The sequence below is a fragment of the Actinoallomurus acanthiterrae genome (assembly GCF_054775715.1).
In genome coordinates, this window is record NZ_BAAHCO010000001.1 from 5,663,532 (window position 1) to 5,720,605 (window position 57,074).

50 protein-coding genes and 3 pseudogenes (1 of these 53 only partly in view) are annotated in these 57,074 nt (G+C 71.6%); 33 read left to right on the forward strand and 20 right to left on the reverse strand.

Features of this window, described 5'->3' with window-relative positions; translation table 11 throughout:
• Both ACYVF7_RS26830 and ACYVF7_RS26835 read left to right on the forward strand, forming a co-directional pair.
• Positions 1-335, forward strand: partial view of an MDR family MFS transporter gene (locus ACYVF7_RS26830; RefSeq protein ID WP_460346186.1) — the 3' end only. It extends 1,081 nt beyond the left edge of the window; 335 of the gene's 1,416 nt are visible here — the last part of the coding sequence; its start codon lies beyond the left edge, outside the window; the stop codon is at positions 333-335.
• Between the two features lie 80 nt (positions 336-415).
• Positions 416-778: a nuclear transport factor 2 family protein gene (locus ACYVF7_RS26835; RefSeq protein WP_460346187.1), complete on the forward strand. Its 363-nt coding sequence runs from the start codon at positions 416-418 to the stop codon at positions 776-778.
• A 48-nt stretch (positions 779-826) separates the two neighbouring features.
• Here ACYVF7_RS26835 and ACYVF7_RS26840 read toward each other — a convergent pair whose 3' ends face one another.
• On the reverse strand, positions 827-1,675 hold the full coding sequence (locus tag ACYVF7_RS26840) for a class II fructose-bisphosphate aldolase (RefSeq protein ID WP_460346189.1): 849 nt from the start codon (positions 1,673-1,675) through the stop codon (positions 827-829).
• Between the two features lie 126 nt (positions 1,676-1,801).
• On the opposite strand from ACYVF7_RS26840, the gene ACYVF7_RS26845 reads away from it, so the two are divergent.
• From ACYVF7_RS26845 to ACYVF7_RS26885, 9 genes and pseudogenes are all read left to right on the forward strand, one after another.
• Entirely contained in the window at positions 1,802-3,121 is a 1,320-nt protein-coding gene (locus tag ACYVF7_RS26845; protein WP_460346191.1) for an FGGY-family carbohydrate kinase, read from the forward strand.
• On the forward strand, positions 3,118-3,882 hold the full coding sequence (locus ACYVF7_RS26850) for an ATP-binding cassette domain-containing protein (protein WP_460346193.1): 765 nt from the start codon (positions 3,118-3,120) through the stop codon (positions 3,880-3,882). The genes ACYVF7_RS26845 and ACYVF7_RS26850 overlap by 4 nt, the downstream gene beginning before the upstream one ends.
• The gene (locus tag ACYVF7_RS26855; protein ID WP_460346195.1) at positions 3,879-4,910 is read left to right on the forward strand and encodes an ABC transporter permease; all 1,032 of its coding nucleotides are present in this window, start codon (positions 3,879-3,881) and stop codon (positions 4,908-4,910) included. Before ACYVF7_RS26850 ends, ACYVF7_RS26855 begins: the two co-directional genes overlap by 4 nt.
• Before the next feature lie 17 nt (positions 4,911-4,927).
• Positions 4,928-5,908 (forward strand): ABC transporter substrate-binding protein, encoded by a 981-nt coding sequence (locus tag ACYVF7_RS26860; protein WP_460346197.1) that lies wholly within the window; start codon positions 4,928-4,930, stop codon positions 5,906-5,908.
• A gap of 27 nt (positions 5,909-5,935) precedes the next feature.
• Entirely contained in the window at positions 5,936-6,736 is an 801-nt protein-coding gene (locus ACYVF7_RS26865) for a DeoR/GlpR family DNA-binding transcription regulator (RefSeq protein ID WP_460346199.1), read from the forward strand.
• A pseudogene (locus ACYVF7_RS26870) lies at positions 6,733-7,293 on the forward strand (1-phosphofructokinase family hexose kinase); the annotation flags it as partial. The gene ACYVF7_RS26865 and the pseudogene ACYVF7_RS26870, both read left to right, overlap by 4 nt.
• Before the next feature lie 62 nt (positions 7,294-7,355).
• Positions 7,356-7,673, forward strand: coding sequence for a PfkB family carbohydrate kinase (locus ACYVF7_RS26875; protein WP_460358134.1), 318 nt, complete (start codon positions 7,356-7,358; stop codon positions 7,671-7,673).
• A 192-nt stretch (positions 7,674-7,865) separates the two neighbouring features.
• The gene (locus ACYVF7_RS26880) at positions 7,866-9,455 is read left to right on the forward strand and encodes an acyl-CoA carboxylase subunit beta (RefSeq protein WP_460346201.1); all 1,590 of its coding nucleotides are present in this window, start codon (positions 7,866-7,868) and stop codon (positions 9,453-9,455) included.
• A gap of 83 nt (positions 9,456-9,538) precedes the next feature.
• On the forward strand, positions 9,539-10,327 hold the full coding sequence (locus ACYVF7_RS26885) for a M48 family metalloprotease (RefSeq protein ID WP_460346203.1): 789 nt from the start codon (positions 9,539-9,541) through the stop codon (positions 10,325-10,327).
• A gap of 3 nt (positions 10,328-10,330) precedes the next feature.
• On the opposite strand, the gene ACYVF7_RS26890 is transcribed toward ACYVF7_RS26885, so the two are convergent.
• Positions 10,331-12,163: a RelA/SpoT family protein gene (locus tag ACYVF7_RS26890; RefSeq protein WP_460346205.1), complete on the reverse strand. Its 1,833-nt coding sequence runs from the start codon at positions 12,161-12,163 to the stop codon at positions 10,331-10,333.
• Between the two features lie 148 nt (positions 12,164-12,311).
• Between ACYVF7_RS26890 and ACYVF7_RS26895 the strand changes: the two genes are divergently transcribed.
• Positions 12,312-13,307: an RNA polymerase subunit sigma-70 gene (locus ACYVF7_RS26895; protein WP_460346207.1), complete on the forward strand. Its 996-nt coding sequence runs from the start codon at positions 12,312-12,314 to the stop codon at positions 13,305-13,307.
• Between the two features lie 112 nt (positions 13,308-13,419).
• On the opposite strand, the gene ACYVF7_RS26900 is transcribed toward ACYVF7_RS26895, so the two are convergent.
• Positions 13,420-14,787: a nitrate/nitrite transporter gene (locus ACYVF7_RS26900; RefSeq protein WP_460346209.1), complete on the reverse strand. Its 1,368-nt coding sequence runs from the start codon at positions 14,785-14,787 to the stop codon at positions 13,420-13,422.
• A gap of 223 nt (positions 14,788-15,010) precedes the next feature.
• Between ACYVF7_RS26900 and ACYVF7_RS26905 the strand changes: the two genes are divergently transcribed.
• The 7 genes from ACYVF7_RS26905 (at position 15,011) to ACYVF7_RS26935 (ending at position 24,755) form a co-directional block, all read left to right on the forward strand.
• Positions 15,011-17,077 (forward strand): molybdopterin oxidoreductase family protein, encoded by a 2,067-nt coding sequence (locus ACYVF7_RS26905; RefSeq protein WP_460346211.1) that lies wholly within the window; start codon positions 15,011-15,013, stop codon positions 17,075-17,077.
• Positions 17,074-18,516 carry an FAD-dependent oxidoreductase gene (locus ACYVF7_RS26910; protein ID WP_460346213.1) on the forward strand — a complete coding sequence of 481 codons (1,443 nt, stop codon included), beginning with the start codon at positions 17,074-17,076 and terminating at the stop codon, positions 18,514-18,516. Before ACYVF7_RS26905 ends, ACYVF7_RS26910 begins: the two co-directional genes overlap by 4 nt.
• 94 nt (positions 18,517-18,610) lie before the next feature.
• Positions 18,611-21,091 carry a nitrite reductase large subunit NirB gene (gene nirB, locus ACYVF7_RS26915; protein WP_460346215.1) on the forward strand — a complete coding sequence of 827 codons (2,481 nt, stop codon included), beginning with the start codon at positions 18,611-18,613 and terminating at the stop codon, positions 21,089-21,091.
• Positions 21,092-21,138: 47 nt separating this feature from the next.
• Positions 21,139-21,510: a nitrite reductase small subunit NirD gene (nirD, locus tag ACYVF7_RS26920; RefSeq protein WP_460346217.1), complete on the forward strand. Its 372-nt coding sequence runs from the start codon at positions 21,139-21,141 to the stop codon at positions 21,508-21,510.
• Positions 21,507-22,691, forward strand: a complete 1,185-nt coding sequence (locus tag ACYVF7_RS26925; RefSeq protein ID WP_460346219.1) for a uroporphyrinogen-III synthase — start codon at positions 21,507-21,509, stop codon at positions 22,689-22,691. Before nirD ends, ACYVF7_RS26925 begins: the two co-directional genes overlap by 4 nt.
• Complete coding sequence (locus ACYVF7_RS26930; RefSeq protein ID WP_460346221.1) at positions 22,688-23,404, forward strand: sirohydrochlorin chelatase; 717 nt, start codon at positions 22,688-22,690, stop codon at positions 23,402-23,404. The genes ACYVF7_RS26925 and ACYVF7_RS26930 overlap by 4 nt, the downstream gene beginning before the upstream one ends.
• 97 nt (positions 23,405-23,501) lie before the next feature.
• Positions 23,502-24,755 (forward strand): cytochrome P450, encoded by a 1,254-nt coding sequence (locus tag ACYVF7_RS26935; protein ID WP_460346223.1) that lies wholly within the window; start codon positions 23,502-23,504, stop codon positions 24,753-24,755.
• Here the strand turns inward: ACYVF7_RS26935 and ACYVF7_RS26940 are convergent, their stop codons facing one another.
• From ACYVF7_RS26940 to ACYVF7_RS26950, 3 genes are all read right to left on the reverse strand, one after another.
• Entirely contained in the window at positions 24,756-26,018 is a 1,263-nt protein-coding gene (locus ACYVF7_RS26940) for a cytochrome P450 (RefSeq protein WP_460346225.1), read from the reverse strand.
• Positions 26,019-26,274: 256 nt separating this feature from the next.
• A complete protein-coding gene (locus tag ACYVF7_RS26945) occupies positions 26,275-26,871 on the reverse strand; it encodes a GNAT family N-acetyltransferase (protein ID WP_460346227.1) in 597 nt (198 codons plus the stop codon).
• Positions 26,868-27,281 (reverse strand): winged helix-turn-helix transcriptional regulator, encoded by a 414-nt coding sequence (locus tag ACYVF7_RS26950; RefSeq protein ID WP_460346229.1) that lies wholly within the window; start codon positions 27,279-27,281, stop codon positions 26,868-26,870. The genes ACYVF7_RS26945 and ACYVF7_RS26950 overlap by 4 nt, the downstream gene beginning before the upstream one ends.
• Before the next feature lie 112 nt (positions 27,282-27,393).
• On the opposite strand from ACYVF7_RS26950, the gene ACYVF7_RS26955 reads away from it, so the two are divergent.
• Positions 27,394-28,329 (forward strand): NADP-dependent oxidoreductase, encoded by a 936-nt coding sequence (locus ACYVF7_RS26955; protein ID WP_460346231.1) that lies wholly within the window; start codon positions 27,394-27,396, stop codon positions 28,327-28,329.
• A 151-nt stretch (positions 28,330-28,480) separates the two neighbouring features.
• On the opposite strand, the gene ACYVF7_RS26960 is transcribed toward ACYVF7_RS26955, so the two are convergent.
• On the reverse strand, positions 28,481-29,839 hold the full coding sequence (locus tag ACYVF7_RS26960; protein ID WP_460346233.1) for an RNA polymerase sigma factor: 1,359 nt from the start codon (positions 29,837-29,839) through the stop codon (positions 28,481-28,483).
• A gap of 266 nt (positions 29,840-30,105) precedes the next feature.
• Positions 30,106-30,495, reverse strand: coding sequence for a hypothetical protein (locus ACYVF7_RS26965; RefSeq protein WP_460346235.1), 390 nt, complete (start codon positions 30,493-30,495; stop codon positions 30,106-30,108).
• A 249-nt stretch (positions 30,496-30,744) separates the two neighbouring features.
• Here ACYVF7_RS26965 and ACYVF7_RS26970 point away from each other — a divergent pair, with 249 nt between their 5' ends.
• Positions 30,745-31,179, forward strand: coding sequence for a ribonuclease domain-containing protein (locus ACYVF7_RS26970; RefSeq protein ID WP_460346237.1), 435 nt, complete (start codon positions 30,745-30,747; stop codon positions 31,177-31,179).
• 241 nt (positions 31,180-31,420) lie between these two features.
• Positions 31,421-31,834 carry a ribonuclease domain-containing protein gene (locus ACYVF7_RS26975; protein WP_460346239.1) on the forward strand — a complete coding sequence of 138 codons (414 nt, stop codon included), beginning with the start codon at positions 31,421-31,423 and terminating at the stop codon, positions 31,832-31,834.
• A 22-nt stretch (positions 31,835-31,856) separates the two neighbouring features.
• Here ACYVF7_RS26975 and ACYVF7_RS26980 read toward each other — a convergent pair whose 3' ends face one another.
• Positions 31,857-33,023, reverse strand: coding sequence for an AMP-binding protein (locus tag ACYVF7_RS26980; protein WP_460346241.1), 1,167 nt, complete (start codon positions 33,021-33,023; stop codon positions 31,857-31,859).
• Positions 33,024-33,214: 191 nt separating this feature from the next.
• On the opposite strand from ACYVF7_RS26980, the pseudogene ACYVF7_RS26985 reads away from it, so the two are divergent.
• Positions 33,215-33,454: pseudogene (locus ACYVF7_RS26985) on the forward strand (enoyl-CoA hydratase-related protein); the annotation flags it as partial.
• Positions 33,455-33,602: 148 nt separating this feature from the next.
• Complete coding sequence (locus ACYVF7_RS26990; protein ID WP_460346243.1) at positions 33,603-34,112, forward strand: enoyl-CoA hydratase-related protein; 510 nt, start codon at positions 33,603-33,605, stop codon at positions 34,110-34,112.
• On the opposite strand, the gene ACYVF7_RS26995 is transcribed toward ACYVF7_RS26990, so the two are convergent.
• The gene (locus ACYVF7_RS26995) at positions 34,106-35,092 is read right to left on the reverse strand and encodes a GlxA family transcriptional regulator (protein ID WP_460346245.1); all 987 of its coding nucleotides are present in this window, start codon (positions 35,090-35,092) and stop codon (positions 34,106-34,108) included. The two genes, ACYVF7_RS26990 and ACYVF7_RS26995, sit on opposite strands and share 7 nt — an antisense overlap.
• 75 nt (positions 35,093-35,167) lie before the next feature.
• Here ACYVF7_RS26995 and ACYVF7_RS27000 point away from each other — a divergent pair, with 75 nt between their 5' ends.
• From ACYVF7_RS27000 to menD, 3 genes are all read left to right on the forward strand, one after another.
• Positions 35,168-35,575 (forward strand): avidin/streptavidin family protein, encoded by a 408-nt coding sequence (locus tag ACYVF7_RS27000; protein WP_460346247.1) that lies wholly within the window; start codon positions 35,168-35,170, stop codon positions 35,573-35,575.
• Between the two features lie 203 nt (positions 35,576-35,778).
• The gene (locus tag ACYVF7_RS27005; RefSeq protein ID WP_460346249.1) at positions 35,779-36,732 is read left to right on the forward strand and encodes an o-succinylbenzoate synthase; all 954 of its coding nucleotides are present in this window, start codon (positions 35,779-35,781) and stop codon (positions 36,730-36,732) included.
• Entirely contained in the window at positions 36,729-38,390 is a 1,662-nt protein-coding gene (gene menD, locus ACYVF7_RS27010) for a 2-succinyl-5-enolpyruvyl-6-hydroxy-3-cyclohexene-1-carboxylic-acid synthase (RefSeq protein WP_460346251.1), read from the forward strand. The genes ACYVF7_RS27005 and menD overlap by 4 nt, the downstream gene beginning before the upstream one ends.
• A gap of 318 nt (positions 38,391-38,708) precedes the next feature.
• On the opposite strand, the gene ACYVF7_RS27015 is transcribed toward menD, so the two are convergent.
• From ACYVF7_RS27015 to ACYVF7_RS27050, 8 genes and pseudogenes are all read right to left on the reverse strand, one after another.
• Positions 38,709-40,493 carry an ABC transporter ATP-binding protein gene (locus ACYVF7_RS27015; protein ID WP_460346253.1) on the reverse strand — a complete coding sequence of 595 codons (1,785 nt, stop codon included), beginning with the start codon at positions 40,491-40,493 and terminating at the stop codon, positions 38,709-38,711.
• A complete protein-coding gene (locus ACYVF7_RS27020; protein ID WP_460346255.1) occupies positions 40,490-42,322 on the reverse strand; it encodes an ABC transporter ATP-binding protein in 1,833 nt (610 codons plus the stop codon). The genes ACYVF7_RS27015 and ACYVF7_RS27020 overlap by 4 nt, the downstream gene beginning before the upstream one ends.
• Entirely contained in the window at positions 42,319-42,753 is a 435-nt protein-coding gene (locus ACYVF7_RS27025; protein ID WP_460346257.1) for a MarR family winged helix-turn-helix transcriptional regulator, read from the reverse strand. The genes ACYVF7_RS27020 and ACYVF7_RS27025 overlap by 4 nt, the downstream gene beginning before the upstream one ends.
• A 97-nt stretch (positions 42,754-42,850) precedes the next feature.
• Positions 42,851-43,984: a winged helix DNA-binding domain-containing protein gene (locus ACYVF7_RS27030; RefSeq protein ID WP_460346259.1), complete on the reverse strand. Its 1,134-nt coding sequence runs from the start codon at positions 43,982-43,984 to the stop codon at positions 42,851-42,853.
• 84 nt (positions 43,985-44,068) lie between these two features.
• A complete protein-coding gene (locus ACYVF7_RS27035; protein ID WP_460346261.1) occupies positions 44,069-44,656 on the reverse strand; it encodes a Uma2 family endonuclease in 588 nt (195 codons plus the stop codon).
• A gap of 98 nt (positions 44,657-44,754) precedes the next feature.
• Positions 44,755-45,537 (reverse strand): tyrosine-protein phosphatase, encoded by a 783-nt coding sequence (locus tag ACYVF7_RS27040; protein WP_460346263.1) that lies wholly within the window; start codon positions 45,535-45,537, stop codon positions 44,755-44,757.
• A gap of 160 nt (positions 45,538-45,697) precedes the next feature.
• A complete protein-coding gene (locus ACYVF7_RS27045; protein ID WP_460346265.1) occupies positions 45,698-46,525 on the reverse strand; it encodes an ABC transporter permease in 828 nt (275 codons plus the stop codon).
• Positions 46,522-47,492 (reverse strand): annotated as a pseudogene (locus tag ACYVF7_RS27050) (ATP-binding cassette domain-containing protein). Before ACYVF7_RS27050 ends, ACYVF7_RS27045 begins: the two are co-directional and overlap by 4 nt.
• 103 nt (positions 47,493-47,595) lie before the next feature.
• Between ACYVF7_RS27050 and ACYVF7_RS27055 the strand changes: the two are divergent.
• Positions 47,596-48,360: a TetR/AcrR family transcriptional regulator gene (locus ACYVF7_RS27055; RefSeq protein WP_460346267.1), complete on the forward strand. Its 765-nt coding sequence runs from the start codon at positions 47,596-47,598 to the stop codon at positions 48,358-48,360.
• 27 nt (positions 48,361-48,387) lie between these two features.
• Here the strand turns inward: ACYVF7_RS27055 and ACYVF7_RS27060 are convergent, their stop codons facing one another.
• Positions 48,388-49,614 carry an isochorismate synthase gene (locus ACYVF7_RS27060; protein WP_460346269.1) on the reverse strand — a complete coding sequence of 409 codons (1,227 nt, stop codon included), beginning with the start codon at positions 49,612-49,614 and terminating at the stop codon, positions 48,388-48,390.
• 218 nt (positions 49,615-49,832) lie between these two features.
• Here ACYVF7_RS27060 and ACYVF7_RS27065 point away from each other — a divergent pair, with 218 nt between their 5' ends.
• Genes ACYVF7_RS27065 through ACYVF7_RS27075 form a run of 3 tightly spaced genes read left to right on the forward strand, consistent with a single transcriptional unit; the run spans position 49,833 to position 52,410 of the window.
• Positions 49,833-50,504, forward strand: a complete 672-nt coding sequence (locus ACYVF7_RS27065) for a PadR family transcriptional regulator (RefSeq protein ID WP_460346272.1) — start codon at positions 49,833-49,835, stop codon at positions 50,502-50,504.
• A 52-nt stretch (positions 50,505-50,556) separates the two neighbouring features.
• A complete protein-coding gene (locus ACYVF7_RS27070) occupies positions 50,557-51,537 on the forward strand; it encodes an ATP-binding cassette domain-containing protein (RefSeq protein ID WP_460346274.1) in 981 nt (326 codons plus the stop codon).
• Between the two features lie 3 nt (positions 51,538-51,540).
• Positions 51,541-52,410 carry an ABC transporter permease gene (locus ACYVF7_RS27075; RefSeq protein WP_460346276.1) on the forward strand — a complete coding sequence of 290 codons (870 nt, stop codon included), beginning with the start codon at positions 51,541-51,543 and terminating at the stop codon, positions 52,408-52,410.
• A gap of 915 nt (positions 52,411-53,325) precedes the next feature.
• On the opposite strand, the gene ACYVF7_RS27080 is transcribed toward ACYVF7_RS27075, so the two are convergent.
• Positions 53,326-54,372, reverse strand: a complete 1,047-nt coding sequence (locus ACYVF7_RS27080; protein ID WP_460346278.1) for an aldo/keto reductase — start codon at positions 54,370-54,372, stop codon at positions 53,326-53,328.
• 73 nt (positions 54,373-54,445) lie between these two features.
• Here ACYVF7_RS27080 and ACYVF7_RS27085 point away from each other — a divergent pair, with 73 nt between their 5' ends.
• Entirely contained in the window at positions 54,446-55,369 is a 924-nt protein-coding gene (locus tag ACYVF7_RS27085; RefSeq protein WP_460346282.1) for a LysR family transcriptional regulator, read from the forward strand.
• Between the two features lie 849 nt (positions 55,370-56,218).
• Positions 56,219-56,953, forward strand: coding sequence for an aldo/keto reductase (locus ACYVF7_RS27090; protein ID WP_460346284.1), 735 nt, complete (start codon positions 56,219-56,221; stop codon positions 56,951-56,953).
• The last annotated feature ends 121 nt before the right edge of the window (positions 56,954-57,074 follow it).

The window sequence follows — 57,074 nt, forward strand, 5'->3', positions numbered from 1 at the left end:
GGACCCGCGAATGGTGGCTGGTCGCGGCACTCATCGTCCGCGGGGTGGGCCTGAGCGCCGTGACGGGCCCCGTCATGGCCGGCGCCTACCTGGGACTCGACCGCGCCGCGGTGCCCCACGCGAGCATCATCACCCGTACGGCGCAGCAGGTCGGGGGATCCTTCGGCACGGCCGTCCTGGCGGTGGTCCTGCAACGCTCCATCGCGGCCCACGCCGACGGCGGCCCGGCGGGCCGGGCGAGAGCGTTCGACGTCGCGTTCTGGTGGTCGATCGGATTCACCGCCGTGGCGATCGTGCTCGCGCTCTGGCTCCCCACCCGCTCTGAGGACGCGTGAGTCATGCCGGATTTCGCCGCGCCGAGCGGACGATCTTGGGACACTGGGCCACGTACCGCCGAGGCAACGGAGGAGCGCCCATGCCCGCCCGTAAGAACCTGTTCGACGACATCGACTCCATGGACCCCGACCGGTACTCCGTGCATCTGGCCGAGGACATCGTCATGCGCTTCGGCAACTCAGAGCCCGTCCACGGCCGCCAGGCCGTATCTGACGCGTGGGCCTCGTTCTTCAGCAGCATCGCGGGCGTGTCGCATGAGAGCGTCGAGCAGTGGGAGCAGGGCCCCGCGACGATCGCCGAGTCGAACGTGACCTATACCCGCAAGGACGGCAGCACGGTCACCGTCCCGGCCGTGACGATCTACCGCTCGAACCGGGACGACGGCCTCATCGAGGACTACCGCATCTTCATCGACCTGGCACCGCTCTTCGCCGAAGGATGATCCGGACGGGCGGACGAACACCGCCCGTCACGACGCCGGTCGTCCCGATCAGTGTGGTGCCCGACGGCCGGAGATGACGCTCAGGACGTCCGCGACGGTCTCGGCCACCGCGTCGCGGGCGGGCTGAAGGTACTTGCGAGGGTCGGTGCGCGCGGGGTCCGCGAGCTTCCGGCGCACCGCGCCGGTGAACGCCACGTTCAGCTGGGTGCCGACGTTGATCTTCGTGAGCCCGGCGGCGACGGCCCGGCGCAGGTCGTCTTCCAGGACGCCGCTGGAGCCGTGCAGGACGAGGGGGACCGGCACGGCGGCGCGCAACCTGCCGACCAGCTCGATGTCCAGGCTCGCGCTCTTGGCGGTCATGGCGTGCGAGCTGCCGACGGCGACGGCGAGTGCGTCGACGCCGGTGCCGGACACGTACGCGACGGCCTCGCCCGGGTCCGTGCGCGCCGTCGGGGAGTGCACGCCGTCCTTGCCGCCGACCTCCCCGAGCTCCGCCTCGATCCACAGGCCGTTGTCGTGCGCCCAGGCCGCCGCCGACCGGGTGGCCGCCAGGTTGTCGGCGTAGTCCAGGTGTGAGGCGTCGAACATCACCGATCCGAATCCCGCGTCGGCGGCGCGGTGCAGCAGATCCGGGTCGTCGACATGGTCGAGGTGCAGGGCGATCGGCACGCCGGCCGCCTCGGCGATCAGCGCGCAGGCGGCCGCCAGGGGCTCCACGCGGTTCTGGCGGTAGCGGACCGCGTTCTGGCTGATCTGCAGGATCGCGGGGACGCCGGCGGACTCCGCGCCGGCCACGACGCCTTCGGCGTGCTCGATGGTGATCACGTTGAAGGCCCCGACACCTTCTCCGGCCTGGCGTGCCGTGGCGACCAGGTCGCCGGTGGGGGTCAGTGACACGGGGGCGGCCTCTCCTCATGAACCATCCGCTGACGTGCGGACTCTTGACGTTTCCAATGAATCCCAACTATAACCATGTAATCTCCAATTAACCAGGACGAAATCCAACCCTGGATGGTGGCTCACGTGCCTGACCTGCTGGTAGGCGTCGACGTGGGGACCAGCTCCGTGAAAGTCGCCGTGTGCACGGCCGACGGACGGGAGGTCACCCACGGAAGCGCCACGCTGACCTGGAGCAGTACTCCCCAGGGCACCGAGACGGACCCCGCGCGGGTCCTCGCCGCGGTGCGCACCGCCCTCGACGGCGCGCTGGCGTCGGCGCCGGACGGCCGCATCGCCGCGCTGGGCGTGGCGAGCATGGCCGAGGCCGGGGTGTACCTCGGCCGGGACGACCGGCCCGTCGCGCCGCTCATCGCCTGGCACGACAGCCGGGACGGAGAACAGGCCCGGCGGCTGGGCGAAGAGCACGGCGCGGAGACGTTCGCCGCGGCGACCGGTCTTCCGCTCGGCACCCAGTGGTCGCTGACCAAGCACCGATGGCTGCGCGACAACGACACCGGGATCGAGCGCGCCGTCCGGAGGCTCAACGTCGCCGAGTGGGTCGTGTACGCGCTCGGCGGCGAGCCCGCGTCGGAGTACTCCCTCGCGTCCCGTACGGGCTGGTTCCACCTGCGCGACGGGAACTGGTGGACGCCGGCGGTGGAGTGGTCGGGCCTGGACCCGGCACTGCTCCCGCCGTTGGTGCGAGCGGGGACGCCGCTCGGGAAGGCCACGGGGGACCGCGCCGGCGACCGGCTGGCCGGCGCGGTGCTCACTCTCGCCGGCCACGACCACCTCGCGGCGGCGGTGGGTGCCGAGGCCACCGGCGACGGCGACGTCCTCGACTCCTGCGGGACGGCCGAGGCGTTGGTCCGCACCGTGCCCGCCCCGCTGCCCGACCTCGCGGTGGTCGAGCTGACACGCCACGGCGTCACGGTCGGCCGGCACGTCCTGCCCGACCGGCTGTCCGTGCTCGGCGCCACGCGTGGCGGCCTGCTGCTCCAGCACGTCCTGCGGCTGCTCGGCCTCGGCCGCGACGAACTCCCCGGACTCGACCGCGCCGCGCTGCGGACGGACCCCGGGGCGCTGCGCGTACGGCTCGCCGAGGACGGCACCGCGACGATCACCGGCGCGGGCCGGGAGGTCTCACCCGCGGCCGTGTGGCGGGCCGCGCTCGACGAGGCCACCACGCAGGTGGCGGCACTGCAGAAGGTCGTGACCGACGCCGCCGGCGATCACGGCGGCATCGTGATGACCGGCGGCTGGTCCAACAGCGAGGCGATGGTCGAACTGCGCCGCCGCGCCTTCGGCAACGCCCGCCGCAGCACGGCCGTGCAGGCCGGCGCGCGCGGTGCCGCACTGCTGGCCGGCCGCGCGGCGGGCCTGCTCACCGGGAGGAATCAATGACCCATCCACTGCTCGAGGCCCGGGGCATCGAGAGGAGCTTCGGCCAGGTGCATGCCCTGCGCGGCGCCGACTTCACGGTGCACGAGGGAGAGATCGTGGCGTTCATCGGCGACAACGGCGCCGGCAAGAGCACGCTGGTGAAGATCCTCTCTGGCGCCGATCAGCCGAACGCCGGGCAGATCCTCGTCGAGGGTTCGCCGGTACGGCTCGACAGCCCGCACGCGGCCCGCGACCTCGGCATCGAGACCGTCTACCAGGACCTCGCGCTCGCCTCCGATCTCGACCCGGCGGCCAACCTCTTCCTCGGCCGCGAGGTCCTCCGGCCCGGCCTTCTCGGCCGCCTCGGCTTCCTCGACAAGCGCGCGATGGCGCGTGACACCGCGAGCGAGATGGAGCGTCTCGGCGTACGGCTGAAGGACACCGCCGCGCCGGTCGCCGCCCTGTCCGGTGGCCAGCGACAGAGCGTCGCGGTGGCGCGGGCGGCGATGTGGGCACGCCGCGTGATCTTCATGGACGAGCCGACCGCCGCCCTCGGCGTCGTGCAGACCCGGCAGGTGCTCGAACTGGTCCGCCGGGTCCGCGACGCGGGGATCGCCGTCGTGCTGATCAGCCACAACATGCCCCAGGTGCTCGAGGTCGCGGACCGGGTCGAGGTCCTGCGTCTCGGCGCCCGGGTGGCCACGTTCAACGCGGCCGAGGCCACCGTCGAAGACCTCGTCGCCGCGATGACCAGCGGAACAGCAGAGGAGCGTGCCGCATGACGACCGTCGACTCCCGGCCCGTCGACCAGGAGCGGCCGACGCCGGACCGCTCCTGGCGGTCCGTGGCGGACCGCCTGCGCCGGAGCGAGACCGGCCGGATCTTCGGCGCACTGGTGATCCTCTGCGCGGTCTTCTCGATCCTGCGGCCACACGCCTTTCCGACCACGGCCAACCTCGTCAACATCGCGTCGGACGCGTCCGTCCTGCTCGTCCTGGCGGTCGGCGCCACGTACGTCATCCTCACCGCCGGTATCGACCTGTCGGTGAGCGGCGTGCTGGTCTTCGCGGGCGTCATCTCCGCGAAGGTCATGCAGGCGCTCGGCGGGCAGTCGGTCGGCGTCCTGCTGCTCGGCCTGCTCGCCGGCATGGTGGCCGGCCTGGCGTGGGGGCTGGTCAACGGCTTCCTGGTGGCGAAGGCACGGATCCCCGCCCTCATCGTCACGCTCGGCACGATGGGCGCCTCCCAGGGCGCCGCGCTGCTCATCACGAACGGCGTGGACGTACGAGACGTGCCGTTCAACCTCGTCCTCAGCGTGGGCTCCGGCACGGTCGCCGGGGTGCCCTGGCTCGTGGTGATCGCCCTTGCCATGGCGGTGATCGGTGGGATCGTCCTGTCGCAGACGCGGTTCGGCCGCTACACCTACGCGGCCGGTTCGAACCGGGAGGCACTGCGCCGTACGGGCGTGGCCGCCTCCCGCCACCTCATCAAGGTGTACGCCGTCGCGGGCCTGCTGGCAGGCCTCGCCGGATACCTGTCACTGGCGCGCTTCGCCACGACGACGCTCGGCGGCCACGCCACCGACAACCTCTCCACCATCGCGGCGGTGGTGATCGGCGGCACGAGCCTGTTCGGCGGCCGCGGAACCATGATCGGCACCGTCATCGGCGTCTTCATCCCCACCGTGCTGCAGAACGGCTTCGTCGTGCTCGGCGTCCAGGCGTTCTGGCAGCAGGTCGCGGTCGGCGTGGTGCTGATCGCCGCCGTCTACCTCGACCAGATGCGACGGGCCGCCCGAGAACGGCCCTAGATAATTCAGGAGGAACCATGCGGACCATCACGTGGCTCGGAGCCGGGGCGGCACTGGCGCTCGGCCTGTCCGCCTGCAGCAGCGGCGGAGCCGGGGCCGGCACGACCGGCGGGAGCATCAAGGGCAAGACGATCTCCTTCGTCCCCGGCGTCTCCGGCGACAGCTTCTACATCACGATGCAGTGCGGCATCCAGGCCGAGGCCGCCAAGAGCGGCCTCAAGGTGGACATGCAGGCGCCGCAGCAGTTCGACGCGTCGCTGCAGACCCCGATCGTCAACGGTGTCATCGCCAAGAAGCCGGCCGGGATGCTCATCGCACCGACCGACGCGAAGGCGATGGTGCCGCCGCTGCTGCGGGCCAAGCAGGCCGGCATCAAGATCGGCCTGGTCGACACCAAGCTCGCGCAGGACGGCCTCGCGGAGTCCAGCGTGTCGACCGACAACCGCGCGGGCGGCGCCGCGGCCGCGGACGCCCTGGCCAAGCTCATCGGCCAGAAGGGGAAGGTGCTGGTGATCGCTTTCAAGGCGGGCGCCTCCACCTCGGACGACCGGCAGCACGGCTTCGAAGAGCAGATCAAGAAGTACCCGAACATCAAGTACCTGGGCGCGCAGGTCAACGACAACAGCCCGGCCAAGGCCACGTCGATCGTCACCGCCACCCTGGCGGCCAACCCCGACCTGACCGGCGTGTTCGCGACCAACCAGTTCGCCGCCGAGGGCGCCGCCACCGGGCTGCGCAACGCCGGAAAGCAGGACAAGGTCAAGGTCGTCGGCTTCGACGCGGGCCCCGTCCAGGTACAGCAGCTGCAGCGCGGTGACGTGCAGGCTCTCATCGCCCAGCAGCCGTACCAGATCGGCGTCCAGGCGGTCGACCAGCTCGTCGCGTCCCTGACCGGTCGTAAGCCCAACGCCGAAATCGGGACAACGACCACGACGATCACTAAGGATGTCTTGTCGAGCGAGACCGGCCGTCAGGCCGTCTACAAGACCTCTTGCTAGATCACCTGAGAAGGGAAGGGACCGACGGTGGAACCGACTGGTGATCCCGGCCGGCGAGCCGGACGTCCTCCGTACGCCGCGCAGCGCCGCCAGATCCTGCTCCAGACGCTGCGCAGCGCCGGACGTATCGACGTCACGGACATGGCCGACAGCCTCGATGTGTCGACCGAGACGATCCGCAAGGACCTCACCGAGCTCGAGCGCCAGGGGCTGCTGCACCGCGTGCACGGCGGGGCGGTGGCGGTGGAGGACCTGTCGTTCGAGCCGGCGGTCGCGGCCCGGACCGAGTACACCGACGAGAAGCACCGGATCGCGCGCGCGGCCCTGGCCGAGGTGCCCCTTGAGGGCGCCGTGTTGATCGACGCCGGGTCGACGACGGGCTGTCTCGCCGACGTGATGCCCGCCGACCGCGACCTGGCGGTGTTCACCAACACTCTGACGATCGCGCTGACGCTGGCCACCCGGCCGCGCCTGACCGTCCACACCCTCGGCGGGCGGGTGCGCAGCCGTACGTTCGCCGAGGTCGACAACTGGGCCGTCCGCGCCCTGTCGGAACTCCGCGTGGACGTGGCGTTCCTCGGCACCAACGGATTCACCGTCGACGACGGCCTGCGGACGCCGGACGAGTCCGAGGCGACGGTGAAGCGGCTGATGCTCAAGGTCGCCCGCCGCCGCGTCCTGCTCGCCGACCACAGCAAGCTCGGCCGGATCAGCCTCTTCAAGTACGGCGACCTGAGCGACATCGACCTTCTGATCACCGATGCCGGCATGCCCGACGCGGAGGTCCGCCGGCTTGAGGACGCGGGAGTGAAAGTGGTGCGCGCATGATCGTGACCGTCACGCCGAACCCGAGCGTGGACCGGACCCTCACCGTGGAGCGGCTGGAGCACGGCGCCGTCATGCGGGCCGGCAGCAGCTGGAGCGAGCCCAGCGGCAAAGGGGTCAATGTCGCCCTGGCCCTGTGCGGCCATGGATACGCGAGCCGCGCCGTCCTTCCCATCGGCGGCGTCGAGGGAGCGCGCCTGGAGACGATGCTGCGGGCTGCGGGGCTGGACTATGTCGCCGTCCCGATCGACGGGGAGATCCGCAGCAACGTCAGCGTCCTCGAACCGGACGGCACGGTCACCAAGGTGAACGAGCCCGGCCCGGAGCTGTCGGACGCCGAGTTGAAGGCCCTGATCGACGCGGTCGTCACGATCGGGGAGCGGGCAGAATGGATCGTCGGCTGCGGGAGCCTCCCGGTCGGCGCACCCGCCGGCTTCTACGCCGAGCTGGTGGGCGCCGCCCGCCGTACCCCGGCCCGTATCGCCGTGGACGGCTCGGGACCGCCGCTCGCCGCCGTGCTGGCGGCCGGACCGGACCTGATCAAACCGAACGTCCACGAGCTCGCCGAGGCGGCGGCCGGCCGGTCGAGACCCTGGGCGACGCCCTCGCCGCAGCCCATGACCTGCGGAAACGGGGCGCGCGGTCGGTCCTGGCCAGTCTCGGGGCGGACGGTGCGGTGCTCGTCGACGAGGACGGCGCCGTGCATGGAGAAGCGTACGTCGCGGAGACCCGGAGCACCGTCGGCGCGGGCGACGCCCTGCTGGCGGGATTCCTGGCGGCCGGGGGGAAGGGACCGGAGGCGCTGCGGTCCGCGCTCGGCTGGTCGGCCGCCGCCGTACGGCAGCCGGGCACCGTGCTGCGAACCGACGACGAGGACCGCACCGGCGACGTCATCCTGCACGACCGCGTCGAGACCCGGCGCCGATTGCACCACTCGTGACGGATTCCTGCTCCCGATGACGCTCTTCGCCTGAGCACGACCCGGGCGGACGGGCAGACGGCGTCGGCTCCGGGTCGACGACGCCCACGCCGGCGGGCTGCCGGTGACCCTTGCCATCCGGATCGCCGTTTACATACCGTCTGGTCGGTATGCGCGTCGCTCGAACGTCCGGCCGGACCGAGGGAGGCTCAGGTGAGCGAAGCGGACGATCAAGGGACCTCTAGCGGGCCGGAGGACTGGACGCCCGAGGTCGAAGAGATCCGCCATCGCCGGTCGCTGGCGCGGCGCATGGGCGGGCCGTCGAAGGTGCGGCGCCAGCACGAGTCGGGCCGGCTCACCGTACGGGAACGCGTCGACCGGCTCGTCGATCCGGGCAGCTTCGCTGAGATCGGGGCGCTGACCGGCTTCGCCGGCCACGCCGACGACGGCCGGCTCACCTCATTCCTGCCGGCGAACTTCGTCGCCGGTACCGCGCGCGTCGACGGGCGTCCCGTGCTGCTCGGCGCGGACGACTTCACCGTGCGCGGCGGCTCGGGTGACGCGGCGATCCACGCCAAGCAGATCTACGCGGAGGAGTACGCCGGGCGGATGCGCCTGCCGATCATCCGGCTGCTGGACGGCGCGAGCGGCGGCGGCAGCGTCAAGATGGCCCAGGAGGCGGGCTACAGCTATCTTCCGGTCAATCCGGCGTGGGACGCCGTGGTCGGCAACCTCTCGCTCGTTCCGGTCGTGGCGGCGTGCCTGGGCCCGACGGTCGGGTTGGGCGCGGCACGCCTGGTCATGTCCCATCTGGCCGTCATGGTCGAGGGCATCGGCCAGCTGTTCACCGCCGGGCCGCCCGTCGTTCGCGGCGGGACCGGCGAGGACCTCACGAAGGAGGAGCTCGGCGGGGCGGCCGTCCACCGCCGCAACGGCACGATCGAGCGGTTCGTGGCGACCGAGGAGGACGCCTTCGCCGTCATCCGCGGCTTCCTGGGGTACCTGCCGGGCAGCGTGTACGAGCTGCCGCCGGTGGTCCCCTCCGGCGATCCGGCCGATCGCCGCGAGGAGTCGCTGCTGAGTGCGGTTCCGCGTGACGCCCGGCGCCCGTACCGGGTCGGGCCGATCATGGAAGCGATCTTCGATCGTGGATCGGTGTTCCGCTACGCGGAGTACGGCGGCGCGACCGTCACCGCGCTCGCCCGGCTCGACGGCCATCCCGTCGGCGTCCTCGCCACCGACCCGTACCGGGGCACCACCATGTCGGTCGAGGGCGCCCAGGCGATCACGCGCCTCGTCGACCTGTGCGAGACGTTCCACCTCCCGATCGTCAGCCTCACCGACCAGGGCGGCATGACGATCGGACGGGTCGCCGAGGAGCGCGGCACGATCCGGGCAGGCGCCCGCGCCATCACGGCCGTCTACCAGGCGCGAGTGCCACAGGCGGAGCTGATCCTGCGCCGGGTGTACGGCGTCGGCGGCGCCGGGATCGTCAACCGGCACCAGGCCGGCCGGAGCTGGGCCTGGCCGTCGGGCGACTGGGGCTCGCTGCCGCTCCAGGGCGGGATCGCGGCGGCGTTCCGCGCGCAGCTCGAACAGGCCGAGGACCCGGAGGCCGAGATCGAACGGATCCGGCGGACGCTCGCCGCGATCGCCTCGCCGTTCCGTACCGCCGAGCGGTTCGGCGTCCAGGACCTGATCGACCCGCGCGACAGCAGGCCACTGCTGTGCGCCTGGGTGCGCGACGCGTACCGGATCCTGCCCGAGCTCACCGGCCCGCCCTCCTTCGGGACCCGTCCTTAGGCCCCCGGGCGCCGGCAAGCCCGGTCGATTACTCTGCGGGCATCCCGGTAGTCCCCATGGCCGCGCCGCTCAGGGAGTAGAGCATGTCCGTCGACGGAGATCTGAGCGGCCTGGTCGGTGACCGGCCGGCGAAGTCGATGCCGGGACGCGGGCGCTGGTCGGCCTGGTGCTGCGGGGCGTTCGGGCTGTCGGTCGCCGCTGTCGCCGGCTCGACCGGGCCGGGCGGCCTTGTCACGCTGGCCGTCCTGCCGGTCGCGCAGCTCGTCGTCTTCGCTCTCGGGCCGGCCATCCGGGCGGTCCGGCTACGGCAGCTGCTGGGGGACGGCCGCTACCGTACGGTCCCCGCGGACGCCGTCGGTGCGGCCGTTCTGAGTGCCGTCACGCCGAGCGGAGTGCGCCGGGTGACCGTGCGGGTGGGCTCCGTTGGAGGGTTCACGCGCAGTTTCCGCGCCGGCGGGCATGCGATCCTGCTCGTCCACGAGAGCCTTCCGCTCCGGCCGGAGGCCGCCCGATTCATGGTCGCCCACGAGTGCGCTCATCTGGCGCGGTACGACCAGGTCCGGCGGCCGGCCACGACGATGTCGCTCCTCATCTGCTGGATCGCCCTCGCGGCGATCTGGCCGCCGGCCGCCGTGATCGGAGCGGCGGCGGTCGTCGTGGCCGTCGCCGTGCTCAACCGGGCCATGGAGCTGGACTGTGACCGGCTGGGCGCCCGCTGGGCCGGGACGGCAGCGGCCGAGCAGGCGTTCTCGCTCATCGAGGCCGCACACCGGCGTACTCCCCGGAACCCGATCCGGACCTTCCGGTCGCTGCTCACGTATCCCTCGCCGAGCCGCCGACGTGCGGTCTGCCGAGCCGACCGGGGCCGGTGACCGTCATTCGCCTGGGCCGTCCTCCTGCAGGCGGGCGGCCTCTTCGGCCTCGCGCTGCCGCAGAACCGTCAGGCGGCGGGTGAGCTCGTCGACGGGGACGGTGTCGGCGGCCACTGCCGCGTACAGCGTCTCCAGGTTCGGATAGCCCAGTTCGGCGCCCAGTTGCAGCATCGTGCCGTCACCCTCCAGGTCCAGGACGTTCTCCCCGCGGGCGGCGAGCGCGTCGGCGACCAGCCGCCGTCCGGCGAGCCCGGTGGTCTCGGTGTGCTGGTCGGCGAGCCACTGGGCGATGTGGACGCGGGCGTGTCCGGTGCGGGCGGATTCCAGCCACACCTCGGGCGGGCCGGACCCGGCCTCGCCCGCGGTGAGGATCTCCACCACCTGACCGTCTTCGAGCGGCGCCGTCATCGGGGACAGGCGCCCGTTGGCGAGAGCGCCGACGGCGCGGTGGCCGGTGTCGGTGTCGAGCGCGTAGGCGAAGTCGATGGCGGTCGCGCCGGCCGGGAGCGGGACGACGTCCCCGGCCTGGGTGAAGGTCACGATCCCGGCGCTGCGCAGGTCCACCCGCAGGCTGTCGAGGAACTCCGCCGAGGGGGCGTGCGCCTGCCAGGCGAGCAGGTTCCGCAGCCACTGCAGGTCGGCCCGGTGCGCGGCCTGGCGGGCGTGGGTGCCGGACGCCTGGGCGGCGTCCTGGATCTGGCTGATGATGCCGTACTCGGCGATCCGGTGCATCTGCGGAGTGCGGACCGCCAGCTCCAGGACCTCGCCACCGCCGGTGACCACCGACGTGTGCAGCGACTGGTACATGTTGTACTTCGGCAGCGCGATGAAGTCCTTCATCCGGCCCGGCATCGGCCGCCACAGCCCATGGATCGCCCCGAGCGCGACGTAGCAGTCGGCGGCGTCGCCGTCGACGAGCACGGTGAGCCGCGCCGCCTCGCCCATCCGAGGCGGATCGGCCGGGCCGATCGGCGGCGTGCGGCCGTCCTGGTGCAGGGAGTACAGGTGCCGGTCCCGGGAGACCACCCGTGCTTTCAAGCGCGCGGCGGTGAGGGCCTCGCGCAGCTGTTCGAGCAGCGGGTCGAGCCGGGCGGCGCGGTCGGTGGCGCTGCCGGCGACCGCGTCACGGGTGCGCTCGTACCCCTCCGGGTGCAGGCACGCGAAGGCGACGTCCTCCATCTCGCGCTTGAACACGTAGATGCCCAGCCGTTCGGCGAACGGCACGAACAACTCCAGGGACGCCCGAGCGATCCGCCGGCGCTTGTCCGGCTTCGAATGGAACCGCAGGGTCCGCAGGTTGTGCACCCGATCGGCGAGTTTGATCACCAGGACACGGAGGTCGTCGGCGGCCGCCAGGATGATCTTCCGGAACGTCTCGGCCTCCGCCCGGTCGCCCCACTTGGAGCCGTCCAGCTTGGTCACGCCGTCGACCAGGACGGCGACCTCCTCGCCGAACTCGGCGTGCACCTGGCCCAGCGTCAGGTCGGTGTCCTCGACCGTGTCGTGCAGCAGCGCGGCGGCCAGGGTGGTGGTGTCCATGCCCAGATCGGCCAGGATGAGCGCGACCGCGAGCGGATGCGTCACGTACGGCGCACCGGACTTACGGGTCTGCCCGCGGTGGTACCGCTCGGCCACCGTGTAGGCGTACCGCAACCGCCGTACGTCGGCCTTGGGGAAGTGCGCCCTGTGCGCGGCGACCAGCGGATCGGCCGCGAGATCCTCACGGTCCCGGCGGAAGAACCCCGCCGGGTCGGTCAATTGGCTTAACCGGCAGAGGCGGTGGGCACGGCGCGGACCGCCGGCCGTCGCCGCCTTGCCGATCGACTCCTCACCCATCCGCCCGCCCTCGCCGATGCTCGGTCCTCCGCATCATCCAACACGCCTTCGCCGCGGCGCGCCTCCCCTTCACCCGATACCCGCCGGCGCGGCCGTGATTCCCTGGGCGTGGCAGCGCGGCATGACCGCCCCCGGCATGATGATGAGCGTGAGCGACAAGGTCTCCGAAGTGATGAGCGCGAGTGATGAGATCGCGGCGGCCGTCGCGGGCGACGAGCCGGCGTTCGCCGCCCTGACCGAGCGGCACCGGCGGGAGCTACACGTCCACTGTTACCGGATGCTGGCCTCCTTCGACGAGGCGGAGGACGCCGTGCAGGAGACGTTCCTGCGGGCGTGGCGGGGCAGAGAGGGTTTCGACGGCAGCACGCTGTTCCGCGCCTGGCTCTACCGGATCGCGACCAACGTCTGCCTCGACCAGCTCCGGCGCGGATCACGCCGTACGGCCGTGTCCTCCTTCGCCGAGGTGCCGTGGCTGCAGCCGTACCCGGACGGCCTGCTCGACGAGGCCGCGCCCGCCGATGAGGGGCCCGACGCGGTCGCCGTCGAGCGGGAGACGATCGAGCTGGCGTTCGTCGCGGCCCTGCAGGCGCTGCCACCGCGACAGCGCGCGACGTTCATCGCCCGCGACGTGCTCGGCAGGTCGGCGGCGGAGACGGCGGAGCTGATGGACACGAGTGTCGCGTCGGCCAACAGCGCGCTGCAGCGGGCTCGTGCCACGATGCAGCGGCAGCTGCCGGCGCGACGTAGCGAGTGGTCCGCGGGGGAGCTCAGCGGGACGGAACGCGCCTTGCTCGAGCGGTTCATCGACGCGCACGAGCGGTGCGACGCCGCCGCGGCGATCGCGATCGCGTCCGAGGACCTGCGTATCACGATGCCGCCGCACCCCGTCTGCTACGAGGGCCTGGCGGCGATCGCGCCGCTGCTCGAGCGGGCGTTCGGGGAGGACCGCGAGGGCGACTGGCGTCTCGTCGCGACGTCGGCCAATCGGATGCCGACCGCCGCGAGCTACCTGCGCCGGCCGGGCGACTCGGAGTACCGGGCGTTCAAGTTCGACGTCCTGCGGGTCGAGGACGGCCGGATCAGGGAGATCACGACGTTCGGCCCGGCGCTGTTCCAGGCCTTCGGTCTCCCGCCCACGTTGTGATGGCACCGAGCGGTTCCGGTGGACCCTGGTCTCCGTACGGCTGAAGGAGAGGACCGGGACGACCACGGCGCCGTCCCGCCAGTGGCGGGACGGCGCCGTGGAGCGGCCCAGGTCAGATGCCCGGCAGTTTGTGCGGAGAGCGGCGCAGGTAGACGGCCCAGGTCACGACGAGGCAGAGGACGTAGAAGGCGATGAAGCCGATGTACGCCGCGTTCCCCGTCTTGTAGGTCAGGAAGGACTGGCGAAACGCGATGTTCACTAGCACGCCGCCGAACGCGCCGACGGAGGCCGCGATGCCGATCAGGCCGCCGGACAGGCGGCGTGCCTCAGCTTCGTGTGTTGCCGCGTCTCCGCCCTCGGTGATCCGCAGCTTCGCCTTCGCCCGGAAGATCGCGGGGATCATCTTGTAGGTCGAGCCGTTGCCGATGCCGCTGAAGACGAATAGGAGGACGAAGCCGGCCACGAACAGGGGGAGCGACTTCTGGATCGACGCGGTGAGCACGAGCGCGGCGCTGAGCGCCATGGCCGCGAAGTTCCAGAAGGTCACCTTCGCGCCGCCGATCCGATCCGCCAGCCGGCCACCGATCGGCCTGATCATCGACCCCAGCAATGGGCCGAGGAAGGTCAGGTAGGCCGCCTTGACCGGGGTGTCGAAGTCGGCCTTGAACTGGACCACCAGCACCTGCCCGAAGGCGAAGCCGAATCCGATGAACGAACCGAAGGTGCCGATGTACAGGAGTGACATGACCCAGGTGTGACCATCCTTGCAGGCGTCCCTCATCGCCCGCTTGTCATTGGTCATGTTGGCAAGGTTGTCCATGTACAGCGCGGCGCCGAGGGCGGCGAGCACGATCAGCGGGATGTAGACGCCGACGACGAGCCGCGGGTGGTCCTTACCGGCGGTGGCGAGAACGAGCAGGCCGACGAGTTGGACGATCGCGACGCCGACGTTGCCGCCACCCGCGTTCAGTCCCAGCGCCCATCCCTTGAGCCGCTGCGGGTAGAAGGCGTTGATGTTGGCCATTGAAGAGGCGAAGTTCCCGCCGCCGACTCCCGCGATCGTGGCGGTGATCAGGAGCGTCGAATAGGAGACGCCGGGCTTGACGACGATGGCGGCCAGCACGGCGGGCACCAGCAGCAGGCTCGCGCTGAAGACCGTCCAGTTGCGGCCGCCGAACTTCGCGACGGCGAAGGTGTACGGCAGGCGCAGCGCCGCTCCGACGGCCGTTGGAAGCGTCGTGAGCAGGAATTTCCCGGCCGGATCGATGTGGTACGCGGGGCCGAGGAACAGGACCATCACCGACCAGAGCGACCACACCGAGAACCCGATGTGCTCGGAGAAGATCGAGAAGATGAGGTTGCGCCGTGCGACCTTGGCCCCGGCCACCTTCCAGAAGTCGTGGTCCTCCGGTTGCCAGTCCGCGATCCACCGGCGCCCGGCGGTGCCGGTGCCGGGATGGCTTTGTTCGATGGTCGTCATTCGGGTTCCTCCTGGCTGGGGTGCTGTGCCGAAGCTAGGAGCAGCCCGTTTCCTCGGTGTGTGTCGCGTAATGCGGCAGTGATAACTTCCCTGCACCCGATGCGGGGCTCGTTGTGAGAACATGTCCGCCGCACCGCAGGTCAGAGGCCTCGGTGAAGTGCTTGTTGCGGGCCGGTAACACGAGGGACGTCGTCGCGAAACGCCCCAACCGCACGATCGAGGCATGTCGCCCACCCCTACGCACTGTCCGTACTGCGCACTGCAGTGCGGGATGCTCGTCGGCCCCGGCACGATCGCGCCGCGCGACGACATCCCCGCGAACGGTGGTGCCGGTGGAGCACTGTGCCAGAAGGGGTGGACGGCGGGGGAGCTGCTCACCGCCCCGGACCGGCTGACCGTCCCGCTCATGCGGGCGCACCGTGACGCCCCTCTGGAGCCGGTGTCCTGGGACGCCGCGCTGGACCGGATCGCGGCCGAGATCCGCCGGATCCAGTGCGCGTACGGGGACGAGGCCGTGGCGGTCTTCGGCGGCGGCGGGCTGACCAACGAGAAGGCCTACCAGCTCGGCAAGTTCGCCCGGGTGGCGTTGCGCACGCCGAACATCGACTACAACGGCCGCTTCTGCATGTCCTCGGCGGCCGCCGCGCAGAACCGCGCGTTCGGCATGGACCGGGGGCTGCCCGTGCCGATCACCGACATCGCCGCCGCGGACACGATCCTGCTGGCCGGCGGCAACGTCGCCGAGACGATGCCGCCGTTCGTCCGGCACCTGATCGCCCAGCGCGAACGCGGCGGGAAGCTGATCGTCGTCGACCCGCGGGAGACCGCGACGGCCCGCCGCGCCGACCTGCACCTGCAGGTCACGCCGGGCACCGACCTGGCCCTGGCCAACGGGCTGCTGCACCTGGCGATCACCGAGGGGCTGATCGACAAGGCGTACCTCGACGAGCGCACCACGGGGTTCGAGACGGTCCGCACCGTGATCAACGGGTACTGGCCAGACCGCGTCGAACGGATCACCGGCGTGCCGGTGCCGAAGATGCGCGAGGCCGTGCGCCTGCTCGGCGACGCCGCGAACGCGCTCATCCTCACCGCGCGCGGCGCCGAACAGCACGCCACCGGCACCGACACGGTCACCGCCTTCATCAACCTGGCGCTGGCGCTCGGCCTGCCGGGGCGCCCCGGGTCCGCATTCGGCTGCCTGACCGGGCAGGGCAACGGCCAGGGCGGCCGGGAACACGGGCAGAAGGCCGACCAGCTGCCGGGCTACCGGAAGATCGACGACCCGGCGGCACGCGAGCACGTCGCCCGGGTCTGGGGGATCGACCCGGACGACCTGCCGGGACCCGGGCTGTCGGCCACCGAGCTCCTGGGCGCCCTGGGCACGCCCGGTGGACCGCGCGCCCTGCTGCTGTTCGGCTCCAACCCCGTGGTGTCGGCCCCGGACGCGAGCCGGATCGAGGAACGCCTCGCGGCCCTCGACCTCCTCGTCGTGGCCGACTTCGTGCCGTCCGAGACCGCCGCGCGCGCCGATGTCGTGCTGCCGACGGCGCAGTGGGCGGAGGAGACCGGCACGATCACCAACCTGGAAGGCCGCGTGCTCCTGCGCCGCGCGGCAGTGCCGAGGCCGCCGCAGGTCCGCGGCGACCTGGACATCCTGGCCGCGCTCGCCGAGCGCCTCAAAGCGCCCGGCCGGTTCAGTGCCGAACCGGCCGAGGTGTTCGACGAGCTGCGCGCGGCCAGCGCGGGCGGGCTCGCCGACTACTCCGGCATCACGTACGAGCGCATCGTCGCCGAGACCGGGGTCTTCTGGCCCTGCCCCGGCGAGGGCCACCCGGGGACGCCGCGCGTCTTCCTGGACCGGTTCGCCACCCCGGACGGGCGAGCCCGGCTCGTCCCTGTCGAACACCGGGGCCCCGCCGAGGACATCAGCCCCGACTATCCCGTCTACCTCACGACCGGGCGGGTGCTCGCGCACTACCAGAGCGGCGCGCAGACCCGGCGGATACGCGCGCTGGTGGACGCGGCCCCCGAGGCGTACGTGGAGATCCATCCCGACCTGGCCGAACGCCTCGGCATCGAGGAGGGGGCCGAGATCCGCGTCACCAGCCGGCGCGGAGCCGCCGTCGCCAAGGCGCGGTTCAGCAGGGCGATCCGGCGCGACACCGTGTTCATGCCGTTCCACTGGGCCGGACCCGCACGCGCCAACCTGCTCACCAACCCGGCACTCGATCCGACCTCCCGGATGCCGGAGTTCAAAGTCTGCGCCGTCCGACTGGAGAAGCCGTGAAGAAGAGAATCGTGGTCGTCGGCAACGGGATGGCGGGCTCCCGGCTCGTCTCCGAGCTGCGGGCCCGCGACCGGGAACCGCGGATCACCGTGTTCGGGGCCGAGGCCGCGCAGCCGTACAACCGGGTGCTGCTGTCGAACGTCCTGGCCGGCATCGCCGCGCCCGGCGACATCGGCCTGACCGATCCGGGGTGGTACGCCGCGAACGACGTCGACGCCCGGCTCGGGGAGGAGGTCGTCGCGATCGACCGGCGGCGCAAGACGGTGACCTCGGCCGACGGGACCGTCACCCCGTACGACACGCTCGTGCTCGCCACCGGCAGCGCCCCGGTCGTGCCGCCGCTGCCCGGGCTGGACGCGGGCGGCGTCGTCGCCTTCCGCACGCTCGACGACTGCCGGGACATCATGGGCCTCGCGGACGACGCCGAGTCGGCGGTCGTCGTCGGCGGTGGGCTGCTCGGCCTCGAGGCGGCCCGCGGGCTGGCCGGGCGCGGGCTGCGGGTCACCGTCGTCCACCTCGCCGGGCACCTGATGGAGCGGCAGCTGGACGCCGAGGCCGGTGGCGTGCTGCAGCGCACGATCGGGGATCTCGGGGTCCGTACGCTCGTCGGGGCGCGGCTGACCGGGGCGCGGGCCGAGGACGGGCGCGTCACCGGGGTCGAGCTCGATGACGGCACGGTGCTGCCCGCCGACCTGGTGGTGCTGGCCTGCGGCATCCGCCCCGAGACCGGGCTCGCGCGGGCGGCGGGCCTCACCGTGGACCGTGGCGTGGTCGTCGACGACCGGCTCCGGTCGGTCGACGACCCCGACGTCCACGCGATCGGGGAGTGCGCGCAGCACCAGGGCACGGTGTACGGGCTGGTCGCGCCGGCGTGGGAGCAGGCCAGAATCCTCGCCGACCTGCTCACCGGCGGCGACGCCCGGTACGAGGGCTCGCGGCAGGTCACCCGGCTGAAGGCGGCCGGGATCGAGCTGGCCGCCATGGGCGAGACCGCGCTCGGCGACGACGAGGCCGAGGTCGTCCGCTTCGCCGACCCGACGCGCGGCACGTACAAGAAGGTCGTCATCAGGGACGACCGCCTCATCGGCGCGATCCTCATCGGCGAGACGACCACGGCGGGGCTGCTGACCCAGCTGTACGACCGCGCGGCGCCCGTGCCGTCCGACCGCCTGGGCCTGCTCTTCCACGGGCTGAACCCGGTCACGCCCGCCGAGACACCTGTGCGCATGCCGGACGCGGCGACGATCTGCGCGTGCAACAACGTCAGCAAGGGGCGGATCCGCGCCTGCTGGGAGGCGGGCGGGCGCGACGTCGCCGACGTCGCCGCCGAGACCCGCGCCACCACCGGCTGCGGCGGCTGCCGCGACACCGTCGCGGGCATCCTCGAGTGGCTCGGTACCCAGGAGGTGACGTCTCCCACCAGGTCAGGCCGTACGTGAGCGGCTTGTAGCACAGCGGTAACAAGCGGGACGCAGACGCGAAACGCCTGATCGTCAAGATCGAGGTCAAGCGCGTCGGGGAGGATTGAATCGGATGACTGGCCGTCTTGTCGTCGTAGGGCACGGTCCGGCGGCACATCGCCTCGTCGAGGCGCTGCGGGAGCGCGACTCCGCCGACCGGTGGCAGATCACCGTCGTGGGCGAGGAGCCCCGTACGGCGTACGACCGGGTGGCGCTGACGTCCTACCTCACCGAGGACGCCGATCTCGGCTACCCGGCCCACGACGAGAGCGTGACCGTACGGACCGGGGAGCGGGTCGCCGCGATCGACCGGACCGCGCGCACCGTCACCACGGACGCGGGGGAGACCCTGCCGTACGACGCGCTGGTGCTGGCGACGGGGTCGGTGCCGTTCGTGCCGCCGGTGCCCGGCGCCGAGCACGCCTTCGTCTACCGGACGATCGAGGACCTGGACGCGCTGCGCGCCGCGGCCGGAAGCACCTCGGCCGAAAGCGGCGACCTTACTATGTCAAGGCCGCGGGCCGGTGTGGTCATCGGCGGTGGGCTGCTCGGCCTGGAGGCCGCTCGCGCGCTGCAGGGGCTCGGCATGGACACCCACGTCGTCGAAGTGGCGCCCTGGCTGATGCCGCGCCAGCTCGACGAAGGCGGCGGCGCGATGCTGCGCCGCCACATCGAGGCCCTCGGCATGACCGTGCACGCCGGCGCCGGAATCGAGCGCATCGAGCCCGGGGTCGTGCGCCTCGCCGGGGACGTCGTCCTGGACGCCGGCGTCGTCGTCTTCTCGGCGGGCATCCGCCCGCGCGACGACCTCGCCCGCGCGGCCGGCCTGCCGGTGGGGGAGCGCGGCGGCATCGTCGTCGACGACACCTGCCGCACCGAGGACCCTCACATCTTCGCGATCGGCGAGTGCGCGCTCATCGGCGGCATGGTCTACGGCCTGGTCGGGCCGTGCTTCACCATGGCCGAGGTCGTCGCGGACCGGCTCCTGGACGGGGAGGCGCGGTTCACCGGCGCCGACCTGTCGACCCAGCTCAAGCTCATGGGCGTCGACGTCGCCAGCTTCGGCGACCCGTCCGCCGACGCCCTCGACGTGATCTACACCGACCCGGTCGCCGGGATCTACAAGCGCCTCGTCGTCAGCGACGACGCGCAGACCCTCCTCGGCGGCGTGCTCGTCGGCGACGCCTCGTCCTACCCGACCCTGCGCGCGTTCGTCGGCGCGAAACTGCCCGGGACACCCGAGCAGGCGCTGTTCGGCGGCACCGAGGCGGCGGGCGGCGCGCTGCCGGAGTCGACGGTCATCTGCAGCTGCAACAACGTGACGGCCGGGGCCATCCGCTGCGCGATCGCCGACGAGAAGCTCACCGACGTCGGGGCGGTGAAGTCGTGCACGAAGGCCGGCACCGGCTGCGGCAGCTGCGTGCCGCTGGTGAAGAAGATCCTCGACGCGGAGCTGACCGCCGCGGGCATCGAGGTCAGCAAGGCGCTGTGCGAGCACTTCGACCACAGCCGCGCGGAACTGTTCGACATCATCCGGGTGCGCGGCATCACGACCTTCTCCCAGCTGATCACCGAGCACGGGCGCGGGCGCGGCTGCGACATCTGCAAGCCGGCGGTCGCCTCGATCCTGGCCAGCCTCGGCAACGGCCACATCCTCGACGGCGAGCAGGCCGGCCTGCAGGACACCAACGACCGGTTCCTCGCCAACATGCAGAAGAACGGCACCTACTCGGTCGTGCCCCGCATCCCCGGCGGGGAGATCACGCCGGAGCGGCTGATCGTCATCGGCGAGGTCGCCCGGGAGTTCGGCCTCTACACCAAGATCACCGGTGGGCAGCGGATCGACCTGTTCGGGGCCCGTGTCGAGCAGCTTCCGCACATCTGGAAGAAGCTGATCGACGCCGGCTTCGAATCCGGCCACGCGTACGGCAAGGCGCTGCGCACGGTGAAGTCCTGCGTCGGCTCGACGTGGTGCCGGTACGGCGTCCAGGACTCGGTCGGCCTGGCGATCCGCCTCGAGCTGCGCTATCGCGGCCTGCGTGCCCCGCACAAGATCAAGTCGGCGGTGTCCGGGTGCGCCCGCGAGTGCGCCGAGGCCCAGAGCAAGGACTTCGGGATCATCGCCACCGAGAAGGGCTGGAACCTCTACGTCGCCGGCAACGGCGGGATGCGGCCGCGCCACGCGGACCTGTTCGCCAGTGACCTGGACGAGGAGACGCTCCTCCGCTACATCGACCGGTTCCTGATGTTCTACATCCGCACCGGCGACCGGCTGCAGCGCACCGCGTCCTGGCTGGAGAGCCTCGACGGCGGCCTCGACTACCTGCGCGAAGTGATCATCGAGGACAGCCTCGGCATCTGCGCGGAGCTGGACGCCGCGATGGAGCGGCACGTGGAGGGCTACTCCGACGAGTGGCGGGCGATCCTCGATGACCCCGACAAGCTGCGCCGCTTCGTCTCGTTCGTCAATGCGCCGGGCACGCCCGATCCGAGCATCGTCTTCGAGCCCGAGCGCGACCAGATCAAGCCGGCCATGGCGGAGGTGACCCCGTGACCGACGCGGGGCCACGTCCGGAGATCGCGGAATGAAGGGAGCACTCGATGACCGAGATCTGTGAGGCGCCGGCGGCCACCGCCACGCTGACCGCGACACGCTGGACCCCGGTGTGCGACTACGACGACCTGCAGCCCGAGCGCGGCGTCTGCGCGCTCGTCGGCGGCACCCAGGTCGCGATCTTCCGCACCCACGACGGTGAGCTGTACGCGCTGTCCAATCACGACCCGTTCAGCGCGGCGAACGTCCTGGCGTGGGGGATCGTCGGGTGCCGCGGCGGGCGGCCCACCGTGGCGTCCCCGATGTACAAGCAGGTGTTCGACCTGGCCACGGGCCGCTGCCTGGACGAGCCCGAGGTCTCGGTGCGGACCTACCGAATACGGCGTAGCGGCGGCCGCGTGGAGGTGGCCGAGTCGTGAAGGACGAGCCACTGGCCGGATTCACGGTGGGCGTGACGGCGGCGCGGCGTCACGAGGAGCTGTCCGCGCTGCTGGAGCGCAAGGGCGCCCGCGTCGTGTACGCCCCCGCGATCCGGTTGGTGCCGCTCGCCGACGACGCCGAGCTGCTCGACGCGACCCGCGACATCCTCGCGGACCCGGTCGACGACGTGGTCGTCACGACCGGCATCGGCTTCCGCGCCTGGCTGGAGACGGCCGACGGCTGGGGGCTGCGCGACGACCTGATCAAGCGGCTCGCCGACGTGCGCATCCTGGCCCGGGGGCCGAAGGCCCGCGGGGCCGTGCGCGCCGCCGGGATGGCCGAGGCGTGGTCGCCGGAGTCGGAGAACTGCGATGAGGTCCTCCGCCACCTCCTGGAGGAGGACCTCCGGGGGCGCCGCATCGCGGTCCAGCTGTACGGCGAGCCGACACCCCACCTGACGGGCGCGCTCCGCCGCGCGGGCGCCGAGGTCGTGGAGATCCCGGTGTACCGCTGGTCCCGTACGGACGACCCGACGCCGCTGCGCCGGCTGGTCGGGCAGGCGGTCGCCGGCACCGTCGACGCGATCACGTTCACGAGCGCTCCGGCGGTGGCATCGACCCTGGCCGTCGCGGCCGAGGACACCCTCGAAGACCTCCTGCTGGAGGCCCTGCGCACCCAGGTGGTCGCCGCCTGCGTCGGGCCGGTCACCGCCGCGCCGCTGGAGGAGCGGGGCGTGGCGACGGTACGCCCCGAGCGCGCCCGCCTCGGCGCCCTGGTCCGGGCGCTCGCCGCCGAGCTCCCCGTCCGGCGGTCGAGGCGGATCGCCGTGAACGGCCACGCCCTCGAGCTGCGCGGCCACGCCGTGGTGATCGACGGGCAGCTCAGACCGATCGCGCCCGCCCCGATGGCGATCCTCCGCGCCCTCGCCCGCCGGCCAGGGCACGTCGTCTCACGCGCCGAGCTGTGCACGGTGCTGCCCAGCCGGTCCCTGCCGGGTGGAACGGGCCAGGGCCGCCCGCATCCGGACGAGCACGCCGTCGAGATGGCGGTGGCCCGGCTGCGCCGGGGACTGGGCCGCAACGGGCTCGTCGAGACCGTCGTCAAACGCGGCTACCGGCTGGCCTGCGACCCGCTCCGCACCGAGCCGGCCACGCTCGCCGGCGCCCCGGGGCCGGTATGACGCTGCTCGCCGTCGGGCACGGCACCCGGGACCCCGCCGGAGTCGCCGTCATCCGGGCCCTGCTCGACCGGGTGCGCGCCCTGCGCCCCGGCCTGACCGTCATCGAGTCCTACGCCGAGATCACCGCGCCGTCCCTGGAGGACGCGCTGACGGTGTTCCCGGCCGTCCCGGGTCCCGTGGTCGCGGTGCCGCTCATGCTCGGCCGCGGCTACCACGCTCTGGTCGACATCCCGGGCCGTGTCGGCCCCGACGTCACCGTCGCGGGGCCGTTGGGGCCGCATCCGCTGCTCGCCGGAGCCCTCGCAGACCGGCTGGGCATGGGCCGATACGCCGACGCGGTCGTGCTCGGCGCGGCCGGCACCTCCAGCCCGGAGGGACTGGCCGACGCCGCCTCCGCCGCGCACCTACTGGGCCGCCGCCTGCGCCGCCCCGTGGCGTACGGCCTCGCGGCCGGAGCCGGTCCCGAGCTGACCGCGGTCGTCCGCGGGCTGCGCGCTCAGGGCGCCCGCCGGATCGCGGTCGCGTCCTACCTGCTGGCCCCCGGCCACTTCCACGACCGTCTGGCGGCCGCCGGCGCCGACGTGGTCGCACCGCCCCTGGGCGTGCACGACGCGCTGGCGCGTGTCGTCCTCCGCCGCTACGACGAGGCGATGGCGGCCGTCGCCGCCGAGGCGAGGAGCCGGGACCGCCGAGCGGTCAGCCGCGCTGGATGAGGTCCGGCAATCGCGGTCCGTGCCCTCAACTCGGTATGGACCTGACAGAAACCGCTACGTAGCCTTGACCGTATTGGCCGCCGATCAAGGAGCGTTCATGGCCACGCCATCCGTGGTTCCCGACATCCTGTCCCCCGAATTCGTTGCAGACCCGTATTCGGCCTACCGCATGATGCTGGAAGAATCTCCTTTGATCAGGCAGGAGTCGAGCGGCGGTTACGTCATCTCACGCTATGAGGACGTGCAACGCGCCTTCCGGGATCCGGTCTTCACCACCGACAACTACGAGTGGCAGCTCGAGCCCGTGCACGGCCGGACCATTCTGCAGATGAGCGGCCGGGAGCACGCCGTGCACCGCGCGCTGGTGGCGCCGGCGTTCCGCGGAAATGAACTGCAGGAGAAATTCCTCCCGGTCATCGAGCGCAACTCCCGCGACCTGATCGAGCGCTTCGCCGACCGTGGAACCGTCGATCTGGTCGCGGAATTCACGACACGGTTCCCGATCAACGTCATCGCCGACATGCTCGGCCTCGACACGGCGGATCACGACCGGTTCCACCGGTGGTACACCGCCATCATCGCGGTCTTCGGCAACCTGGCGGGCGACCCGGAGGTGACGGCGGCCGGCGAGCGGACCCGCCGGGAGCTGGGCGAGTACCTCATTCCGATCATCCAGGAGCGCCGGGCGAACCCAGGGGACGACCTGCTGTCGACGCTCTGCGCCGCCGAGATCGACGGCACCAAGATGACCGACGACGACATCCGGGCCTTCTGCAGCCTGCTGCTCGCCGCGGGCGGCGAGACCACCGACCGCGCCATCTCCAGCCTCTTCCGGAATCTCCTCAAGCATCCCGACCAGCTCGCCGCCGTACGCCGCGACCGTACGCTCGTTCCGAAGGCGTTCGCCGAGACGCTGCGGTACACCCCGCCGGTGCACATGGTCATCCGCCAGGTGGCCGAGGACGTCACGCTCAGCGGCGGCACCGTGCCCGCCGGCGGCACCGTCGTGTGCGCGGTCGGCGCCGCCAACCGCGACCCCCGGCGCTACTCCCGCCCGGACGTGTTCGACGTCTTCCGCGACGATCTGGCGGCCTCAACGGCGTTCTCCGCCGCGGCCGACCACGTCGCCTTCGCCCTCGGTCGTCACTTCTGCGTCGGCGCCATGCTGGCCAAGACCGAGGTGGAGGTGGCGACGAACCACCTGCTGGACGCCATGGACGACATCGCGTTCCGAGACGGGGCCGCGCCGGCCGAGCAGGGGGTGTTCACCCGCGGCCTCGTGACACTTCCCCTGGTGTTCCGGCCGGTGACGGCCGGCGCCGCGGTGGAGGCGCCGGCCGTCACCGGCTGATCAGGCGGAGACGTACGTCGGGGTGAATCCCACTGGCAGCGAGACCAGGCCGCGCATCCAGACGGACGGCGACCATTCCAGGTCCTCGGCGTCCACCGCCAGCCGGAGGTCCGGAAGCCGGTCGAGGAGCACCTCGACCGCGGCCTGGCAGATCACCTCGGCGAGTTCCGGTGCCGGAATCGGGCACCGGTGCTCGCCGTAGCTGAACGACATCATGGCCTGGTTGCCGACCGTCACCTCGGACGCGGGGCGGACGTGCGGGTCGCTGTTGGCCGCCGCCAGGCCCAGGACGAGCAGGTCACCGGTGTTGATCTGCCGTCCGCCGAGCCGCACCGGCCGGGCGGCCCAGCGGCCCAGGTAGTTCTGCGTGGGGGTGTCCTCCCACAGCACCTCGTTGAGGGCCTGGCCGACGCTGCGCCGGCCACCCGAGATGTTCATGGAGAACCGGTCGTCGGTCAGCATCAGCCGGACGGTGTTGCCGATCCAGTACGCCATCGGCTGCTGCGCGGCGGTCATCACCAGGACCAGGTCGGCGATGAACTCGTCCTCCGTCAGGGCGGCGGGATGGTTCAGCACCCGCGTGACGAAGTCGGAGCCCGGCTGCTCGCGCTTGTGCGCCACCAGCCGCTGCATCGTCGCGACGATGCCCTGGTAGGCGTCCAGCGCGCCTTCGTCGCCGTTGACCGTGGTCATCATGTCCCGCAGCAGGCCCGGTGTCTCCGCCTCCGGCAGGCCGAAGATCTTGGCGACGGCGAGCAGCGGCAGCGGATGCGCGAACGCGGCCATCAGGTCGGCACCACCCGAGGCGGCGAACGTGTCGATCAGGTCGTCCGCGATCTTCTCGGACTGGTTCCGCAGGTCGAACTGGTCGACGGCGAACAGGCCGTCGCTGATCGCACCCGCCCGGCGCCGGTGCTCGTCGCCTTCCGCGAACAACGTGGAGGGCTGGAAGCCGACGAACGGCATCAGCGGCCAGTCGGGCGGGATGTTGTCCCATTCGTTCCAGCGGCGGGAGTCGCGGGCGAAGATGTCCGGGTTGCTCAGGACGTGACGGACCTCCCGGTAGTCGATCACGAACCAGGCGGGGACGTCTCCCTCGATCACCACGGGAACGACCGAGCCGTGCTCCTGCCGCATCTCGCGGTACAACTCCGACGGATTCCGCAAGAACTTCGGCCCGTACAAAGGCACGGCGCCGGAGTGGGCGGGACAGCCGCCCGAGGAAGCGTCGGCGGGGGCAGTGGCAGGTCGAGGGTCGGTCATGGCCATCTCCGATGATGCATTCAAGATCCGCCGGCGGCGCACGCCGACGCGATGTCACGGTTCGCGTACGGCAGACTACGATCAAGAGCCGCCGAGGGCCAGAGCTGCGGAGAATTCCACCGAAACCGCGTCTACCGGATGAATACCGGCCGGGCGCCTATGGCGGGCCGGGCGTCAGCGGCCGGTGGGCCGGGGCTCACCGCCGGCCCAGCGGTCACGGCAGGGCGGTCAGTGATGGCCGCCGGCGGCCCAGCGGTCATGGCTGCCTTCGCCGGGGAGACGAGCCAGGACCGTCGGACGGCGAGCCGCGCAGGATGACGTGCGGTGGCCGTCCCAGCTCGAGGAACATCTTCACGTCGTCGTAGCGCTCGTCGCCCACCTCGATGGTGTTCGGCAGCCGGCCCCACTCGCGGAAGCCGAGCCGCTCGTACAGCTCGATCGCGCCGTGGTTGTTGCCCCGCGCGCCGAGGATCAGCACCTCGATGCCGTTCGTGCGAGCGTCGTCGATGAGCGCCTCCAGGACGCGCCGGCCGAGCCCGAGTCCACGCGCCATCGGGTGGGCCATGACCTTCTGCACCTCCGCCTGATGGCGGAAGACGTCGGTGGTGCCGCGGCGCCACAGGCCGCCGGCGGCCACCTCGCCGTCGAGGATGGCGAGGGCCAGGGCGGCGTCGCCGGCGCGGGTGCGGTCGAGGACCTCGTCCAGCCACCGGTCGGTCTCCGACCGGTCGGGCGGGGTCAGCCAGCCGACGGCCCCGCCGAGCTCGACGACGGAGTGGATCATGCGGTGCAGGCCGGCGCGCAGGCGCTCGTCGGCGGCGGTCGGCCAGTGGATCTCGATGCGGGGGCTCACGGTCGCCCATTCTCCGCGGTGGCGTCGTAGGCCGCGCGGGCGGTGTGCACCTCCTCGATGTGGGTCTCGGCCCACGCCTTGGCCGCCTGGACGAGCGGCAGCAGGCTCACGCCGAGCGGGGTCAGCTCATAGTCGACGCGGACCGGCACCGACGGGGTGACGGTGCGGGTCACCATCCCGTCCCGCTCGAGCGCCCGCAGCGTCTGGGTGAGCATCTTCTGGCTCACGCCCGCGATGGTCCGGCCCAGGTCGCTGTAGCGCTGTGGGCCGTCGGCGAGCGCGTTGAGGATCAGGGTGACCCACTTGTCGCTGATCCGGTCCAGCAGGTCACGAGCGGGGCAGGCGGCCATGTACGCGTCATAGGCGACGCGGGCCTCGGCCCGTCGCTGGGCGGCGGTCTGGGTGGGCACGGCGCTCCCCTGGGTCTGTTACGCACTCCTAGGTACGTACTTACCGATGGAGAGTAGCGGCCCGTAGGTTCGCCGTGTCATGCCGATCCACGCACGCAGAGAGGACCACACCATGCGCGCGGTCATCGTTCGCTCCTACGGAGGTCCGGAGGTCCTGGAACTCGCCGAGGTCCCGGTCCTCGAGCCGGGCCCAGGGCAGGTCCGCATCCGGGTCCGTGCCGCCGCCGTCAACCCCGTGGACCTGGCCACCCGGGCCGGGTATCTCGTCCAAGGCGGGCTCATGGCGCCCCGGGACGTGACCGGTCTGGGCTGGGACGTCGCCGGCGTCGTCGACGCGGTCGGCCCGGCCGTGACCGGGTTCTCGTCGGAGGACGAGGTCATCGGGCTGTCCGACCGGCTCGACCTCGCCCTGGGCACGCACGCCGAGCAGGTCGTCCTGGACACGGCCGCGGTGGCACGAACGCCGGCCGGGTTGTCGCCGGAGGCGGCGGCCGCCCTCCCGCTGAACGTCCTCACCGCCGATCAGGCCCTGGACTTCCTGGATCTGCGGGCCGGGCAGACCCTGCTGGTCACCGGCGCGGCAGGGGCCGTGGGCGGGTTCGCCACCGAGCTGGCGGCGCTGCGCGGGATCCGCGTCGTCGCGGTCGCCGGAGCGCAGGACGAGGAACTCGTCCGCGGCCTGGGCGCCGAGATCTTCGTGCCCCGCACGCGCGAGCTGTCGGCGGCCGTCCGCTCCGCCGTGCCCGGCGGCGTCGACGCCGCACTGGACGCGGCCGTCGTCGGGCCCGCCGCGCTGGAGGCCGTGCGGAACGGTGGGGCGTTCGCCGCCGTCGTCGGCGGGGCGGCGCCGGTGCCGCTGCGCGGCACCCGGGTCGCCAACGTGTGGATCCGTGCGGACGGACCGCGCCTGGCCGAGCTGGCTCTGCTCGCCGCCGACGGGCGCGTCACGCCGCGGGTCGCGGGCACGTTCCCGCTGGCGGACGTGGCCGCCGCCCATCGGCTCCTGGAGAAGGGCGGCGTGCGCGGCCGCCCGGTCCTCATCCCCTGAGGGCCGGGCGGCGCGGCGCGACGGCTCGCCGGGAGCGATTCATAGGTGTGGATTGCGCGTGTTGACAGGCGCTCCCGCCTGGCGGACGGAACGCGAAGGCCCGCCGGGGCGGGTGCTCCCGGCGGGCCTTCGTATGGTCGGCTCGGTCCGCTCAGCTGGCGAAGTCGAGCAGCGGCTGCGCGTTGCTCGGATGCCGCAGCTTGGACAGCGACTCCTTCTCGAGCTGGCGGATCCGCTCGCGGGTCAGCCCGAGGTGCTTGCCGATCTCGTCGAGCGTGCGGGGCGTGCCGTCGTACAGCCCGAACCGCATCGCCATGATCTTCTCCTCGCGCGGCGAGAGCACGGACAGCGCCCGGCGCAGCTGGTCGGCCATCAGCTGCCGGTCGACCAGCTCGGACGCCTCCGGGCTGTCGGTGTCCTCGATGAGGTCGCCGATGCGGGTCTCACCGTCCTCGCCGATCGTCGAGTCGAGGCTGATCGGCTGGCGGCTCGTCCGCAGCAGCTCCTGGACCTGGGCGGGGCTCTTGTCGAGCTCCACGGCCAGCTCCTCCGGAGTCGGCTCGCGGCCGAGACGCTGGTGCATGTCCCGCTCGACCCGGCTGAGCTTGCTCAGCATCTCGAGGACGTGGACGGGCAGCCGGATCGTGCGTGCGGAGTCGGCGAAACCGCGCTGGATGGCCTGCCGGATCCACCACATCGCGTATGTGGAGAACTTGTACCCCTTGGTGTAGTCGAACTTCTCCACCGCGCGGATCAGGCCGAGGTTGCCCTCCTGGACGACGTCGAGCAGCGACAGGCCGCGGTCGGCGTACTTCTTCGCCACCGAGACCACGAGCCGCAGGTTCGCCTCCAGCATGTGGGCCTTGGCCCGGCGCCCGTCCTCGGCGACGAGCTCGAGGCCCTCGCGATCGCTCTCGGACAGCCCGCTGCCGGTCTCCAGCTTGTGCTCGGCGTACAGCCCGGCCTCGATGCGCTTGGCGAGCTCGACCTCCTGGGCCGCGGTGAGCAGTTGCCTGCGGCCGATGGCCTTGAGGTAGGTGTGCACGGAGTCGCCCATGACCGAGGACTGGTCGTCCAGGTCGGTGGGGGCGTCCATCTCGAAGTCGTCGGATTCCAGCTCGCTGGCCGGGGTGTCCACCATGTCGGGCTCGGCCGGTGCCTTCGTGGCCGGTGACTCTGCCTCGGCGGTCTTGGTCTTGGCCGCCGTGGCCTTCGTCTTGCCGCCAGTGGTCTTGGCCGAGCTCTTGGCGCGCGTGGGCTTGGCCTTCTTGACAGTGGCCGTACCCTTCTTGGTGGATGTGGCCTCGGCCTTGTCCTCACTGGCCAGCCGGACTCCGGCGTCGGTCAGCTCGCGAATGATGGAGCGGCCCTGCGTGGGGGTGATACCGGCTTCCTGAAAGGCCGACCGCACCTCGTCCAGCGAGAGGTGCCCTTGGGAACGGCCACGGTCGAGAAGCTCCTCGAGGGGCGTAGGCCCTGCGGGCATGGTCGCAGCAGCGTTTCGCGGCATGAGGACACCTCCCTCCCTTCGTGTCCTAGCGGTACGAGACTTGATGTCCGTTTTGCGTCGTGCTCTATGCTGAAACGCGCGATTGTGCCCGGGTTGTTCCCGCAGGGCGAAAAACTTCATGTGCGTCCACGCACAGCCCCGCTCGCCCGCCAACCCCGCAGGCTATCAGCGCACGCTCTCACCTGCGATGACGCCCGACCGGCGCGTCGCATTCCCGTGTGACCAACGCCACGTCACCCTCGACGGTCGCCTGCGTCGCATCGACCTCAGGGATGAGTCCGGATCGTCGCGACCTTCGACGTGCACGTGGTGATCCCGCCCCGCGTCCCGCAGGTCCAGTGGCCGATGACCACCAGCCCCGCCGTCCCCTCGGCCGGAGTGTCGGGGTCGTTGTACTTCTCGAAGACCCGCATCGCCTCGACGCAGGTCGTGCGCCCACGTACGACCTGGACCTTGGCCTGTCCGCCGGTCACGGTCGTCACCTGCCCGCACTCCGTGCCGGGACGGGCAGGCCGGGGCTTGCCGGTGGGGGAGGGCGACGGCGTCGGGATCACCAGCGGCCGGCTCGGCCGCGCCGACGGACGGTGCTCACTCGAGCAACCCGCGACGGCGATCAACACCAACAGGGCGAATGCAGGGCGTACCACCACGGTCACGGATTCTCTCAGAGGCGCGAGCTCGCGGTGTCATGGTGTCGTGCGCCGGGCGGGTCTCCTCGCCGATCGGGATACTGCGTGCACCGGTGGCACTGCCGTGGAGATATCTACCCGAGGTTCCCTTGCCGTCCGCTTTGACGGTGTGTCAGCAGAAGAATTCGCTATGTTTCCTGACAAAGATCTTTAACTGCATGGTGCGAACGAAGATCATTACGGGTGTCCGTCTCCTCCCACCCGCAAGGAGGCTCCGTGCACACCCGCCTACGCCCCCACTCTTCCTGGCCGGGCCGGATCGCCGTCACGCTCGCGGCGACCGCTTCCGTGGCCGGCATGGTCGGCACCACCCCCGCCAGCGCGTCGGTCTACAAGTCCTGCAAGATCGCGAAGTGCGTCGACGCCGCGCACTCGGCCAAGATCTGGGCCTCGAAGGGCTATCCGACCAGGCGTGGCTGGTACCCCTGGAAGAGCGGAAAGTACAACTTCACCGGCGGGCGGTTCCAGAACCGGGAGGGCGAGCTGCCCAAGGGCGCGACCTACAGCGAGTACGACGTGTACCCGCGTACGAAGGGCGCCCACCGCGACGCGTTCCGGATCGTCGTGAACCGTAAGACCCACGCGGTCTGGTTCTCGCCGGACCACTACAAAAACTTCTACAAGCTCAACCTGTCCGGACAACGCATCTAACCCCCGGGATCCCCTCCGGCTCACCCCGGCGCAGGTGCTCCAGGTCGGGTTTGCCGGAGGGGATCAGGGCAGCTCCTCGACGCAGGCCGTCCGTCCCCATGCGACGGCCTGTGTTCTTACAGCGTGACGAAGCGCAGCGGAAGAATTCACCATGTTTTGGCGATCCGGGTCTTTATCCGCGCGGCCCGAAGCATGATCATGACGGGTGTCCGCCCCCCTCGCACCCCCGCAAGGAGGCTCCGTGCGCACCCGCCAACGACCCCGTTCCACCTGGACGGTGCGGCTCGCCGTGACGTCCGCTGCCGCCGCGTCCCTGGCCGGAGTGGTCATCACGACCCCCGCCCACGCGTCGGTCTACAACTCCTGCACGATCTCCCGGTGCGCCGACGCGCGCTCGGCCAGCTCGATCTGGGCATCGAAGGGCTACCCGACCAGCAGCGGCTGGTACTCCTGGCCGGACGGGAAGTACAACTACACCGGCGGCCGGTTCCAGAACCGGGAGGGTGAGCTTCCCAGCGGAGCGACCTACAACGAGTACGACGTGTACTCCCGGGCTAAGGGCGCCTCGCGCGACGCGTTCCGGATCGTCGTGAACCGCAGCAGCGGCATGGTCTGGTTCTCGCCGAACCATTACACCGACTTCTACCAGCTCTAGTACGTCCGGAACGCATCGCGGCTCAGGGCCGGCGCAGGCGCTCCAGGTCCGGCTTGCCCGAGGGCAGCAGTGGAAGCTCCTCGACGAGCTCCAGCTGACGCGGTGCGGCGTACGCGGGGAGCTCCGCGCGGACCCACGCGCGGAGCTCCTCCAGTCCGGGCGGGTCGGCGCCCGGGACGACCACGGCGGTCACGCGTTCGCCCCACTCGGGGTCGTCGCGGCCGACGACGGCGACGTCCCGTACCGCGTGATGGCGGGCCAGCACCGCCGCGACCTCGCCCGCCACGACCTTCTCCCCGCCGGTGATGATCACGTCGTCGGCGCGGCCGCGTACGCGCAGCCGCCCGTCCTCGAGGGCGCCGAGGTCCTGGGTGACGAACCAGGCGCCGTCGCGTACGGCGGCGGTCAGGTCAGGCCGCAGCCGGTAGCCGGTGAACAGCACCGGCCCGGCCAGCCGGATGCGCCCGTCGGAGCCGATGTCGACGGAGACGCCGTCGAGCGGGACTCCGTTGTAGACGCAGCCCCCGCAGGTCTCGCTCATCCCGTACGTCGTGAAGACCCGGGCGCCGCGTGAGCGCGCCGTCTCGACCAGCCCGGGAGGCGCCGCCGCCCCGCCGAGCAGGATCGAGCGGAAGCCGCCCAGGTCGGCGTCCGCGTCGAGGAGACGGCGCAGCTGGGTGGGCACCACCGAGAGGTGGGCGGCGCCGGACCCGGCCACCCGTTCGGCCTCGAAGCGGGGGTGGATCACCGGGTCGGTGCCGGCGACGAGGGATCGCACGAGCACCTGGACTCCGGCGATGTGGCTGGGGGGAAGGCAGCACAGCCAGCGTTCGCCCGGCCGCGCGGCCACTCGCGACAGCGTCGCCGACGCCGAGTGCCGGAGCGCGGCCGCCGACAGCTCCACGACCTTCGGGGCGCCGGTCGACCCCGACGTGGCGATCAGCACGGCGGTGTCGTCCGCCACGGCGGGGCCTGGCGCGCAGCCGGCGCCGCAGTCGTATCGCTGCCTCCCGGCGTCGGTCTCCACCCAGGTGGGACGCAGCGCGTCGAGCAACCTGCCGAGCGCGGGAGCGGGCAGCTCCGGGGAGAGGGGGCAGATCGCCGGACCGCTGCCGTCGAGCGCCGCCTCGAGGCGGCGGAACAGGGCGGGCCCGGGAGGCAGGACGACGGCGTGCAGGCTTCGGCTCATGACGACGATCAGCTTAGTCCGGTGCGGCCGGACCCCTCGTTGAGAGTTAAATTACTATGTAAAGGCGGGTGCCGTGATGCTCATCTGAGCCGACCCACGGGAACCGGCTGCGAGGCGACGATGCCGGAGGCGCTTGAATAGAGCGGGCGCCTGCAAGCAGCGGGCCGCCGACGGCTGGAAGGGAACACCGCATGGTCTCCGAGCTGTTCGACCCGGACGCGTGGAAGACGGTCGAGGGCTTCGACTTCACCGACATCACGTATCACCGCGCGGTCGACCAGGGCACGGTGCGTATCGCGTTCGACCGGCCGGAGGTCCGCAACGCGTTCCGGCCGAACACCGTCGACGAGCTGTACCGGGCCCTGGACCACGCCAGGATGTCCAGCGACGTGGGATGCGTGCTGCTCACCGGGAACGGCCCGTCTCCCAAGGACGGCGGGTGGGCGTTCTGCTCGGGCGGCGACCAGCGGATCCGGGGCCGCGACGGCTACCGGTACGCCGAGGGCGAGACGGCCGACACCATCGATCCCGCGCGCGCGCCGGCTGCACATCCTGGAGGTGCAGCGGCTGATCAGGTTCATGCCGAAGGTCGTCATCTGCGTCGTGCCCGGCTGGGCGGCCGGTGGCGGGCACAGCCTGCACGTCGTCGCGGACCTGACCCTCGCGAGCCGCGAGCACGCGCGGTTCAAGCAGACCGACGCGGACGTCGCGAGCTTCGACGGCGGGTTCGGCTCGGCGTACCTCGCCCGGCAGGTCGGGCAGAAGTTCGCGCGGGAGATCTTCTTCCTGGGAGATACGTACGACGCCGAGGCGGCCCACCGGATGGGCATGGTCAACGCCGTCGTGCCGCACGCCGACCTCGAGCGGACCGCGCTCGAGTGGGCCCGGAAGATCAACGGCAAGAGCCCGACCGCGCAGCGGATGCTGAAGTACTCCTTCAACCTCATCGACGACGGTCTCGTCGGGCAGCAGGTCTTCGCCGGTGAGGCCACCCGCCTGGCGTACATGACCGACGAGGCCGCCGAGGGCCGCGACTCCTTCCTGGAGAAGCGCGCCCCGGACTGGTCCCGTTTCCCCTGGTACTACTGAGGCCGCACGACGGCGCCCGCGTCACCGAAGGTCCGGCGGTAGGCGCTCGGCGTCGTGCCCAGCTCGTCGGCGAAGCGGCGCCGGAAGTTGGACGGGTCGGCGAATCCGGCGGCGGCGGCCACGGCCTCCACGGGCGCGTCCGTGCGCTCGAGCAGCGTGCACGCCTCCTGGATGCGCCGGTGGAGAAGCCATTTCCCCGGCGTCGTGCCGAGGTGTCGTTCGAACAGCCGCGCGAGCGTGCGGGGCGAGACCGCGCCGTGCGCCGAGAGTCGGCCGACGGTGATCGGCTCGTGGAGGTGTGCCTCGGCCCACTCCAGGATCGACGAGAGACGTTCCTCCTCGGGGACGTCTCGCCGGGGTGAGGCGCGGGCGTACTGCCGCTGCCCGCCGTCGCGATGGGGCGGGAGCACCATGTGCCGTGCGACCTCGGCCGCGTATGCCGCGCCGAAGTCCCGGCGCATGAGCTCCAGCGCCAGATCGATCGCGGCGCCGGTGCCGGCGCTCGTCGCGACGTCCCCGTGGTCCGCGTACAGCGCGTGCGGACGCACCTCGACCTTCGGGTAGCGGCGCGCGAGTTCCTCGGCCATTCGCCAATGGGTGGTCGCGGTCCGCCCGTCGAGCAGGCCCGTCGCCGCGAGCGCGAACGCCCCCGAACACACCCCCACGACGCGTGCGCCCCTGGCGTGGGCGCCGGTGAGCGCCTCCGTCAGCGCGGGGGATGGCCGGGCCGCCCGGTCCGGCCATCCGGTGACGAAGACGGAGTCGGCCTCGGCGACGAGCTCCAGGCCGTGCTCGACGAGCATGCGGTAGCCGGCCTTGGTCGCCAGGGCGCCCGGCTCTTCGGCGCAGACGTCGAAGGAGTAGCGGGTCGGCACGCCGGGGTGCTCGATCCCGAAGACCTCGGCGACGCATCCGAGCTCGAACGTCGACTGTGGCGGCACCACGACGGCGACGGCCCGGTGAAGGCGCTCGACGGACATGATCGGCAGGATAGTCCCGCACCGCGTCGTTTTTGCCACTCGTGCCGTTCGGCGTGCCGCGGGCATCGTGGCGGCATGACGCATCCGAATGAGAACGCGAAGGACCGCGGCTCGTGGGCCGGCGAATGGCGCAATCAGTACGGCTCGGTGTTGACCGTCACCGAGGACGCCGGTGGGCGGATCCGCGGCACGTTCCGCACGGCGCTGGACGACAGCGCGTTCGCGGGCGAGGAGGCCGAGGTCACCGGGATCCACTCGGGGGAGTGCGTCCAGTTCGCGTTCGCCCGCTCCGGACCGGCCGGTGAGGCGATCGCCTCGTTCACCGGCCTTCTCCGCGAAGGACGGCTGGAGACCCTCTGGCACGTCATCTCCGACTCGGCCGTGAAGCCGCCCGCGCCCGGCCGGCCGCCCACGCTCATGAAGCTGCCGTGGGCCCACGCCGCGCTGACGAACGCCGACACCTTCGAGCGGATCCGGAGCTGACGCAGGTCGCCGGGGCACGCCTCTGACCAGCGGCGTGCCCGGGCCGTCTCGCGTGCGCACCCGTGGCCCGTCGAGTCCGGCCGCCGTTCGGGAACCGCCGTGATCGTTCCACCTGGTACTACTGACCGGCCCGTGCACGCGTGGGGCGCACGCGGCCCTAAGGTAAGGCGGGAGGAAGCGTCTTCGGACAGGGGGTCAGGCCATTGCGCGCGTTCGCGATCCCGATGCGCACGCGGTTTCGCGGGGTGACACGGCGAGAGGGAATGCTGGTCCGCGGCCCGGCCGGATGGGGGGAGTTCTCCCCTTTTCCGGAGTACGGGGCGAAGGAGTGCGCCCGCTGGCTCGCCGCGGCCCGTGAGGCGGCGCATGACGGATGGCCCGCGCCGCTGCGGTCCCGGATCCCGGTCAACGTCACCGTCCCCGCCGTCGACCCGGAGACGGCCCACCGGATCACCCGCGTCTCCGGCTGCCGTACGGCCAAGGTGAAGGTCGCCGAGCCCGGGCAGTCCGAGGCGGACGACCTGGCACGCGTCGAGGCGGTCCGGGACGCGCTCGGCCCCGGAGGGAAGGTCCGCGTCGACGCGAACGGCGCCTGGGATCCCGACACCGCCGTTCGCATGCTCGGGCTCCTGGGCGAGCTGGAGTACGCCGAGCAGCCCTGCGTGACACTGGACGAGCTCGCGCTCGTACGCCGGCGGGCGGACACGCCGATCGCGGCCGACGAGTCGATCCGCCGCGCCGAGGATCCGCTGCGGGTCCGCGCCGCCGAGGCCGCCGACGTCGTCGTGCTCAAGGTGCAGCCCCTGGGCGGAGTGCGCGCCGCGCTGCGCGTGGCCGAGGCGTGCGGTCTCCCGGTGGTCGTCTCCAGCGCGGTGGAGACCTCGGTCGGGCTCGCCGCGGGGGCCGCGCTGGCCGCCGCCCTGCCCGAGCTGCCCTACGCCTGCGGGCTCGGGACCCTGGCCCTCCTGGAGGGCGACGTCGTCGCCGACCCGCTGACCGTGACCGACGGCGCGATCGACGTGCGCCGGCCCGAGGTGGACGAGGACGCCCTGCGCAGGTACGAGATCGACGGTGCGGCCTGGCGGCGCCGGGCGGCCGAGGCACAGGAGGAGCTGGGCGGCACCCCGCCGGCGACGAACGCAGAGGCGGTGCGATGAACCCGGCGACCGCGCTGGCGGCCGTGCTGGTCGACGAGCTGATGCGCTGCGGCATGACCGACGCGGTCCTGGCGCCCGGCTCGCGGTCGGCGCCGCTGGCCCTGGCGCTGTACCAGCAGTCGAAGATCCGACTGCACGTCCGCATCGACGAACGGTCGGCGTCGTTCCTGGCGCTCGGCATCGCCAAGCGCAGTGGCCGCCCGGTCGTGCTGGTCTGCACGTCCGGCACTGCCGCCGCGAACTTCCACCCGGCGGTGGTGGAGGCGCACGAGGCCGGCGTGCCGCTGCTCGTGCTGACCGCCGACCGGCCGCCGGAGCTGCGCTACACCGGCGCGAACCAGACCATCGACCAGATCAAGCTGTACGGCTCGGCGGTGCGCTGGAGCTGCGAGGTCGGCACGCCCGAGGAGCGCCCCGGAATGGTGGCGTACTGGCGGTCGCTGGCCAGCCGCGCCTGGCACGTGGCGCAGGAGCCCGACCCGGGCCCGGTCCACCTGAACGTCGCGTTCCGTGAGCCGCTGATCCCCGACGGGGACGAGGACTGGTGCGAGCCGCTCGACGGCGACGTCACCGGCGCCTGGACCAAGGTGCGGGCGGCGACGCCGGGCTCGGTGCTGCACGTTCCCCCGACCCGGCGCGGGGTCCTCGTGGTCGGCGACGGCGCGGTGAACGTCAAGCGTTACGTCGCGGCGGCGTCGATGGCGGGCTGGCCCGTGCTGGCCGAGCCCAACGGCAACGCCCGCTACGGCGACCACGCCCTGTCGGCGCACCACTTCCTGCTGGGCGTGCCGGAGTTCGTCGACCGGCACCACCCGGACGTCGTCGTGACGCTCGGCAAGCCGGGGCTGTCCCGCCCGCTGCTGTCGTTCCTGCGCCGCGCCGAGCAGCACGTCGTCGTCTCGCCGTCGCTGGCGCGCTGGCCCGACCCCGTACGGTCGGCGACGCAGGTGGCGCAGGAGGCGGAGATCCCGGTCGTCTCGGGCGACGACTCGTGGCTGAAGTCCTGGCGGACGGCCGACCTCATCGCGCGCAACGCCGTGGACGGGGTCCTGGAGGCCACCGACGACCTGACCGAGCCGCGACTCGCCCGCGACCTCGTGGCGGCGATCCCGGGGGGTTCGCTACTGCTGGCGGCGGCGAGCATGCCGATCCGCGACCTCGACCAGACGATGCACCCGCGCCGGGGCATCCGCATCCTGGCCAACCGGGGGGCGAGCGGCATCGACGGGCTGGTCTCGACGGCGATCGGGGCGGCGCTGGCGCACGGCAACCGGTCCTACGCCCTGCTCGGCGACCTGGCCTTCCTCCACGACCAGAACGGCCTGATCATCGGCCCGCAGGACCAGCGCCCCGACCTGGCCATCATCGTGATCAACAACGCCGGGGGCGGGATCTTCTCGCTGCTGCCGCAGGCCACGTTCCCCGAGCCGTTCGAGCGGGTGTTCGCGACGCCGCACCAGGTCGACATCGCCTCGATCGCAGCGGCGCACGGCATCCCGTACGCCCGGTTGGAGACCCTGAGCGACCTGCCGAAGGTCGTGGCGAAGGAGGGCCTGCGGATCGTGGAGGCGCGGACCGACCGCGCGGCCAACGCCGAGTTCCACGCCCGGATGCGCGACGCGGCGCACGACGCGGTCCGAGCGCTCCTGGGCGTCTGACCATCCGGCGCCGCCCGCGCGGCACGGCCCGCATGACGTCATCCGTGCGGCGAGGTGCGTGTGGCGTTCGCCCGCGCGGCGCGGCCCATCGGGCGTCGTCCGGACGGCGAGGTGCGTGTGGCGTTCGCCCGTACGGCGCGGCCCGTGCGGCGTTCGTCCAGGCGGCGCGCCCCGTCCGGTGTCGCCCGTACGGCGTTCGCCCGTACGGGCCGGGCCGTGCGGCGTTCGTCCAGGCGGCGCGCCCCGTCCGGTGTCGCCCGTACGGCGTTCGCCCGTGCGGTCCGGTCCTTGCGGTGTCGCCCGGCCGGCGCGGTTCGCTCAGCCGGTCTCGTACGCCCTGGCCTGCAGGGTGAACAGCTGGGCGTAGCCGCCTCCCTGGGCGAGCAGCGTCTCGTGGTCGCCCACCTCCGTGATGCGGCCGCCGTCCAGCACGATGATCAGGTCGGCCGTCCGTACGGTGGAGAACCGGTGGGAGACCAGCAGGGTGACGCCGCCGGTCCGCTGCCCGGAGCGGGACAGCTCGGCGAACCGGCCGAACAGCTCGGCCTCGGCGGCGGGGTCCAGACTCGCGGTCGGCTCGTCGAGGACGGTCAGCAGCGGTTCGGAGCGCATCAGCCCGCGGGCGAGCGCGATCCGCTGCCACTGGCCGCCGGACAGCTGCTCGCCGCCGGTGAACCAGTTTCCGAGGGGAGTGGCGAGCCCGTCGGGCAGCCTGGCCGCCAGGCCGTCGCCGCCGGCGGCCGTCAGCGCGGAGCGCACCGCCTCCTCGTCGTCGACGCGGGGCAGGTCGCCGATGCCGACGGCCTCGCGGGCGACGAGGCTGGGACGGACGAAGTCCTGGAACACCGCGGTCGTACGGGCGCGCCACTCGACGGGTGACAGGGCGGCCACGTCGATGCCGTCGACCAGGATCCGCCCGGCGGTCGGCCGGTACATCCCGGTGAGGAGCTTGGCCAGTGTCGTCTTGCCGGCGCCGTTCTCGCCGACGATCGCGATCGTGGCCCCGGCGGGGAGGTCGACGGTGAGGTCGTGCAGGACGTCATCGGTCTTTTCGGGGTAGTGGAAACCCACGCCCTCCAGACGGATGCCCGTGCGGAGCCCGTCGGGGACCCGCGCCGTGGCGGGAGTACGAGTCTCCTCCGCGACGTAGTCCTCGAGCCACCGCAGCCGCCGGGCCGTGCGGAGCGCCGTCGCCAGCGACCCGGCGGTGTCGGAGGCGCCCGCGACCTGCCGCTGGGCGCGTCGCATCAGGCTGATGGCCATGACGACCTGACCGGGAGAGGCGTGCCCGTGCGCCGCGCGCAGCACCAGCACGATGATGACGGCGACGAAGGCGACGGCATACCCGGCCCAGCCCAGGGCCTCCCACGCCGCGCTGCGGATCGCTCCCCGGACGTCGCGCCGGCGGGCGTCCTCGGTGAGCGCGGCGTGGCGGGCGGCCAGGGCGCCGGTGACGCCGTACGTGCGCAGCTCCTTGGCGGTGCCTGCCGTGGTCGCGAGCGTGAACAGGTCGCCGATCAGCCGCTGGACCGGGGCGAGGTCGTCGCCGGTGCGCGCCTGGACTCGGGCGGCCCGCCGGTCGGCGAGCGCGGGGATCAGCCCGAACAGCGGCATCAGCATGACGGGCGGGTACACGGTCGCCAGCAGCACCATGATCGCGCCGCTTCTGATCACCACCTGCCAGGCGCGCAGGAGCTGCCGGGGAGCGGAGGCCAGCGTGCGGCGGTCGCCGCGGAGCTGGTCGATCTCCGACAGCAGGTCCTGGCGTTCGAAGTGCTCCAGCCGGGGCGCGGTGCCCACCAGCAGCGCGATGCGTTCGGAGACGAAGCGGTTCAGGCGGTCGGTGAGCGTCCAGTTCCCGGTGACGGACAGCGTCCCGACGGTCGTCGACACGGTGAACAGCAGGGCCACGATGACCACACCGGCGACGACCTCGCCGGAGCGGTGGTCGAGGGCCCCGTCGACCATGGAGTGGAACCCGATGGGGAAGGTGGCCGAGGCGGCGGCCGAGACGGTCGCGGCGACGACCGCCCACACCAGCGTCGCGGGGGCCGCCCGCCAGGCCGTGCCGATCAGTATCGCGATGGTGCGGATGCCGCTCACCGGCGTGCCTCCCGGGCGAAACGTGCGGCCTGGACCGTGAACATCTCGGCGTAGGCGCCGCCGGCCTGGAGCAGCTCGTCGTGGCTGCCGAGCTCGGTGATGCGGCCCCCGTCGAGAACGGCGATCCGATCCGCCTTGCGGACGGTCGAGAAGCGGTGCGAGATGATCAGGCTCGTGGCGCCCTCGGTGATGGTGAGGAACCGGTCGTAGAAGCGGGCCTCGGCGCGCACGTCGAGCTGGGCCGTCGGCTCGTCGAGGACGAGCACCCCCGCGCCGCGTTCGACGGCGTACAGGGCGCGGGCCAGCGCGATCCGCTGCCACTGCCCGCCGGACAGGTCGCGGCCGCCGTCGTACTGCGCGGACAGGATGGTGTCCCAGCCGTCCGGCAGGTCCGTGACCAGGTCGGCCGCGCCGGCGCGGCGCGCGACATTCGCCAGGACCTCGGTGTCCACCGGCTCGCCGTCCAGGACCATCGTGACGTTCTCGCGGGCGGTGAGCGGCAGCCGGGTGAAGTCCTGGAACACCGCCGAGACGTGCCGCTGCCAGTCGCGCACCGGGAACTCCTCCAGGGGGACGCCGTCGACGAGGACGCGGCCCTCGGTCGGCGTGCGCAGCCCCGCGAGCAGGGTGATGAGCGTGCTCTTCCCCGCTCCGTTGACGCCGACGATGGCGGTGGACCGGCCCGCCTCCAGGACGAGGTCCAGGTCGTGGAGCACGTCGTGGTCGGCGCCGGGGTAGCGGAACGAGACGCCCTCGAAGCGGATCTCGCGGCGGGGTGTTCCGGCGACGGGCCGTCCGCCGCCCACGGGCGGGGGAGGGGGCCGTAGGTCGGTGGTCAGCGCGTCGAGGTCGGGGACGGCCGACAGCATGGTCTCCAGGGCGATGTCGGCCGCGGTCAGCCCACCGACCTGCAGGGTGGCGGGCAGCATGGTCAGCATCGTGACGAGGGTGCCGAGGGGGATCGTGTGCCGGTACGCGGCCGTGCCCAGCGTCACCGCGGCCGTGCCGTACCCGGCCAGGACGACCACGCTGGACAGGGCGATCCACCGGTTCAGCCGGCGGATCTCCGCCGCGGCGGGGCGCATCGCCTCGGTGTTGCGGTCGCCGTAGCCGGCGACGAGCCAGCGGCCCAGGCCGAAGACCCGGACCTCCTTGGCGGCGGCGGGCCGGAAGGCGAGGTGCAGGTAGTACCAGCTGCGCCGCAGCGGCTCGGTGGCCTTCCGGAACGTCGCGATCCGCGTCTGGACCAAGGCCCGGAGCGGCTTGCGGACCAGCAGCCACATCACGAACAGGCCCAGCCCCAGCCACCACCGGAACCCGGCCAGGACGAGGCAGGCGAGCGCCCCCGACAGCCGGTCGCCGAGCTGCCCGATCAGCGTCATCGCCGCTCCGGCGGGCTCGTACGCGGACAGCTCGCCCTGCGCGGACGCCAGCCGGTCGAGCACGGTGGGGTCCTCCAGGTGCGCGATCCCGGCCGGCGCGCAGACCGCCTCGATCAGCCGTCGCTGCTGCACCGCGCTCATCTTCGCCCGCACCATCGCCGTCAGGACGTCCTCGGCCGGGCCGCGCAGCAGCGACAGGGTGTACAGCGCACCGGCGACGACGAGCCGCGTCAGCAGGACGTGCCCGTCGTGGGAGCCGAGCCCGGACCGGACCGCTCCCGGGATCGCGCCGACCGTACGGCCCATGGCGATCAGGACGAGGTTCGGGATGAGACCTTCGGCGATCATGAAGGCGAGCGCGCCGGTCAGCAGGCCGGGGGAGTCGGCGGCGAGGGCCTTCAGCACGCGATAGCGCGGCGAGGCCCGCAGCGCGTCCAGCGCCCTCACGGGGCGATCTCCGGGTCGTCCCAGGAGGCCAGCTTCTCCATCAGCGCTCCGGCGAGCCGCAGCAGCTCCCGCTCGGTCGGCGTCAGACGTTCCATTGCCTGGTCCAGCCACGCGACCCTCGGCCGCAGATGGTCGGCCAGGCGCTCCCGCCCGGCGTCGGTGAGCCTGATCCGCAGCCGCCTGCGGTCGGCCTGGTCGGGGACCCGGTCGATCAGGCCGTCCTCCTCCAGCCGCGCGAGGGTCCGCGTCATCGTCTGCGGCTCGACCTTCTGCCGCTCGGCGAGCGCACCCGGGGTGAGCGGCCCGGACCCGTCGAGGTGGCTCAGCACGCTGACCATCGACAGCGTCAACCCGTCACGCGGCCGCTCGGCCCGCGCCCGCTGCGCGAGGCTCGTCGCGCCGCGGAACACCACCTCCGCCGTGTCATCCATGAGAGCGCAATGTAGTTCGCAGCTACGTACCAGTCCACCGAATTATCGGGCTCTCCGGGCGAAACCGGTGCGCATATGCGAACTATCAGGTGACGGCTCAGTCCATGATCTTGATGTCGTGGTCAACTCCGTCGGCGGCGAAGGCCAGGAGCCGGGCGCCCTCTTCGGCCAGCGCCGTACGGTCTCGGGCGGACAGCGGCGCGTACGGCTCGACGTTCAGGACGGCGCGGTCGCGCTCGCGGGTGATCCGCCAGGTGCCGTGGACGAACCCGTCGATGAGGAAGGTCGGCCGGGGCGAGTCGTTCGGGGTGGCGAGCCTGCCGCGGTGCTCGGCGGGGAGCACGTGGGTGCGGTCGGCGTGCGACCGCAGCAGGTTGTCGTACTCGGGAAGGAACCGCACCGGGGCCGGGGTCTCCGGGTCGGGCCGCGGCGCGTCGGGCAGGTCGAGCAGCTCGGTGCCGTCCTCGGACCGGAGGGACACCAGGCGGGGGCGCAGCCGATCGACCACCTGGCGCTGCCGGGTCAGACCCGACCAGATCTGCAGGTCCTTGACGGTCGCCGGACCGTACGCCGCGAGGTAACGGAGCACGAGGTCCTCCGGCGCGGGGTCGGGCGCCAGTGGCCGGCCCAGCCAGGCCTCCGCCGACGTGTGCACGGCCTGGCCGCCCTGTCCCCAGATCCCCCGCGGCGGCAGTTGCACGAGCGGGACCCGCGTCCGTACGACCGCGGTGAGCGCGCCGCCGTCGCGGTCCGGCCGGCTTTCGCCGAGCGCCGCACCCAGCTCGGCGAAGGTGCGGGGCCGCTCCTCCACGAGCGCCCGGCCCGCCGACACGACCTCCTCGACGTCCAGACCCGTCAGGTGCCGGCCGTACCCGGCGTTGAGGGCACGGTCGAGCATGGGCTGTATCAACGGCCGCACCCACCGGCAGTCGTCGGCGCTCACCAGGTGGATCGTGCCGCGCATCAGCGTGATGCGGACGAGGTCGCGGCCGATGATCCGATCGGCGAGGTCCTCGGTCCGGAAACCCTCCACCCGGGTCCACAGCCCGACGTACGGGGCGAGCGGCGCCTGGGCCTGCATGCCGACCAGCCGCTCGACCGCCCGCACGGCCGGAACGGTCTCCCGGGCGAGCAGCATCTGGCGGGCGAGCAACGCGCGGTTCAGCGCCCGCCTGCTGAGCACCTCATTCGCGGGTGCCTGTGCCGGTTCGGACGAGCGAAGGATCTCCATGCCCGGCACAGTACGGCCAAAAGCGGTCAGTTCCCTTCCGCAATGGGCGGAACGACGTGCGATGCCCGTCTCACGATCGCCGGCTCATAGACGACCGAGCCTGCCAAGATCAAGATCTATGTCCACGTCGAATCCGATGTCGGTGCGCACGCGGCCATGATGCACACCGGTCGGCACATACGCCCGGATGGACGGGTCGAGTTCGTAGGTGTAAACGACGGGGAGGCGCTCATCGCGCTCGATCCGCCAGAGGTACCTGATGCCGGCCTCTGAGTACTTGATCGGCTTAGTGAACCGATCGCGGTCCTCGGAGTCCGGGGAGACGACCTCCACGACGAGGCGTACCTCTTCGGGAAGGTAGTAGGTGCGGTCCAGGTCATCGGGACGCTGGTCCGCGACCACCATGACATCGGGCTCCGGACGCTGCCGCAGGCCCAGCTTGACGGTCATCTCCCGGACGACGGTGAGATCTTCCGGCGGCCGGATGCCCAGCCGCGGGTCGGTGAGCAGGTTGATCACCAGCATGTGGAATTTGGTCTGCGGCGACATCAGGACGAGGGCTCCGTCGATCAGCTCGACATGCTTGGGAGCGTCGGGCGGAAGGGCGTCCAGATCGTCCGACGTCCAGCCGCCCTCCGGCCCGGGGTAGAGCCACTCGGGCAGTGAGGTCATAACAGACATGATTCCCCAATGCTCGGTGCTGGTGGCTTCGACAGAAGACTAACATGAACGCTTACTATAGGTAGCCAAATATTCGCGGAACGTATCCATCAGCCTCGGAGGGTGGTGCGGAGGGCCGTGGTGTCGTCGTCGGTCCAGCCGTGGTGTTCGAGCCAGCCGAGCGGGCCGCCGAAGCGCTCGTCCACGGTGGCGAGGAACTTCTCCATCGTGTAGGCGTGCGGCGTGTGCGTGTCGGCGGGCCGGGAGTCGAGATCCTGGGCGTAGACGGGGCTGGAGCGCAGCCGGGCGAGGATGGCCTCGAGGCGCTCACCGGTCGCGGTGTAGTCGGCGACGATCTCCTCGCGCGGCACGCCCGCCACGTGCAGGGCGAACGCGACGACGACGCCGGTGCGGTCCTTGCCGGCCGCGCAGTGGACGATCGAGGTGCCGCCGGCGATGACCCGCAGGGCGTTCACGACGGAGTCGGGGCGGTCGGCGATGTAGCCGAGGTAGTGCAGGACGGAGCGGTCGCTCTCGGGGCCGGTGTCCTTGCGGCTCTGCCAGGGCAGGACCTTGTCGGTGTCGACGGTGTCGGCCTCCACGTCGGTGTACCGGCCGCCCTCGGTGAACAGGGACAGGTGGTGGATCGTGACGGTGGGCTCGCGGGTGAGCGGGCCCGGGCCGACGAGGTTCACCTCGGCCTCGCTACGCAGGTCGATGACGTTGCGCAGGCCGAGGTCCCCGACGAGGCGGTGGACGTCGTCCGGGGTGAGGTCCTGCAGGTTGTCCGAGCGCAGCAGTGCGCCTGGGCGGATCTCGCCGCCGTCGGTGGTGGGCAGGCCGCCGAGGTCCCGGACGTTGACCGCGCCCTCCAAATCGATCCATTTGCTCATGGACTGGACCCTATCCGGCACCGGTTTCGGCGCCGCGTCCTGTGGGGGCGCGGTGATCGTCGCGGCGGTGACGGGGCGGGGCGGCGTCCCACCGGGGCGGGTCGGCCGGCCATCGGCCGGGCTCGTCTGCGGATGACGGAGCCCGGCCGGGAGCGGGATCTCAGCGGCTCAGCCGCCGGAACCTCCGTACGGACAGGGGGAAGAAGATCGCCGTGATCAGCGCCGGCCACAGGAGCGCGAGGAGCAGGGAGTGGCGTGCCGCCCAGGAGCCGCCGCCCCAGCCGGGATTCCCGAACAGTACCCGGGCGGCCGACACGGTGGCCGACAGCGGGTTCCACTCGGCGATGGCCCCGAGCCAGCCGGGCATGGTCGACGGGGCGGCGAACACGTTGGACAGGAAGCCGACCGGCCACACCAGGATCTGCACCGCCGCCAGCAGCTCCGGGTTCCCGGCGATCAGCCCGAGGTAGATCCCCGCCCACAGCAGCGCGAACCGCAGGAGCAGCAGCAGCGCGACCGCCGCCAGCGCCCGCCCCGTACCGTCGTGCCAGCGCCAGCCGACCGCCAGCCCGCACGCGATCATCAGCGTGAGCGCGAGCGCGGAGTTGAGCAGGTCGGCGGCGGCGCGGCCGGTGACCACGGCGGAGGAGGCCATCGGCAGGGACCGGAACCGGTCGGTGACGCCCTTGGCCGCGTCTCCGCTGATCGCCGCGAACGTGGTCTCGAGCCCGAAGGCCATCGTCATGGCGTACATGCCCGGCAGCAGGAACTCCGCGTACCCGCCGCCTCCGGGGACCCGCATCTGCCCGCCGAACAGGTAGCGGAACATCAGGACGACCATGATCGGGAACAGCAGGCCGACGACGACCTGGGCGGGCCGCCGGGTCCAGTGGGTCAGGGCGCGGCGGGTGAGCGTCCACCCGTCGGCGAGCGCCCAGCGCAGGCGGGCCGCCGGCGTCCGGGGGATCGCGGGGGCGTCGATCGTCATGCCGCCACCTCCCGCGCATGCTCTGCGGGTCGCCCGGTCAGGTGCAGGAACACCTCGTCGAGGCTGGGCCGCGCAGCCCGATGTCCTCGGCCTCGATCCCCGCGTCGGCCAGCGCCTGGACGACCTCGGTGAGGGCGGTGGTGCGGTCGCGCACCGGGGCGCCGGCGCGCCGCAGGTCCGGGTCGGTGTCGGCGGTGGCACCGCTGACGCGGCCGAGGATCTCGGCGGTGGCCGGCAGAGTGGCGGGGTCGCGGACGACGACGTCGATCCGGTCGTGTCCGGTCCGGGACTTCAGCTCGTCCGGAGTGCCCTCGGCGACCACCCGGCCGCGGTCGATGAGGGAGACGGTGTCGGCGAGGTGGTCGGCCTCCTCCAGGTAGTGCGTGGTGAGCAGCACGGTGGTGCCCTCACGGGCGAGCGCGCGGACGGCCTCCCACATGTCCAGGCGGGCGCGGGGGTCCAGGCCGGTCGTCGGCTCGTCCAGGAAGAGCACCGCCGGTGCGAGGATCAGCGCGGCCGCGAGGTCGAGACGCCGGCGCATGCCGCCGGAATACCGGCCGACGGGCTTGCTCCCCACGTCGCCGAGGCCGAAGCGGTCCAGGAGTTCGGCGGCGCGGGCCCGGGCGGTCCGGGCGCCCAGGTGGTGGAGCCGGCCGAACATCTCGAGGTTCTGCCGGCCGCTGAGGATCTCGTCCACGGCGGTCCGCTGGCCGAGTAGCCCGATCCGGTGGCGGACCTCGGCGGGCCGGTCGACGACGTCGAATCCGGCGACGGTCGCGCGGCCTCCGCCCGGCCGCAGCAGCGTGGTCAGGATCCGTACGGTCGTGGTCTTGCCCGCGCCGTTCGGCCCCAGGAGCCCGCGCACGGTGCCCGCGGGCACCGTGAGGTCGAGCCCGTCCAGGGCGGCGGTGTCGCCGTACCGCTTGCGCAGTCCCTCGGCGGCGACCGCCGCGTCGGTCGTTGTCATCCCATCCCCTTAACTCTGTACGCTGTACGGAGTGTGCTGCGGCAAGAATACCGTACGGCATACGGAGTTCAAATCGGTGTGATGATCCGAGGACAATGGCGGGGTGACGACGGAGTACAGCGGCAGTGGCGACCCGACGCGCACCATGGAGCTGCTGTGGGGGGTCCAGGCACGTCCTCGGCGCGGGCCGAAGCCGAAGCTGACGATCGAGCAGATCACGCGGGCCGGCATCGAGGTCGCCGACGCGGAGGGCCTGGCGGCGCTCTCGATGCGGCGGGTGGCCGAGCGCCTCGGCGTGGGCGCGATGTCCCTGTACACCTACGTGCCCGGCAAGGCCGAGCTGCTCGACCTGATGGTCGACGCCGTCTACGGCGAGCGGCCGGCTCCCGACGACGCCGACGACGGGTGGCGCGCGCGGCTTGAGCGGGTGGCACGGGCCAACTGGGCGCTCTATCGGCGGCACCCGTGGATGCTGCAGATCGCCACGGTCCGCCCGGGGCTGGGGCCGAACACCCTGGCCAAGTACGACGAGGAGCTCCGCGCCGTCGAGGGGGTCGGCCTGACCGACGTGGAGATGGACTCGGTGCTGACCCTCGTCCTGCAGTACGCCGTGAGCTCGGCGCGCCTGCAGGCCGAGGCGGCCGAGGCCCAGAGCCGTACGGGAATGACCGACGAGGAGTGGTGGGCGGCGCACGCCCCGCTGCTGGAGAAGGTGTTCGACGTCGACCGGTATCCCGTCGCGGCCCGGGTCGGAGCGGCGGCGGGCGAGGCCCTCCAGGCGGCCTACGACCCGGAGCACGCCTTCGAGTTCGGGCTCGGCCGCGTGCTCGACGGGATCGGCGTGCTCGTGGAGTCGCGCTCTTCCTGAGCCGCGGCGTCCCGGCGATCGTCTTGGTCAGCCCTCGATGGCGTACTGCATGGCCCGCAGCTTCGTCTGCGTCTCGGCCAGCTCTGCCTCGGGGTCGGACCCCGCGACGATGCCGCCGCCGGCGTACAGGCGGGCGCGCGGGCCGTCGATCCGCGCGCAGCGCAGCGCGATGCCCCACTCGCCGTCGCCGCGGGCGTCGATCCAGCCGACGGGCCCGGCGTAGCGGCCGCGGTCCATGGCCTCCAGCTCGCGGACGAGATCGAGGGCGGCGTCGGTGGGCGTACCGCCGACCGCCGGGGTCGGGTGCAGCGCGCCGACGACGTCCAGGACCGAGCGTTCCTCCTCGAGCCGCCCGCGTACGGGGGTGGCGAGGTGGATGAGGTTGGACAGCCGCAGGATCTGCGGCTCGGCGGGCACCGTCAGGTCGCTGCAGAGCGGGGCCAGCGCGGCGCGGACCATGTCGGCGGCGTAGGAGTGCTCCTCGCGGTCCTTCGCCGAGGCGAACAGGCTGGCGGCGCTGGAGTCCTCGTCCGCGCCGCGGGCGATCGTCCCGGCCAGCACGAGTGACTCGACCGCGCCGCCCATCCGCCGGACGAGCAGCTCGGGCGTCGCGCCGACGAGCCCGCCACAGGCGAACGTGTAGCAGGAGGGGAAGCGGTGGGCGAGGCGCCGGAGCAGCACTCGGCTGTCGATCGGCTCCTCGGCCACGGCGAGCAGGTCCCGGGCGAGGACCACCTTCGACAGGTGGCCGGCGCGGATGCGTTCGACGGCCGCGGCGACGGCCCGCATGTGCCTCGGCGCGGTCACGTCGCCGTCGGCCCAGCGAACGCCGGACGGCGGCGCCGGGGACCGGAGCAGCGTCAACGGCTCGGCGTGGTCGCCGATGGTGGTGTACCAGGCCTGGCCGTCGCGGCGGCCGAGGATCGTGCGCGGGACGATGAGGACCGAGTCCCCGGAGGCGGGGTCGAAGGAGAAGCTGCCGAAGGCGACCGGCCCGGATCCGGGCACCTGGAGCGGGTCGTCGACCTTGGCGGCGTCGAAGAGCGCCGTGAGCCACTGCCGCGCCCACGTGAAGCGATCCTCGCCTGGCGGGACCGCGACGCGCGCGGCCTCGCCCCAGCCGACGAGCCCCTCGCCGTGGCGTATCCAGGCGAGCGCGTCGGAGTGGGGGAGCCGGGCCAGCAGGTCCTCCGGCGCGCGCACGGGCACGGTGCGTACGGCGAGGCGCTCCGGCACTCCTACAGCGAGGTTCACGAGAACCCACTGTACGGGAAAGTTGAACCCGTTCAAACAGCGGGGTCCGGTGGGTTCCGCGAGCCCCAGGAGACCGATCCCACCTGGATGTATGTCCGGCTTTGAGGGTAGCCGTCGTGTGCGTCCCTAAACATCGCCGCATATCGGCTTGTTCGCTGAACGTTCTAGATATATCGTTAACGTATCTAGATGATCGTCGAGAAGAGTCGGGAGGGGCCATGCGTCATCCGTCGCCTCACTGGGGCCATCCGCATGATCCGGCCGGGCATCCGATGTGGAACGAAGCCCGGGGAATGCCGCACGACCACGGGGGCCTGCCGTTCCCGCCGGGGCCGCCCGCGCCGCCGCCGATGCCTCATCTGTCGCCTCCGCCCGGCCCGCCGGGATTCGGGTTCGGGTTCGGCGGTCCGATGCCGCCCGGCCCCGCCCCGAAGGTCAAGAAGGGGGACGTCCGCGCGGCCTCGCTGGCCCTCCTCGCCGAGGGGCCGCGCAACGGCTACCAGATCATCCAGGAGATCGCCGAGCGCAGTCAGGGGATCTGGCGGCCGAGCCCCGGCTCGGTCTACCCGGCGCTGCAGCAACTGGAGGACGAAGGGCTGGTCCGGTCGGAGGAGGACGGCGGGCGCCGCACGTACCACCTGACCGAGACCGGATTCGTCCACCTGCGCGAGCGCCGCGAAGGCGCCGCCGATCCGTGGGAGGAGGTCGCCGAGTCCGTCAGCGAGGAGATGGTGGACCTGCACCGCCAGCTGGCCCAGGTCGGCATGGCCATGCGCCAGGTGATGATGGCCGGCAGCCCGGGCCAGCGCGACGACGCCCGGAAGATCCTCGCCGACACCCGCCGTGCCCTGTACCGCCTGCTCGCCGAAGACCCCGAGGAGGATGCATGACCGGGCGAAGCGAGGGAGTCAATGTGGTCATAAGGCCGACGAAGGAGGGCTCGTGACCTCGACCGATGGAAGAGGCCCCGCCGTCGCGGTGGACGGCCTGGCGAAGAGATACGGCGACCTCGAAGCCGTCAAGGGCATCGACTTCGAGGTCGCGCCGGGAGAGGTCTTCGGCTTCCTCGGCCCCAACGGCGCCGGCAAGACGACGACGATCAGCATGCTGTGCACGCTCGTCCGTCCCACCGGCGGCACCGCGCGGGTCGCCGGCCACGACATCGTCGCCGAACGCGACGAGGTCCGGCGCAACATCGGCCTGGTGTTCCAGGACCCCACCGTCGACGCCTACCTGACGGCGGAGCAGAACCTTCGTTTCCACGGCGAGCTGTACGGCGTGCCGAAGGAGGCGATGAAGGAGCGCATCGGCCAGGTGCTCACCATGGTCGACCTGGCGGACCGCAAGGACGGCAAGGTCGAGACGTTCTCCGGCGGCATGAAGCGGCGGCTGGAGATCGCCCGTGGCCTGCTCCACTCGCCGCGCGTGCTCTTCCTCGACGAGCCGACCGTCGGCCTGGACCCGCAGACCCGCGCCGCGATCTGGGGCTACATCCGACAGCTGAAGGACACCGAGGACATCACGATCTTCCTCACGACGCACTACATGGAGGAGGCCGAGTACTGCGACCGCATCGCGATCATCGATCACGGTGAGATCGTCGTCCTCGACACCCCGGAGAACCTCAAGGCCGGCGTCGGCAAGGACCGCGTACAGATCACCACGGCCGACGACGAGGCGGCGATCGCCGCCCTCAAGGAGCGCTTCGCGATCGACGCCGGGATCCACGAGCGCACCGTCACCTTCGCGGTGCCCTCCGGCGAGGAGTTCGTGCCGCGCCTGTTCGCCGAGCTCGGCGTGCCGATCCGCTCCGTGCACGTCGCGCGCCCCTCGCTCGACGACGTGTTCCTCAACTACACCGGCAGCACGATCCGCGACGCCGAGGCCGGTGCGAACGACTGGATGCGGATGATGAGGAGATGACCGATGTCCGTTGACACCCATCCGGCCGCCGAGATCGCCCAGGTACGGGTGGCGCGGCGCAGCGTGCGCCACGACCTGCGCGCGGTCAAGATCGTGCTGCACCGGGAGCTGCTCCGCTTCCTCTACGACCGCACCCGGATGATCTCCCAGCTGGTCCAGCCCGTGCTGTGGCTGCTGGTCATGGGCACCGGGCTGTCCTCACTCGTCGCGAGCGGCGGCGGGGTGAACCTCAAAACGTTCATCTTCCCCGGCGTCGTCGCCATGTCGGTGATGTTCACCGCGATGTTCTCCGCCGCCTCCATCGTCTGGGACCGGGAGTTCGGCTTCCTGCGGGAGATGCTCGTCGCGCCGGTCAGCCGGAGCGCCATCGTCGTCGGCAAGGTACTGGGCGGGGCGATCGTCGCCACCTTCCAGGGCATCGTGCTCCTCGCCCTGGCCGGGCTGGCCGGCGTCCCGTACGACCCGGCGATGCTCCTCCTGCTCGTGCTGGTGATGTTCATCGGCGCGTTCACGATCACCGCGTTCGGCGTGGTGCTGGCCGCGCGGATCAAGAAAATGCAGTCCTTCTTCGGCATCATGCAGATGGCGATGATGCCGATGCTGTTCCTGTCCGGCGCCCTGTTCCCGCTGTCGGGACTGCCGACCTGGCTGGGCGTCCTGACGCGTATCAACCCGCTCACCTACGCCGTCGACCCGCTGCGGCACGTGGTGTTCTCCCACATCACCGCCAGCCCCGCGCTGCTGCATCGGTTCAACCCCGGGGTCACCTGGTTCGGCTGGCAGGTGCCGCCCGCGCTGGAAGTCCTCATCGTGCTGGCGCTGGGCGCCGTCCTGCTGGGTGCCGCCGTTCTGCAGTTCAAGCGGACCGACTGAACGGCACCACTGCGGCGTCCTGGGAGCAGAGTCTCTCGACTCTCGCGGATCGGCCTGAGAAGGTCATCGAGCGGAGATGGTGGAGAGCGCCGATGAATGGCCGCCCACGGGCGGAGCGACTGCTCCCCGCGGGCGGCCGGCATCTCGACGAACCGTCGGTGGGCGTCGGGGAACACGTGCGAGTAGATCGCGCTCGCCCTATTCCTGACCAAGCGCCAAGAAATCGACGCCTGGGAGAAGACAGGTTTTCAAACACCTGCCGCGGGTCGCGACCGGCGGCATCGCTGTCGAGTACGCCTTCGGCTTGATATGGCCCGCCCGTGTCCTGGCTGTGCTGATGTGCCAGGAACCCCGCCGCCACCCCGCTGTCCGCAAGTACTGCGTCAAGCCGATCACCCGGCACGGGCCGGCGGAGATCCGGGAACAGGTTAAGGACTACCTCCGCCAGGAGTTCCCGCTCGGCTGGCCCGGACCGTCTGTACCGGACGAAGACACACACCGAGCGCTCTGGCCTAACGGCAACGCGGGACAGGACAGGCGGATTTGGGCACGTCAGCGTCCACCGTAATTTCGGGTGCAACCCCGACCCGTGCCGCAGGGCCGTTCCCGGCCCGAGGAACAGAAGCGTGGCCGGCAGTTCCCTGAGTCAACTTGGGCTGGCGGTGTTGTTGCCGGATCGTCGTCATAATCGGTGTCGTGTCTGCGTATGCCCAGGGCCGCTGGGGCCGAGAGGTTGATGATCTTTCGGGCGAGGGCCGGAACCTTCGGGAGTCCGGCATGGCGAAGCCGGCCGAGGAAGGACACCGAACGTTCGCCGACGGCACCCCGCCCACCCGGTCACCGAGTCGTTCGCCGCTTAAGGCCATTTTCGCTCTACGACTCCCCAGTCCCAGGACGGGTGCATCCGGGCTTCAGCTAAGAGCGGCTGCGGTTCAGCTGCGCGAGCTCCCCCAGGCCGAGCTGCTGCGAAAGCATCCGGTAGGGGTACATCTCCGGCGGCGGCGTGTGCGCGGCCAGCCTCATCTGCTCCGCTTCCGTTAGCGTGACGTCCGCCGCTCCGAGCAGGTCCTGGAGTTGGGTGAAGGTGCGGGGGCCGACGATCGGCGCGACGACGCCCTCGACGCCGAGGAGCCAGGCGAGCGCGACCTGCGCGATCGTCGCACCCTTGTCGCGCGCGATCGCTTCCGCCTCATCGACCACGCGGAAGTTGCGCTCGATCGCGCGGCGGTGGCGCGCCTCCTCGAGACTGTCCCCGGCGCCGGCCATCCGCGAGCCCGCCGGCGGTTCGGCATCGCGCGAGTACTTCCCGGTCAGGAAGCCGGCGCCGAGCGGCCCCCACGGAATCACGCCGATGCCGGCGGCGCGGCAGAACGGCAAGACCTCCACCTCGATCGAGCGCTCCACGAGCGAGTACTGGGGCTGCAGTGAGACGAACGGCGCCCAGCCGTTGCGGTCCTGCAGCCCGACCGCCCAGGCGAGCAGCCACGCCGGGAAGTTCGAGGCGCCGAGCGCCCGTACCTTGCCCGCGCGCACAAGCCCGTCGAGCGCCTCCAGCGTGTCCTCGAGCGGCGTGCCGGGGTCCGGTGCGTGGACCTGATAGAGGTCGATCACGTCGATGCCCATCCGCCTCAGGCTCGCGTCGCACGCCGCGCGCACACGGTCGGGCGCGAGGCCCTTCCCGGGCGGGTCGGAGACCGGCATGCAGACCTTCGTGGCCACGACGACCTCATCCCGGTGCGAGGCCAGCCACGGCGCGAGCGTGCGCTCGGACTCCCCGTCGCCGTACACGTCCGCGGTGTCGAGGAAGTTGCCGCCGGCCTCGAGGTAGCGGTCCAGCATCCGGTACGACTCGTCGCGCGGTGTCCGGCCGCCCATGAGCATCGTGCCGAGGCTGAGCCGGGTCACCTGGAGCGGGCCAAGGTTCCTGGTGCCCATCGGGGATGTCGCCTTCTCCGTTGTCATGCAGGAGAAGCTATGAGCCGGGCCGCTGATGCGTCCAATGTGTAAATCGTTGTCATCTCATATCGTCTTGCGCATGATGTCGACCTCACAACGCCAGCTGCGCGCCCTGTTGATGGTCGCGGATGAACTGCACGTGGGCCGTGCGGCCGAGCGACTCGGCGTCACTCAACCCTCACTCAGCCGGCAGATCGCCGCCATCGAGAAGGATCTCGGCATGCCTCTCTTCTCCCGGGCACGAAGGCGATTCGCCCTGACCCCGGCTGGTGAGATCGTTGTCGCCGGGGCCCGCGAGCTGCTTCGCCGGGGCGACGAAGTCGTACGCGACGCCAAACGCGCCCACGCCGGCGAGGTCGGCTCCCTTCGGCTGGGATTCGTCCAGTCGGCAACCTACGAAGTGATCCCGCGACTCGTCAGCGCCTTCCGCACCGCATACCCAGACGTCGTCGTCAACGCACGCGCCATGACGACCCTGGAACAAAGCGAGGCCCTACGCACCGGCCACCTCGATGCCGGCGTCCTCCGGCCCGTCACAGCGCTGCACGGGCTGACGACGAAGGTGATCTCGCGCGACCCGCTCGTAGCAGCCCTCCCGGCGACCCACCGGCTCGCGGGGTACGAACGAGTTCCCCTCGCCGCACTGGCCGACGAGTCGTTCGTGCTCTATTTCAGAGATTCCGGGCCGATCGTCCATGACACGATCATCGGTCGCTGTCTGGCCGCAGGCTTCAGCCCACGGATCGTGCAGGAGGCCCAACTCCAGACCATCCCCGCACTCGTCGCCGCCGGCCTGGGCATCTCCCTTCTCATCTCACCAACACCACCACACGATTCGAGCCAGGTCGTCTACCGCCCGATCCAGGACGACCTCCCACTCTGGGACATGGCACTCGCCTGGTCGGCGAGCAACCAGTCGCCGACCTTGGCCGGCTTCCTTGCCGTCGCCGAGGATGGCACGCCACATGGCGACGAACGACGCCAGTGGGTCGGGACTGTCTGAAAGATCGTGGGCCGGACTGGTGATCCGGCAGGCTGGAGCAGACGCGGACCGGAGCGATCTTCGTCGAGGCGGCCCGACAGGGAGAAACCGCAAGTCAGCGGCCAGGTGAGTGGTAGAGCGCCTGCGACTCGAACCCAGAACCTATGGATTGCAAGTCCACAGCTGTCGTTAGATGGCGATATCGCGTCGTGCTCCGCAGTGCCAGTAGATGCCGTTTGGTCCGCCTTCGCCGTCCCTTCCCCAGCGAATCAGTCGAATGCCCTACCGGGTACTGCCGGGAGGTACCGCGACATACGAGCACCCGCCGAGCACCCACGCCGACCCATTGCCGTGTCCGCGCGGGGAGGGTTGGCGGGCGTGCTGGGCCGCGCACATGCTCGCGGGACCATCCCCCGTGCGCGGGGAGCACGACCTCAAGTTCGACCTGGGGGAGTCGACGACGGGACTTCCCCCCGCGTGGCTTTGAGTTTTGACCGACGCACTCACGTAGTTGTCGAGTGTGTCTTCGACTGTTGATTAGTCGCATCGATGTAGTTCGGGAAAAGGGGGAGCGGAATTTGAGGGCCCCGATGGTGTGTACGTCATTTATCGGAAGCTTATCTTGTAAGGGCGGGCGCGGGCTGTGTCGCCGCTGGACCCAAGTCGTCGTCGCAGCTAGAAGGACCTCCGGAGGCGGCAATGCGGAGATCCTTGCATTTTATGGCGATTGTTGATATCGCGGAGCATTCGCCGGAATTAGGGGCTCACACCGTGGATCTGTGCTGGCGATTGCGCATGACATTGAGGGCGAGTGAGATCGCGGCGGCGGCGTTGGGGACCAGTTGAGTTGGGCGTTTCACCGCGCTGCCGTTGATCGGCTTTGGGACCTGGCAGCTGCGGCCCAAAACAGCGTACGAATCGGTCCGCGCGGCGCTGGAGATCGGTTACCGGCACATCGACACCGCGACGTTGTATAAAAACGAATCGGACGTCGGTAGAGCCGTGAAAGACAGCGGCTTGGACCGTGAGCAGGTCTTTGTCACCACCAAGCTTCGCCCGCAGGACGCGCGGCATGCTCGCCGTACCCTGGAGTCGAGCCTTCGCCTGCTCAACACCGGCTACGTTGATCTTTGGCTGATCCATTGGCCGACCGGCCGGAACGAACTCGTCTCGACCTGGCAGGAACTCCTGTCCGCCAAAGACGCCGGGCTGGTCCGCAACGTCGGAGTCAGCAACTACAGCCCTGCACAGATCGACCTGCTGACCAAGGCCACCGGACAGCAGCCGGCCGTCAACCAGATCCCGTGGAGCCCGACACAGCACGACCCGGCCCTGATGGAGGAGCACCGCAGCCGAGGGATCGTTGTCGAGGGCTACAGCGGCCTGAAGAACATCGACCTGCACGACCCCGTCCTCACCGAGATCGCCCAAAAGCACCAGGTGACTCCCGCCCAGGTCGTCCTCCGCTGGCATCTCGAACACAACATCGTGATCCTCCCCCGGTCATCGCGCCGCGAACGCATCGCCACCAACTACGACCTCGAAAGCCTCCGCCTGACGCCCGAAGACATCACCGCGATCGACAGCCTCACCCGAATCGGCTGACCGAAAATCGCAGATGAGCCCGCGCCAACTCGATCTCATCTACCCGCACCGGTCAGGGCGTCGGTTCACGACCTCGCTCCGACACAGACCTAACGCCTCGGACGCAATCACGCTCATCTCC

Coding starts and splice junctions, on each gene's coding strand:
- ACYVF7_RS26990 (WP_460346243.1), top strand. CDS start 33,603: ATGCCGAAGGTCGTCATCTGCGTCGTGCCCGGCTGGGCGGCCGGTGGC.
- nirD (WP_460346217.1), top strand. CDS start 21,139: ATGACCGAGATCTGTGAGGCGCCGGCGGCCACCGCCACGCTGACCGCG.
- ACYVF7_RS26960 (WP_460346233.1), bottom strand. CDS start 29,839: ATGCCGCGAAACGCTGCTGCGACCATGCCCGCAGGGCCTACGCCCCTC.
- ACYVF7_RS27085 (WP_460346282.1), top strand. CDS start 54,446: ATGATGTCGACCTCACAACGCCAGCTGCGCGCCCTGTTGATGGTCGCG.
- ACYVF7_RS26855 (WP_460346195.1), top strand. CDS start 3,879: ATGACGACCGTCGACTCCCGGCCCGTCGACCAGGAGCGGCCGACGCCG.
- menD (WP_460346251.1), top strand. CDS start 36,729: ATGAACCCGGCGACCGCGCTGGCGGCCGTGCTGGTCGACGAGCTGATG.
- ACYVF7_RS26835 (WP_460346187.1), top strand. CDS start 416: ATGCCCGCCCGTAAGAACCTGTTCGACGACATCGACTCCATGGACCCC.
- ACYVF7_RS26930 (WP_460346221.1), top strand. CDS start 22,688: ATGACGCTGCTCGCCGTCGGGCACGGCACCCGGGACCCCGCCGGAGTC.
- ACYVF7_RS26980 (WP_460346241.1), bottom strand. CDS start 33,023: ATGAGCCGAAGCCTGCACGCCGTCGTCCTGCCTCCCGGGCCCGCCCTG.
- ACYVF7_RS27030 (WP_460346259.1), bottom strand. CDS start 43,984: ATGGAGATCCTTCGCTCGTCCGAACCGGCACAGGCACCCGCGAATGAG.
- ACYVF7_RS27000 (WP_460346247.1), top strand. CDS start 35,168: ATGACGCATCCGAATGAGAACGCGAAGGACCGCGGCTCGTGGGCCGGC.
- ACYVF7_RS26935 (WP_460346223.1), top strand. CDS start 23,502: ATGGCCACGCCATCCGTGGTTCCCGACATCCTGTCCCCCGAATTCGTT.
- ACYVF7_RS26890 (WP_460346205.1), bottom strand. CDS start 12,163: ATGGGTGAGGAGTCGATCGGCAAGGCGGCGACGGCCGGCGGTCCGCGC.
- ACYVF7_RS26850 (WP_460346193.1), top strand. CDS start 3,118: ATGACCCATCCACTGCTCGAGGCCCGGGGCATCGAGAGGAGCTTCGGC.
- ACYVF7_RS26885 (WP_460346203.1), top strand. CDS start 9,539: ATGTCCGTCGACGGAGATCTGAGCGGCCTGGTCGGTGACCGGCCGGCG.
- ACYVF7_RS27045 (WP_460346265.1), bottom strand. CDS start 46,525: ATGACGATCGACGCCCCCGCGATCCCCCGGACGCCGGCGGCCCGCCTG.
- ACYVF7_RS27035 (WP_460346261.1), bottom strand. CDS start 44,656: ATGACCTCACTGCCCGAGTGGCTCTACCCCGGGCCGGAGGGCGGCTGG.
- ACYVF7_RS27080 (WP_460346278.1), bottom strand. CDS start 54,372: ATGACAACGGAGAAGGCGACATCCCCGATGGGCACCAGGAACCTTGGC.
- ACYVF7_RS26860 (WP_460346197.1), top strand. CDS start 4,928: ATGCGGACCATCACGTGGCTCGGAGCCGGGGCGGCACTGGCGCTCGGC.
- nirB (WP_460346215.1), top strand. CDS start 18,611: ATGACTGGCCGTCTTGTCGTCGTAGGGCACGGTCCGGCGGCACATCGC.
- ACYVF7_RS26900 (WP_460346209.1), bottom strand. CDS start 14,787: ATGACGACCATCGAACAAAGCCATCCCGGCACCGGCACCGCCGGGCGC.
- ACYVF7_RS27025 (WP_460346257.1), bottom strand. CDS start 42,753: ATGGATGACACGGCGGAGGTGGTGTTCCGCGGCGCGACGAGCCTCGCG.
- ACYVF7_RS26940 (WP_460346225.1), bottom strand. CDS start 26,018: ATGACCGACCCTCGACCTGCCACTGCCCCCGCCGACGCTTCCTCGGGC.
- ACYVF7_RS27040 (WP_460346263.1), bottom strand. CDS start 45,537: ATGAGCAAATGGATCGATTTGGAGGGCGCGGTCAACGTCCGGGACCTC.
- ACYVF7_RS27065 (WP_460346272.1), top strand. CDS start 49,833: ATGCGTCATCCGTCGCCTCACTGGGGCCATCCGCATGATCCGGCCGGG.
- ACYVF7_RS26955 (WP_460346231.1), top strand. CDS start 27,394: ATGCGCGCGGTCATCGTTCGCTCCTACGGAGGTCCGGAGGTCCTGGAA.
- ACYVF7_RS27075 (WP_460346276.1), top strand. CDS start 51,541: ATGTCCGTTGACACCCATCCGGCCGCCGAGATCGCCCAGGTACGGGTG.
- ACYVF7_RS26995 (WP_460346245.1), bottom strand. CDS start 35,092: ATGTCCGTCGAGCGCCTTCACCGGGCCGTCGCCGTCGTGGTGCCGCCA.
- ACYVF7_RS26905 (WP_460346211.1), top strand. CDS start 15,011: ATGTCGCCCACCCCTACGCACTGTCCGTACTGCGCACTGCAGTGCGGG.